Genomic DNA, 54613 nt, shown 5'->3' with positions numbered 1-54613 from the left:
TGGTGCCATGCGTAAACCCTGTAATCGTCATATGTCGAAGCCTCGTTCGGCAACAACATCAACAATCACACGCTGATCCGGAAGGTGGGGGAAAACCAGCGCTTACTTTTCCGCCACCGTTCTCTTCAATAAAAATTGCCCCTAGCTCTTGCAGGACCTTTTCCAGCGTCGCGATCACATCAGGCGCTGGTTCATCGATGATGCGCTCAAATCCCTCTATCACCGATTCATCGATACCCGAGCGAAGTGCCAGTTTGCTCCTCGTAACTTCGACCAGCGCTCGCGCTGCACGGCATTGCGGACCCGTGATCATGTTTTCCTCTCCAGAGCTTCTCGCATGGAGGCGCAGCTTCTTCGCAGATGAACAATCTTCGTTTCCAAGATAAAGCGGCGCAATTTCCCTCGGGGAATTCCGATGCATGTATTGTAACAGCCTTGCGCTCTAAACCTCCAGATCGTCCTTCTGATCGGCAGAAGACATCCTGGCATATCAAGCAGGTACACCACGCAGTTGGTCGAGACTTACGCCTGGTCTTCTGACAGAGCGGCGGCCTGCGAGTTGACGCTGCAATCCATGAATTTTTGGGCCAGGTCGAAAGCAAGTAATTTCCATCTGGGACGCCTAGATCATTGCTCCGCTAGGACCTAGCTCGTAACAGACCGCCAGTATGCGCAAGGTTCACAATCTGTTCCAAGCGACCATGACCCCAATACCGGTTCGAAGCTGAGGATTGAGTTGAAAGCGTCCACCCTCCGCGGCGTATGAAGCCATCAGGTATGGCATGTCGTAACGTCCATACGGGCGAGGCCGACATACTGCACTCTGACGGTGGCCGTTCCGCGCTTTTTTAAATCGAGCAAATCGGCCGCCTTGCTCGAAAGGTCGATAATACGACCCTTATGGAATGGGCCACGATCATTGACGCGCACGATGAGCGAGGAACGGTTTTCGAGGTTCGTCACCCGCACATAGCTCGGCAAGGGAAGGGTTGAGTGTGCGGCTGAAAGGTGATCCTTGTCAAAGATTTCTCCGTTCGCCGTGAGGCGTCCATGGAAGCCCGCCCCATACCAGGATGCGATCCCTTTTGAGTCGTAATCTCTGTCCTGCTTCGGGTTATACCGCTTGCCCCTGACCACATAAGCCTTGCCGACGACATATCGGCCACCACCCTTACGAAGTTGCTTTCGATTGGACGTCCGCACGCTCGCTTTCGCGACCTGTGCCTTATGATTGTTGTACCCCTTGCCGCCCTCCTTGGCAGGGGCTTGGGAGGTCGGACATGCGCAGAATGCGCACATTGTCGTGACCGCTAAGCATTTGAGGGTCGTGCCTACCTCGCCAGACATCTTTCCCATCCCGGCACTAGTTTTGGTGGCTCAGGCGCTAAGGTTTGGCCTGAAGGGGCATGTCTCTCGGGAGCACAATCATGCCTACTAGAAAAAGTTCCGCTCAAACACGGGAAAGGTGAGCGATTTGGCACCTTATATTGAGGTCCAACGTCCAACACGGCGGTCACATCTTTGGAGGCCGGCGGTCCAAGTAATTATCGGACCCCGCGCCAGATACCTTCGCATCCAGGTGCCAATCGCATCATACGTTCGGCACTCCCCCCACGGGGGTTTGCACCCCGCTGGGTGCCTCACGATCCGGGAACAGGATCCCGATCCTCAGGCAGGCAGTCCGGCCGCTGCAGGCCGTCGCGCGGTCGTTCAATATCCTCGGCTCGTTGCAGATACGAGACATCATCGAGCCAGTCTACATATTCGCTTGGACCTGACGCTGGATCGCCACGCCACGAAAGTCCGCGCTCGCAAGTGAGCGGAACCGTCAGCCATGTCACCAAAACATATTTAGACAACTGGAGCGTTCGAGGGCATGCTCCCAACATCGTCAGATATAAGTAAGGCGCTGACGGCGGTGAGGCGAGAGGTGAAAGAGTATGCTGTGTACAACACCAAAGCCACCATTTTGCTAAATCGTGCGTTTCCGCTGTCCGGTGCATTCGAGCCAGCAGACATGAAAGCGCTGCAGAGCATTTTTGATCTGTCGAGGCGGATCGCCCTTCGGTGGGCAATGAACACGCCAATGCCCTCGGAAAAATCATTCGCCTTTATCAGCAGGGATCCGGTGCAAGTCCGAGACCTTCTGATGGTCAGCCAGCAAGGTGAATGAGAGCCGCCGCACCGCTGCTAGTTAAGTGGCTACAGGAGCGGATAGACCAACCCAGCGAGAATGCCAGAAAGATAAGCAGCCGCATCGTACGGACCCCACGGTAAGATGGCCCGATTGCCAGTAACAGTGAACACTGCCCCCTCTGATCCATCTGAGAGCATTTTGAGGCCTTCTTGTGTGCCCGTATGAAATGCGCAGCGATGGCATTGCGGAGCGAGAGGCTCTCGGTCAGCCCTCGTCTTCGTCTTAGAGGCGAACCTGTCGATCAAGCTGAAGCTTTAGTTCTTGCGGAACCCATTGTTTTGAACCCGCACCCCGCAGGTGCGTTTCTGTCTGAACGCATGAGGCTTCCAGTGCGCCATATCTCAGTCTCCTCAACTCAACCCGGAGCGTTCGTGGCTTTTCCGTACGACCGCGCAACGGTGGAGCAGTTCCGCGAGAGCTTCCCCAGAGCACGCTGGGACGATGAGCGGCGAAGCTGGTTCGTTCCCGGCAAGACCGCTGACCAAAGGATCGCGCGCTGGATTGATCGGCAGACCTCAGGCCTTGACGCATTTGCTGACGACAAAGGAAGAGATGCATACGACTTTGAGCCGATCGTCAGCCAGTACCTTGAAGTCGCCGACGATCTGCGGGTCCGCACCCCCTACTCGAAGACGGCCATCCAGGAGCTGCGTCAAGTGCCGTGGGCTCATTGGGATGAAACACATCGCCTGTGGCGGGTGCCCTTTCGATCCTATGAAGACTTGCGCAGGCGTTGGCCGATCATCGAGGCGGCCGCTCAGCGCAACGAGCCCGAGGTGCGCAGAATGCGAAGAATGACCATGCATGGCTCGGAGGATGAGCGCAGAGCGCGAATGCTGGCCAGCGAGCGCCGCCGCCGGCGCTATCCAATCCCAAGCGTCTTTCCGCCTCCGCTGGGTCGTCCAGTTTCGACTGAACGCTACGGCATTGTCCTGTTTACGGACCTCTCAGGTGAACTCGTCACCACCGATTTTTCCTCCTTCTATCCGCACCTGGCCAATAGCCTAATGGACTTTATATGGGCGTCGTGGAGACTACCCTCGTTGAAGGAACTCGTCTCCACCTGGCCTGCGCGCAGCGAGCCCGACCGGAGGCTGGGATGGTGGCTGCCGACGCTTGCCGAGCTAAGATTAGCCCGGAAACTCGCCCGTTCTCGCGAGCGCAGGCGTTCGACGGCTCCCCTTGGGCGATCCCATCAACCAAGGCATTCTTGACCATTCCTCATTTTCTGTGTGGGGCATCAGACAGTTCGATCCAGGTCGGGGCATGATCACTGGCGTGTTCCCATCCGCGGACTTCCTTGTCGACTCCGGCTCTCACTAGTTTGGCAGCGAGCTGCGGACTGAGCAGGAAGTGATCGATCCTGAGCCCTGCATCTCTTGCGAAAGCATTTCGGAAGTAGTCCCAGTAGGTGTAGATGCGTTCGCCCGGATGCAGTTGCCGCAACGCGTCTGTCCACCCTTGGTCGACAAGACGACGAAAGGCGTCGCGGACCTCGACGCGGAACAATGCGTCGTCGAGCCAGCGTTCGGGCTTGTAAACATCCAGCTCCGTTGGCATGACGTTGTAGTCGCCAGCGAGAACCACCGGGACCTTGAGTTCGAGAAGCTCGGCGGCGTAGGCGGCCAGCCTCTCAAACCAAGCGAGCTTGTAGCTGAACTTGGGTCCCGGATAGGGATTACCGTTTGGCAGGTACAGGCAACCAAACAGCATGCCATCAACGGCTGCCTCGATATAGCGGCTGTGCGGGTCATCGGCGTCGCCCGACAAGCCTTTGCGGGTCAGCAGCGGCTCTTTTCCCTTGGCAAGGATCGCCACGCCATTCCAACTTTTCTGGCCATGCCAGATTGCGCCGTAGCCAGCGGCCTCGATGGCCTTGACCGGGAACTTGGCGTCCGGTGATTTCAGCTCCTGAAGGCACACGACATCGGGTGACGCTTGTTCCAGCCATCGCAGCAGCACGTCGAGACGGCCATTCACGCCATTGACGTTATAGGTCGCGATCTTCATCGATTATCGCTTATGGTCGCCCCTGTCGCCCTCTCCTGGTTTGGCATCGTGCTTGGCGCGGTGACGCTTGTCGGCTGACAGAGAACGGCCGACATCGACCGACTTCTTGAACCTGCCGCCTTCGTCACGACGAACGTAACGCTTGTCCGTCCCGGTATCGATGAGCTCTCGCTTTGACATCACAACCTCCGTTTTTGCGCTTGCCCGACAAACGCGTGAAAAGGCGGAAAGTTACAATCATCGGCCTCGGCCGACGTATCGGCAGCAGTCTTCTTTTTTAAGCGCTTCCTCATGAGAATGCCTCTGGTCCTGCGGCAGGAGCCGTCCTCCGCCGACCGCTTGTCCGGCGACCATTTAAATCGGCTGGTGCCGCTCTATAGTCCTGACTATGTGTAACGACTACGAACAGCACATTTTGTACGCCGAGTACTGCAAGATGATGCAGGAGCTTGCGCTCGAGATTCCGTCACACCAGAGCGAACTCGATCTTCCCCGGGCCGACGATATCAAGGTCGGAGACATCGGGCCCGTGATGCGGGCGGCGTCGGCGGCCGTGGTCGAGCTATCGCCAATGCGGTTCGGTTTCCCGTCGCCCACCGGAAGAAAAGGCGGGCCTGTCTTCAATTTTCGCTCGGAGGGACGGCACTTCGGAAACAGCAAGCGTTGTTTGATACCCGCCAGCGCGTTCTTCGAATTCACGGGCAAGAAATTCCCGAAAGCGAAACATCGTTTCACGCTTCGGGGGTCGGCGTTCCTGGCGATCGCAGGCCTGTGGCGTGACGGTGAAGGGAATGAGCCCCCATCATTTACGATGCTGACAACGGAACCAGGACCCGATGTCGCCCCCATACATGATCGGCAGGTGGTTGTCTTGAGACCGGACCACTGGCGACATTGGCTGGACCTATCCAAACCAGAAGACCAACTCCTGCGTCCTCTTTCACAGGGAAGCCTTGACGTCCAGCTTATTCGGCCGAGTCCCGACTAGTCCCTACGAAAATCTGTCGTGATGACTTCGACTTCTTACGATCCGCGTGCCAGGCGGAGCGAGAGACGCAAGCCGGATGCCTTTGGCTGAAGCACCGCAGCCGAGGATCGAGCACCCGGCCAAGTCCGGGCGGCTGCCATAACAGAAACGGGATCAACCAGGAATCGGCAAGGAGGCCCAGGCTCATGATCTCCCACCGGTCGTATCTGAAATCCGCACCTTCACCGAACGGGTTTGGGCGCATGATCGGCAGAGCGCCGATGCGGAGGTCGTGGGTCGCGAGCCCATGCCCAGCAGGTTTCCTGCGCTCTGCACCGCTATCGTTATCGCGAGGTCAATTTCGGAACTGAAATTCGACAAAACGTAGGTTGAGATGGTCTTTGCCGTGCGCTGGACATGAACGGGGCTTGGCGCGTAGGTGATCTTTACGCCGGGCAAATACTGTAGCTTGGTTGCATTCTGGAATTGCGTCGCGGCCTTCTCATCAAACGTCTTCTTTTGTACTCTACGCTGCGGAATAGCGCTTACGTCATCACGACTTCAATCCAGCTCGCCGCTATTATCTAATGGCCCCCCTCGCCGCAGTATTTCTCTTACATCCGGCAATTTTTGCGCACCTCTAAGGGACAAACTTAGTTCTCGACCATGGTGCAAGATTTTCTGAGGACCAAGGTTTATTGCAGCTTTAATGAGTGCATCAAAATTCTCACGCGCGTCTTCGGTGGTCCAAACACCAGCAACCCGTAGCGAATCTTTCTCGGTTTGCTTGCTCGCCATCTTGACGCCCCTCAGCCCTGATCAATTTCATCAGACTCGTTAACCAAAATTACAACGAATCGCTGCACCCTCATCGAGGATGTATCAGCAGGGTTCCCATAATGGTCTCGAATCCAAGCTTATTTGTGCTCGATACAAACGTATGGAGTCATTTTGCGACAAAGCGGCCGAGTCCGCAAATGATTGCTTGGTTGAATGATTTGGGGACGCCTGTGGCTATCCCTGTTGGAGCGATCATTGAAATTGAGCGAGGTATTAAAAATATCGCTGAGAAAAATCCGGAAAGAAGCAAATTTCTTCGGGAATGGCTTAACTCAATTTTAGCCTCAAACGTTCGCTTCCTGGGAATGGATCTGCCGACAGCCCAATTATACGCGCACATGACGTCTCTGCCCGCGCTGAGAAATCTATGGCTACCATCAAGCTTCGCCAAAAATCCAAAGCTCGGTGAAGACCTTTCGATCGCAGCTTCGGCCATTGTGCACAAAGCGCCCATTGCAACGATGAATATTAGGCATTTCCTTCAGATTCATGAGCACTTCAAGCTCCCGGGCCTTTATAACCCAATGGACGCAAAGTGGCTCGTGCGGCCCGTGTGGACAGATAGCGTACCCTTCGCCAATCGTGTGCAGCCGACCGTCGCGGTATCCGCGGTGGTCTTTGATCATCTCGCTGAGCTAAATCAGTAGTCCTTCGGTCGGCTTTGCTTTCTCCGACTGCTGTTACGTAACAACACCGCCGCATTGGGGTTGACGTGCCTCGGTTTGTTCTGTATCTGTTCCATATGAGCCAGAATACTCTCATACGCTGATCTATTGGCGGTGCCCTTGGGCATCGACACTAGGCTGTCTGCTTATGGAGTTTCTGTGTGACAAAAATCCGCAAATGCCAATCGCCACTTGTTGCCGCTAGAGGCCAAGCCGCCGCATCTGGATTCAAGCTGCACGCAGCCCTTCGTTGCTTGGGACAGCCTCTCTTTCGCGGAAAGACGGCTTTCGAGTTCGCAGTTCTACTCGAAATCAATCGAGAGGTGACGAATTGGTCCTGCCTTCCTTTGGAGTTGCAGGCAGGTCCTCAGGCTCATGTGCCCGATTTCCTGGTATTCAAAGGCGATCAAGCTTTCCTGATTGATGTCCGGGACGCTAACTCTGGAACGCCATCCTGGATTGCAGATCGCGCGAGGGCCGCGGGATACCAATACTCGGTAGCAGATCCTGTTGATCCCCAGAGCTTTCGGTACCGCAATGCACGCGACTTGCTGAGGTACGCCCGTTGGACCTGTCCCTTAGGAGACCGCGTTCGCCTACTCGCAGCTTTTGACGAGCATGGATCGCTGACAATCTCTGAGTGTTTGACCGCTTTTCGAGAGACCAACCCGATGGCAGGCCTAGCTTCGCTGATCCTTCATCGTTTCGTCGATGTCGATCTAGATGAAGCGATCCTGGGTCCGGAAACAAGGGTGAAGCGATGGCGAGACTAGGTTTTGCGGTGCCTAATCCAGCACACATGATGGATGAAATGACATACGTTTTCCAAGTCGCCAAACACCCGCACAAAGTCCGGCTCGTGCTAGGGCCGCTCATACGCTGACCCCTCTCTACAAACCCGCAACATCGTTGGTTTGCCCCATGAGTCGAGCGACGGCTCAGGGAGAGGAGTAGTAGATGGTCGTTCTTATGAGCCAATCCTATGCGAAATCTCAGCTCGAACATGAAATCCGTCGGCTAACCAAGCTGGTCGAAGATCTAGTGCACATTCGAGATGGCAAGCCACCGAATGAAGAAGCGCTCCAAGCGGCACCACACCTCGAAGGATGGGCGCTCCGCTGGAGAACGGTGCCTTGCCTGACGGGACTTGTTTCCGGACACCCGCACATTGAGGACGGCGACAACTGCACGACGACAGAGGTTTGGGCACTTGCACCGAAACTCGGATACGCACGGACGACGTCGCGGTTCTACTCATTAGGACGTCCATTAGGTGCGTCGCGAGATCAATGAGCGTCGCGGCACGCGCCGGATGTGCAGGCCTGCCAAAGTCCGGCGACACGACAATTTCTGCTTTCTTTAGAATTCTAACGTTTTCGTTAACGAGCATTGAGAACTTCCCAGGTATAACGCCATCGCTCCAAAAGGAAGTCCGATGACACAACAGTCAGCGATACGAATAGAAACACGGGAATCCCGCAGTCTGTCGACGCGCTGAGTCATCCACCTCCGCTGCCGAAGGCCGGATGCCACCAAGTTCTTCAGAGCAGCGGTGGACATCGACTGCATACCCTAAGATTCCTCACCAATCACTGCGCTGCCCGGTACCGTCCTGTACATGCTGGCACTGAACAATTTGTTCAATGTGCTTAGCGTGCCGACTGCGTTGGCAACGAGATCGTACGCCCCTGAAAAAGGCAATCGTGCGCCAGCCCCGTCGGGGCGTATGGCGATTGCCTTTCATCTCCAATTTCCTCTGCTCGGCCCGGCTATGCATTTCGCTTGGCAGGTTGAGCCAACTCAAAGGATCAGAATGTTTCTCAACGATATGCTCGTCTTGCACCCTAACCTACCCGCTGATTTAAGCCGTGCTCTCTGGGTTATTTCGAATACGATGCATTCCACGTTTGCTCGCCAACCGTGGATCAGCAATCCAGATTCCAAAAAGCGCTGCATTCTGGCCTCTATGACCGTTCGTGACTTTCTGAAAGAGGTTGGCTTTGAGTCGGCGGAAGTCGTTTCCGTAAACCTGGAGATTGAGGCGAAACGGGACAGAGAGTATCTGCAGCCCTTGTCCATCGGTGATCCACTTTCTAATCAGCCAGAAAAGCCGGGACATTGGAGCGGCCATATGGTCACCCGTGTTCCTGAAGCCGATCTGCTGATCGACCCTACGCTGTATCAGGCACGCCGCCCCCGCTGGATGTCTTTGCCGGGTATGATGGCTGCGCCTACAAGTTCAACGATGCCTCGACACCCGTTTAACGGTCTAAAGGGAGTTTCCTGCGCTGAGGGAGACTTTGAGGGCGGCGCGATCCGGATGGGATGGTACCACTACCCCACGAACTGGGGCTGGGTGGGAGCGCCGGACACGAAGCTCGAGCGACGTGCATCTGTCGTCGCGGCCATGTTGCGGGCTTTCGAGCAGCGAGAGGCTGCTGCAGCCTAGCGCCACGAGTGCCGGATCTCGTGTCAGAACGAGATCACAAATCACCGATAATCTGCTTGGAGAGATCCGTGGTGACAGGACTGCGGGTCCTCCTCAATTCCCTCAATATCCGAAGGCCCACTGCAAGTGGAGCCGCTGCAGCTGCGGACATTGGTACGCAAGCGAATTCTGCTGCTCAAAGCTGTATTCCAGGCTGAACTCAGTGGCCCCATCAAGTGCCTCCGTCGCCACGTTGCTTATCACACCTCGCAGAGGGAGTTCTGGTCAATGTGACTACCTTCGCAGGTCGTTCATTTGGCCGAAGATTGCTTTGGCGGCCGCAGAAGCGGAGTAAGCACAGTTGACCGCACTGCCTTCGCAACGGCCTCAGGCGTCAGTTCACCTACTTCATCCAAAACCTCTACCAATCGATCTACCAGCGGGCGGAACTGGACGATAAGTGCTTTCGCCCGCGCAAACTGCTCGGCAAGGATCACTTCTATCCGTGAACATAGCCTCGGGTCGGCAATACGGATGCCTTCCAACGCGCCATCATCGTACGCGGCGCTATGGCGCAATGTGATCCCCATCCCCAACACTGCCTCGATCATCGTGGCGACCCGGGTCGCCATGGCAAGATCTGACGTGTTGCCGAGTCCAGCACCATCTCCTCGGTGCCCCAGGCAAACCTCCTCTGCAGCCAGGCCAGCAAGCAGCACGGCGATATAAATCAGAAAGAACTCCCGATCCCGATAACTTGCCTGCGGCAATTCAAAGTAGGCCGCGCCGCCTTGCTGCGTTTCCGCGCGCGCGATCTTGGTTCCGATGATCTTTGTGCCCTGTAGATGCCGTGACCCAAAGCTAATCCAACAACAGTATGGCCTACCTCATGAATAGCAAGTGCTCTTCGATGCTCGGGCGTGATGTCGATAGGAGCAGGCAATACGGCACGCACGTCGTCCAGATTAAGCGGACGCTTGGCACGCCTCGCTAGACGACGAGCATCTCTGGCGGCCTTGGCCAGGTCTGCGCCGCTCATGCCAGCAGTCCACGCTTTCAGACCTTCCAGTTCGGTGACTTCGATGCAGTGATCGATGTGCTGAGCCAGGATTGCAATTCGATCTTGCTCCGATGGAAGCGGGATCTCAATCTGCCGATCCAGCCGCCCCGAGCGCAAGATTGCTGGGTCAATGTTATCAGAGTTGTTCGTAGCTCCGACGACTACGACGCCTTCCCGACCCTCGAGACCATCAAGGCATTCCAGCAGCGCGTTAACAACCTGAATGCAGCTTCCCGCTGGCTCCTCGCTGGACAGGACTGACGATGTTGTCACCAAGATGACAGGTATCATGCTCGAGGAGTACCAGGCCATCAAGCGGGGACATCGAACAACCAAACGACGGGGAGATCCACCCGAGCGTTCGCAGTTCGCCAGCATCGTGCCTTGTTCCTAAAACGCAACGATCACAGTGCAATCTCTGTTAACTATGTTTTCGACTTGGCGTCTGTCAAGATTGCAATCAGGACCGACGGCTGCGATAACCCGAGTCCCCGACCCTGTTCGGGCGAAGTAGGATCGCGAACATGCGTATAACAACCATATCGAAATCGGCCCGGGAATTCGGCACGACCGCCTAACGGCTCGGTATGGATGTATCCGATGCCAAAACCATCGGCCAACTTCCCTCTCTCAAACATTAGAAATCACTAAGGTCACAACTGGCGTGTGTGATCTGACGCCTTCTAGCGCTGCCTGCGCCAGAAGCACCCATTCGCGCGAGCATGTCTGGCTCAGCGAAAACCACCGACGAGAAAGGAGGTCGCATATGTGCATCAAAATCGACATCGCGCCCTCCCTTACAACGGCACATCTCCGAATAGCCAGGTAACCACTCAGACTGCGGTCTGACACGCGGAGAATTCTCTCCCGATTGAGATCAATCGGCCGCAATCGCGCGCCGATAACTGGAGATTTGTGCCTTGTCTAACAATAAATTGCCCCCTCACCTCAAGTATCAAGGAGACGCACCTGTCGGCCCCCGCCGCAAGCAGGAACGGCGCATGATGAGTGCTGGACTAACCCCGCCTTCGGAACGTGCGGGACAGCTTTGGATTCCTCCATCCGCAAGCGTGGCCTCGCGAAAAATCAGTCTTCGCGGAAGAGGATCATTTCGCGGGACCATCGTGAACCCGCTCTCTCACCGAGAGATGCACTACGAAAGCACCATGGAGCGGGACGCCATGTATATCCTGCTAGCCCGCCCTGACGTGGTCGACCTTATCGACCAGCCACCACCGGTGACGTTTCACGACAGGGAGCGACGAAAGCGCTCTCACACCTTTGATCTTGAGGCTCGCCTTCGATGCGGCAAGCGCATTGCCTTTGCCATCAAACAGGAGAACCAGGTCGCCAAGAGCGGAATTGTTGATGACCTTCAGCTGATGCGAGAACAGCGGCCACGTGGATGCGCTGATGCAATGGTCCTTCGCACCGAGCGCCACATCACCCGGGCAAGGGCGGCGAATGCACGTCTGATCTTTCATTCGAACTCGTTTCGCGTGGATGCCGATGTCGCTCGGATGAGGAACTTCACGATGACGCTTCGCGGCTGCGCCAAGATCTCGGACATTCTGAAGGCAAGTATTCCTGAAGCGGCAGGCTTCAGTGCCTTGGTCTGCCTGATCGGCGATGGTGAGCTCGTTCCCATCGGAAACGGTCTGATTTCCTATGACACCCCCGTGCGGTTACGCGGCGAAGAAGTTTTTGTTGAGGAGATTGCACGATGAATCAGTTTGTACCCCGTTTGGCCTTCGGCCATCACGACAAGATCGTCATCGATGGCGTCGGTCATGAACCAATGTCCAGCGATCAGACCCACCACGTCCTTCGCCGGTATGAGAGTGGTGAAGAGATCCGGCGGTCCCACGAAGAGCTTTATCAGCTTCGCTCGGAAGGAAGGCTTCTGCAGATTTCCAACGGCTACTACCGTGCAAGTGCCGAGCGTGCTCGTCGAGCAAGACCTGCGGGCGATCTCGTCTCCAATTTGAAGATGTCCCAACAGGAAACCATCCTTTGGCGAAAGGAGTACTGCGACCGTTTCCTGCGGATGGCAGCCCAGAGAAAGGCAACCCGTTCTGATGAATCGATGGCGATGGCGATCTCGACCATTACTGGCGAGATCATCAAAATGGGAGGTGGCTCAAAGCGGTGCGGGGGCAAGGTGGTCTCGCGTCGCCCTCCCAGCCCCACTGCGTTGAGGAAGTGGCTGCGCGCATATGAGGCTTGGAATTACGACCCGATGGCGTTGCGCGACCACCTTGGCCGTAGCGGAAATCGGAAGAGCCGACTGCCAGAGGAAATCCGCGCCTTGCTCCGAGAAGCCGCGGAGGGTTACGCGGATTCCCTCAAGCCATCGCTTGCTGACCAACATGTAGCTCTCGGGCTGTTGGTAAAGGCGTTGAACGAAGAACGAAAGGTTGACGGACTGGAGCCGTACCTCATCCCGAGCGTGCGAACTTTGTCAAAAGAGATCGCGAAACTTAATGACTTCGAAGTCATGGCAGCTCGCGAGGGGGACGAAAAGGCCAACAAGGCGTTCTATATCGTCCGTGGGGGCTTGGGCGTATCCAGGCCACTCGAGCGTATCGAGATCGACGAATGGAATGTGTCCCTACGAACCCTGATGGACAAGGATCCCGCTTGGCAGGAGCTTTCCGTGGCGGTCAAAGAAAAGATCGAGCGAAACCGGTTCTGGATTTCCGTCGCTATCGATTGCGCCACCCGCGCCATTGTGGGCCTTCACATCGTCGACGGCGCTCCCTCGTCGGAGTCGGCGGTAGCCACCCTCCGCCAAGTCGTCAGCGACAAGTCGGCCATTGCCAAAGCGGCAGGCTGCGAGTCTCCGTGGAACATGGGCAGTCGTAAAATCCAGACGATCTGCACCGACACCGGTTCGGCTTGGTATAGTCAGGAGTTTCGCGCGGCGTGCGCCGACCTCGGGATCGAAATCATGTTTCCGCCCGCGGGCGTACCCCAAATGCGCGCGCGGATTGAGCGGGTGTTCTCGACCTTTCACAAGCAACTGATTGCTCGGTTCCACGGACGGACGTTTGAAAACGTTGTCGCCAAGGGTGACTACGATCCAGACGCGATGGCGGTACTCGACAAGGAAGAACTGTATCAGGTGCTCGTTCGGTATGTGGTGGATGTCTATCACAACACGCCTCACGAAGGCTTGAAGAAGGAGACGCCTCTGAACGCGTGGATCAGGTTGAATCGTCAATTTGGAACGGAGGACACGCTGGATCCAGATATCGCTCGTTCCATTTTTGGGACGACGATCGAGGCTACAATCCAGAAGCATGGCGTCCGTCTGTTTGGCTTGAACTATTACCATGACGAGCTTCAGAGGCTTCGCAGGCGGAACCGCAAGAAGGCGGTGATCGTTCGCGTGGATCAGACGGACGTTGGCTTTATCTCGGTTCGTACCGAGGAAGGCTGGCTGATGGTGCCCTGCCGTGAAGATGGAATGGATGGCGTCAGCCTCCACACTTTGAAGCTTGCTAACGAGAAGATCCGCCGAGAGCATGGCGAACAAGCAAAAGCGAGCCGCGACGTGCGTCTGAGAGCGATTGCGGACATCCTCGCGTTCTCCGAAGCGGCGACAGAACGGGCGGGCTTACTGCCACCAACGTATTCCTCGGAACAGATCCGGTCGCTTGCAAGTGTGGACGATCGTCGCCGCCGCATCGAAGACGTCACGCCCGACGAGCGCGATTTCCTGGCCGAAGATGGCTCAATCGATGAGATCGCCAACCCGTCCGCGCTGGTTTCTGGGATGGTCCCAGGTCTCGCAGACGAACCAACTGCCATCAACGCGGAAAACGCCGATGATGACGATGATGACGATGATTTTTTTATGGAGTTTTGAAATGAATGATACTGACATCTGCATTGAACAGCCGGAAGTGACCGAGAGGGTCTCTCGTGTGGAGACCATGAGGGCCGTATTACGGGCATACATCGGACATAGCCGGGACCAGCTACTAGAGTCGGAACTCGATCGGCTGATCGAGAGTTGCGAGCTAAGCTGCTCGATCGATGACGATCACTCTTCGCGGGTCGGTAGGCTTGCTGAGGGTCGCATCCTTGCTGTCACGGGAAAACCGGGCGCGGGGAAGACCCGTTCTTTGGAGCGAATTTTCCGGTTGCGTGCAAGCGCTTGGGGAGCTCCGTGTAATCACGAAGGCTCTCAACTGGTTTCCGTGAAGGCCCCATCACCCTGCACACTGCGGCAGCTAGGTCATACCCTACTGAAGCAACTCGGCTACAGAGTGGAAAGAGACCTGCGAGAAAACGTCGTTTGGGACATGGTTCGCGATCGGCTGAAGCTCTGCAATGTTCGTTACGTCCATATCGACGAGATCCAGCATGCTGTCGACACAGCAAACGTGAACGAGGTCCAGAAGGTACGCGATACTCTGAAGGGCCTCCTGCAGCAGTCCGACTGGCCAGTCTGGCTCATCTTGTCCGGCAAGCCTTCGTTTGCGTCCTTCATCGAAAACGACACCCAACTCAAGCGACGCAGCCGTTTTGTTCACTTTGGTGACCTGCATCTGGAAACGGATGGCCAATTCTTGGCCAAGGCTGTTCGCGGAATCATCACGAAGATTGCCAAAATGGAGCTGGATGCGCCCTTAGACCAGCCCTTCGTAGCGCGCCTTATCCATGCGGCCGGTGGCCAACTCGGTATCGCGATCGAATTTGTCCAGGACGCCATCCAGGAAGCTCTCCAAGATCAGGCGACGGCTGTCTCGCTAGCCCACTTCGCCCAGGCCTATGAGGCACGGTCTGGTTGCACGGCTGATAGGAATGTTTTCACTGCAGAGGTTTGGCATCACATCGATGTCTCAATGGCGCTCCAAGACGCCCACAATGACGCGCACAGCGCCGATCCTGCGCCGATGAAGGAGAAGAAGGTTCGCGACAGGAGGAACAAGTAATGGCCTCTCCGCTACCGAGAAACATGACGGTTCCTTTGGGCAAGGATGAACTCGCATCCAGCTTTGCGTCGAGAACTGCCATGGTCAATGGACGCACGGCACGCCAGTTCTGCCTTGACATGGGATTTCGTTTTCAAGACGTCGTTGATGGCAAGAGCGATGCGCTGACGAGACTCGCAAGTTGTGGGCGAGCAGACCCCTCGCATTTCAGAGCCATTCGGCGGATCGACGATCGGCTCTTTGAGTTGGGCGGCGAGCGTCTACACCGCACCGGGCTTGCCCGTGGTCGTGTACGGGCGTGCCTTGCCTGCCTAAACGACGATATCTCCAGGTTTGCTTGCCCCTTGCCCGCCCGCCCCTATCAGCGGTTAGAATGGTCGCTTACGCACATCAGGACTTGCCGTCACCACCGGTTGGCGCTGGTCGAACTGGCCAATGATCTCAACCCGCAGACCGTGCACGACTTCTCGCTCAGTCTGCACGGTACCCTGCCGCAGTTGGGGAACTCGCAGCATCTGGCCATCAATCGTGGTGTGTCCTCGCTCGAGGAGTATCTCTTGGGCCGCCTCACCCACCTCCCTGCCGCAAAGACCTGGCTCGATGGCTTCCGGTTCGATGCCGTCGGGAAGATGTGCGAGATGCTCGGCGCAGCCTACGACTTCGGGGTCCGTGTCCGCGTGTCGGACCTCACCGATGATCAACTCTATCAGTGCGGCGATCGCGGATATTCCTACGCCTGCCGCGGGGAAAGCGGCGTTCGAGAGTTGTTGAGCGAACTGCAAGGTAGACTTGATCCTACGAAACCGGGACAGGGTCCCAAGATGGCTTTCTACCGGATCTACGAATGGCTCGCTCACGAGTCAGACGACGCAGAGTACGACCGCCTTCGAGAGGTTTTCGCAACTCATTGCATCGAAACGATGCCGCTCGGCTCAGGCGACGAACTCTTTGGCAAGCCCGTTGAGGTCCGCAAACTCCATTCAATTCGGACAGCTTCGTTGACGTATCAAACTCACCCGAAGCGACTGCGGAAGCTCCTCTATATGGGACGATATTTGAGTGAAGAAGCCAACAAGAAGGTAGACGACCATGCACTGTTCGACGCCGACGCGGCGCACAGTTTCATCGAACGAGCAATTCAGTCGCTGAACTTCAAGGAAGCCATGGCCTACCTCAATGTTCCGCGGCCACATGAAAAGACTGTCCTTGGAGGATCCTATATCGAGCCACTCGTCGATGTCACACGTGGCGAGCGGCAGCCACTTGTTCAATATGCATACGAAAAGTCTGCCTTGGACGAGTTCCTGGAACGGTTGCTCGGACATGCGGCACCGTGGACCACCGACGAACGGCAGTTCATCGGGATCCTTGATGCCCGAAAGCGTGCTTGTTGTGCTCTGTCAGAGATCCTCGATCTCCTGTTGAGCCGGAAACTTTGCGTGCGCAAGAACCCCGAAGAACGTGGCTTTCTTTCCGTCATGGTCAACCTCGCTCAACTCCGCGCAGCCGTCCAGTTAAAAGATCACAATGCGATTTCGCTGAAAAAAGCTGAGAAAGCCCTTAGGGTCAACACGAGGGTGTTAACCGCACTTCTCTCACAGGGTCACATCAGAAGCCGCATCGAGGTGAATCCGATCAATCGGTGCCCACAGACCGTTATCGACCATGCCGATATTGAGCGGTTCCAGAAGACGTATGTCTCGCTGTTCACTTTGGCCAAGGAGACGGGCATCCATTTCAACAATCTCAAAAAGCAGTTGAGCGACGTTCCATTAGCGATGGACAGAGGCCTGATCGGTTCCACGTTTTACCTGCGATCCGACCTCCCTTCGCTTTAACAGCGGACCCATCGCATTCCCATTGAAACCCGGCAAATGCCGGGTTTTGTTTTGCCCAGCAGTAGTTGAGGCATTTCATTGGTATCGCCCTGAGGCGTTTCATTGGTTATTTCGCCCTCTTCCCGAGGCGAGATGTTTTATTTTATCTATATATTTCAATTATTTACAAAATTACTGAGGCGTTCTATGGGTTCGGTGACATGCGGTCGACAGGCCGATTGATCCTCGGGACTAGGTAGAAGAAATGTCCCGGACAGCATAGTGCTGCCCGGGACCGCAAAAAAGGAAAGGCAGTTCGGGACTACGTAGCAGGTCAGACCATAGACGATAGGAATTCAGCTAATGAGCCAAGTGCCTAAGTTCGGATTTTCCGCGTTCTTAAAATTGATCAATTCCAATCCCAAGCCGCAGAAACGCCTTGTTCGTGATCGCTTTCGTCCGAGCACCGGCGGATATGATTTTCACAAAAGCCTTCGTCAGCGTGTACAGAAAATAGCATTCGAAAACCTTGGTTTTCTGGAGGCGCTGACGTCTGCGACTGAGATCAGCAAAAAAGCTGAGCGCGATTCGGCCATTCGCGGCCTCCGTCAATTCTTTGTATGGAGACAGAAGAACGTCGGCGACCTCTCGGCTTGCGAGAGCTTCCTTTTCAGTAGTCCAAAAAGTCTTTTCAAGGTTGAATTCACGCCGACTTTTCTCATCGAGTTGAACGGCCGTCGCACTGCGGTCCATCTTTGGAACACGCGTCAAACGTTGAGCGCAGGCTTGGTGAACGCGTCACTTTGCATGGTAGCGAACCGCCATCCGCTTGAAGCCCGCCCGGATGACTTTGCTGTGCTGTCATTACAGGATGGACGTCTTTTTAGATGGTCCGACGCGAACAAGGAGACGGCAGAGTTTGGCGAAAAACTGCTTGAGGTGCTTGACCTAGAGTTTGCGAGCGCACGGCTTGAATTTGGATTGCCGACTGTAGCCGAAGGGGATGCCGCGTCGGATACACCGGCCCCATAGCTCGGCCTGGAGAAGCTGGTGTCAAAGGCGGTCTGTCTCCTGCCCTTTCGAGTAGGCCGCGCATTCGAGGCGATCGATCGGTGCCTCGGCCTCACTTCTCGTCTCCGCCCGGCAGCAGCGCCCCGAGCAATTGCCGGGCGGTGCCGGTCACGATGCCGCTTTCATGCGGATCGCCCTTAACCAGCGCTTCCGTCAGGTGCTGCATCTGCGTGAGGGTGATATGCGGCGGCAGCGGCGGCACTTCCGGGTCGGTCTTGAATTCGACGACCACCGGCCGGTCCGCCGCCAGGGCCTTGTCCCAGGCCGGGCCCACATCGTCGGGCCGGTCGACATAGAGGCCCTTGAGGCCGATAAGCTCCGCGAACCGGTGATACGGCACGTTCGGAATGCGCTGCGAGGCGTCGAACTTCGGATCGCCCTCCATCACGCGCTGCTCCCAGGTCACCTGGTTGAGGTCCTCATTGTTGAAGACGCCGATGACGAAACCGGGTGTCGACCATCTTTTCCAGTACTTGGCGACGGTGATCAGCTCCGCCATGTTGTTCATCTGCATGGCGCCGTCCCCCACAAGCCCGATGACCGGGCGACCGGGATGGGCAAACTTGGCGGCGATCGCGTAGGGAACGCAGGCGCCCATGGAGGCGAGGCCTCCTGACAGCGAAGCGCTCATCCCGCGCCTCATCCTGATGTCCCGCGCGAACCAGTTGGCGCAGGAGCCGGAATCACTGGTGAGGATGCAATCTCCCGGAAGCCGTGGCGACAGTTCCCAGGTGACCCGCTGCGGGTTGATGGGATTGGCCTCCGCATGGGCCCGGTCTTCAAGCGTCTCCCACCATGCCTCGACCTCCTTGCCGATTTCGCGGCGCCAGTCGGCATCCTTCTGGTCGAGCAGCGGCAATAGCGCACTCAGGGTCTCGGCAGCGTCGCCGACCAGGTTGACGTCCATCGGGTAGCGAAGCGACAGCATGTTTGGGTTGATGTCGATCTGAACCGCCCTGGCCTGCCCTTCCTCGGGCAGGAATTCGGAATAGGGAAAGCCCGAGCCGACCATCAACAGCGTGTCGCAGCCGCTCATCAGCTTCCACGAGGGCTTGGTGCCCAGCATGCCGATCGATCCGGTCACCCATGGAAGGTCGTCGGGCAGCGTCGCCTTGCCGAGCAGCGCCTTGGCGGCACCGGCTCCCAGACGATCCGCGACGGCGATCACCTCGTCGGTGGCCCCAAGTGCGCCGGCGCCGACCAGCATCGCCACCTTCTTTCCGGCATTCAGGATATCGGCCGCTCGCTTCAGGTCGCCCGCATGGGGAACGATTTTCGGCGCCTTGAAGCCGATCCCGGAATGGATCGTCCCGTGCCGGCGCGGCGGGTCCTCATATGTCATTTGCTGAAGGTCGTTGGGCAGGATGAGCGCGGTGACCGTGCGATTGGCAAGCGCGATCCTGGCGGCACGGTCGACCAGATGCCGGACCTGGGCGGGCGCGCTTGCCTGATGGACGAACTCGCCGGCGACATCCTTGAACAACGACACGAGGTCGACTTCCTGCTGGTAGTGACCTCCGATCGCTGTCCGCGCCTGCTGGCCAACAATCGCAAGGACAGGCTGGTGGTCGAGCCTGGCATCGTAGAGCCCGGTGACCAGATGCGAGGCGCCAGGGCCTGAGGTCGCGATGCAGACGCCGAGTTCGCCTGTGAACTTTGCATGCGCCGACGCCATGAAAGCGGCCATTTCCTCGTGGCGCGCCTGGATGAACTCCAGCGAACCCTTGGCCCGGTTTAGGGCGCCGAAAACCCCGTTGATCCCGTCGCCCGGATAGCCGAATATCCTGCGCACGCCCCAGGCGTGCAGGCGCTCGACGATGAAGTCCCCCACTGTCATGGACATGGCATTTCTCCGCAGTTCGCAGCCTCCGGACGAACTGACGCGCGCCGCGATCGTTCCCGGGCACCGGTGCACAATCGCCGCCCATATCGGGCGTGGGCGATCACGTTTTCGAGCGTTCCTTGGCGGGCCCGCGGTGATGAGCCAGGTTGTAGGCGCTGTTGATCAGGGCGAGCGAAAAGGCCTGCGGGAAATTGCCGACCTGTCGTCCGGACCGCGGACCGTATTCCTCGGCGAGAAGCCCGACGTCGTTGCAGAGCGAGAGAAGCCGCTCGAACAGGGTGCGCGCATCGTCCAGCCTTCCGAGCAGCACATCTTCATCTATCCGGTCTTCTACCTGACTCCCATCCACTCCAGCGGCAGCGAAATGCCGGGTAGGATCCGCCGTCGGCCAGAGACCTAGGCTTTACGGCGTGCTCCCCTGTCAGCACTGAGATTGCGGCCTATTTCATGATTGCGCAGAAGCGCGGGTCGAAAGCGCGGCCAATGGGCTCGGCAGCGGCACCGAGCGCAACCGACCAGGGGTCGGTCATCCCAAGGGTGAGCCGCGGGAGGCTTCTTCCAGGCCGGTCGGCAATCGATGGCAGCAAGGGCTCCATCGCAGCGAGCAACCGACGGGCCAGCGCTTCGGGGGCGCCTCCGCAGACGATCACAGTCTGGGGGTCGAAGATCGTCTCAACCAGGTGGACCGCCCAACGCAAGTTGCCAGCGGCCTCCGACACCCATTCACGGAGGCGCGGATTGTCCTCGGCCGCGAGCCGGCCGATTTCGTCATGGACACCCTGCGCGGCCGGATCGATACCAAGGTGAAGGTAGAGGGAGGCGAGAGAAGCCCGATGCTCGAGCGCCGTCCGTTTCGGATCGCCCGCCGAAAGCAGGGCCATGCCGATCTCTCCGGCGTTGCCGCTCGCGCCGCTATAGAGTTCCGAGTTCAGGATCAACCCGGCGCCGATGCCGTAGCCAAGGTAGAGGCACACGACATTGTCCAGCCCGTGGGCCGCGCCGACCATCCGCTCCGCAGTGGCGCAGGCGGCGGCATCGTTCTGCAGGCCGACATTCAACCCGGTGCGCGCGGCCAGCGTTTCGAGCAGCGGAAACTTCTGCCACGCCTCCATCATCCATTGATCGTTGTCAGCCCCTTCCACGTCGAAAGGGCCGGGCATGGCGACGCCGAGCCCGACGAGGCGCTTCTCGGATTCCGCTGCGACCTTCGCCAGTTCACCCCTCACTCCGGCAATCAGTTCAAGCACGACCATTATCCCGTTCGCCGGGCCACCCGCCGGCAGGTCGGCCTCCGCACGCGCCAATTGTGTGCCCATGAGATCGACAGCAACCGCCCGCGTCACGTACCGGTCGATCTGCAGGCCGATCGCAAACGCACCGGTGGGGACAAGAGCGTAGGGTGTGGAAGGCTGACCGCGACCTTTGCGAACCGTTGCTTGCGGCACGACCAGACCATCACGTTCCAGTTCCTCGATGATGTTCGATACCGTCTGTTTTGTCAGGCGTGTGGCGCGGGCAAGATCGGCGCGGGAAAGCGCACCGTTCACCCGCAGCGCATCGATCATCACCCGGCGGTTATGGGCGCTCGTGCCTTCGTGGTTCGTCCCGCTCTTGGCACGGATCATCCGTGGGTCGGTCATCCCGCAATTCCTCTTGACAGGACCCAAAGGCTAGGGAAGATTTATGTTTTAAGTCAAGTAATTTGACTTAATGGGGAGTCAAAAGAGCTCCAGGGAACCAGTGCCGGCTGATCCGGCAGGATTGACTGCAAGTTTCGGCATTCCGCTCGCGGGTGTCGTCGGCGCTTTTACGGCGCAGCCGTTTGTCGTGCTTTGAAAACTCGGAGGTAGAAATGTCGAATTCCATCACCAGAGCCCTCATCGGGGCAGCGCTGTTGAGCGCGTCCTTCGCCCACCACGCTTTTGCCGAAACCACTCTGAATGCGCTGTTCATGGCCCAGGCCGCTTACAGCGAGGCGGACGTGCGCGCCATGACCGACGCCTTCACCAAGGCCAACCCCGACATCAAGGTCAATCTCGAATTCGTCCCCTATGAAGGCCTGCACGACAAGACCGTGCTGGCGCAAGGGTCCGGCGGCGGCTACGACGTGGTGCTGTTCGACGTGATCTGGCCGGCCGAATATGCCAGCAACAACGTGCTCGTCGACATTTCTTCGCGCGTCACCGACGAGATGAAGAAGGGCGTTCTTCCCGGCGCCTGGACGACCGTCCAATATGACGGCAAGTACTACGGCATGCCGTGGATCCTCGATACGAAGTACCTGTTCTACAACAAGGAGATCCTTGAAAAGGCCGGCATCACCGCGCCGCCGAAGACCTGGGACGAGTTGGCCGAGCAGGCAAAGGTCATCAAGGACAAGGGCCTCTTGCAGACCCCGATTGCCTGGAGCTGGGCGCAGGCGGAAGCCGCGATCTGCGACTACACCACCCTCGTCAGCGCCTATGGCGGCGAGTTCCTGAAGGACGGCAAGCCGGCGTTCCAGAGCGATGGCGGTCTGGACGCGCTGAACTACATGGTCACCAGCTACAAGTCCGGCCTCACCAACCCGAACTCCAAGGAATTCCTGGAAGAGGACGTGCGCAAGGTCTTCGAGAACGGCGAAGCTGCCTTCGCGCTGAACTGGACCTACATGTACAACCTTGCCAATAGCGGCAAAGACAGCAAGGTCACCGGCAAGGTTGGCGTCGTCCCCGCCCCGGGCGTTGCCGGCAAGAGCGAAGTCTCGGCCGTCAACGGCTCGATGGGCCTCGGCGTGACCTCGGTGAGCAAGCATCCGGACGAGGCCTGGAAGTACATCGTCCACATGACCTCGCAGGACACGCAGAACCAGTATGCCAAGCTCAGCCTGCCGATCTGGGCCTCCTCCTACGAGGATCCGGCCGTGACGCAGGGCCAGGAAGAGCTGATCGGCGCCGCCAAGCTCGGCCTCGCCGCCATGTATCCGCGCCCGACGACGCCAAAGTACCAGGAACTCTCGACCGCCCTGCAACAGGCGATCCAGGAGGCGCTGCTTGGCCAGGCCTCGCCGGAAGAGGCGTTGCAGTCTGCCGCAGAAAACAGCGGCCTCTGAGCCAAACCAAGGAGAAGCGGGTGGCGCTCGTCGCCGCCCGCTCTCCTTGCACCGCGCCTCATCCAGTAAATGGGCGCGAAATTGATAAGACCGCGCCGGACGTGAATTCTTTTTGGGGCCAGCATGGTCCCGACGGATCACGAACGGCCGCTTGAATGGGAAGGCTGCCCGATGTCCGGCACCTGGATGACGACCCGCGCATGGCTGCTCATGGCGCCCCTGCTCGCGGTCATGATCGCCGTGATTGGCTGGCCGCTGGTGGATACCGTCGCCTTGTCGTTTACGGATGCCAAACTGGTAGGCACAGGCGGCAACTTCGTCGGCCTTGAGAACTACACGAAGATGCTGTCCAGCGGGAACTTCCAGCGGACCCTGGTCACGACGGCATGGTTCGCGATCATTTCCGTTGCGGCCGAGATGGTGCTCGGCGTTCTCGCAGCACTGCTGTTGAACCAGGAATTTCGTGGCCGAACCGTCCTGCGCGCCCTGATGATCCTGCCGTGGGCGCTGCCGACCGTCGTCAACGCCACGCTGTGGCGGCTCATCTACAATCCTGAATACGGCGCTCTCAATGCCGCCTTGACGCAGATCGGCCTATTGGACAGCTATCGCTCCTGGCTCGGCGAGCCCGGCTCGGCCTTGACCGCGCTGATCGTTGCGGACTGTTGGAAGAATTTCCCGCTGGTGGCACTGATCGCGCTCGCCGCCCTGCAGGCGGTGCCGCGTGAGATCACCTCCGCTTCGCTCGTCGACGGTGCCGGCCCGATTTCCCGCTTCCGTTTCGTTATCCTGCCCTACCTCGCCGGTCCCCTGATGGTGGCGTTGGTGCTGCGCACGATCGAGGCCTTCAAGGTCTTCGACATCATCTGGGTGATGACCCGTGGCGGACCGGCGAACAGCACGCGCACGCTGTCGATCCTCGTCTACCAGGAGGCGTTCTCGTTCCAGCGAGCCGGCTCGGGTGCCTCGCTGGCGCTGATCGTGACCCTGCTGGTGACGGTTCTGGCGGTGGCCTATGCGGCACTGGTACGAAAGACCGCAGGGAGTGCCGCCTGATGGAACGAAAGAGCTTGGCCTTCTCGGTCTTTGTCCACCTTGCCGCGCTGCTGTTGGCCGCAGTCATCCTGGCGCCGCTCGTCTGGCTGTTCGTCATGAGCATTTCGCCGGCGGCCGATCTGTCCGCCAAGCCGCTTCGCTGGTGGCCGCAGTCAGCGGATTTCTCCCGCTACCAATTGCTGTTGTCGACCGTGGCGAACAGCGCGGGCGCAGCCTTCACCGCATCCCTGCGCAACAGCCTGGCGGTGGCGAGCATGGCGACAGTCGCCGCCATTGCCCTTGCCATCCCCGCAGGCTGGGCCGTGTCGCGCGCGCCCGCGCTCAACTGGTCGCTGTCGCTGGTGATCGCCACCTACATGCTGCCTCCGGTGGCGCTGGCCGTCCCGCTTTACATGGGGCTCTCCTATCTCGGGCTGCTGAACAACGTCTTCGGGCTGGCGCTCGTCTATCTGACGATCCTTGCCCCCTTCACCACCTGGCTGATGAAGTCCGGCTTCGATACGATCCCGCGCGAGATCGAAGCCGCCGCGATGATCGACGGCGCCAGCCTCTGGCAAACGCTGCGGATCCTGACGCTACCGCTCGCCGCGCCGGTGGTGGCGACCTCGGCATTGTTCGCGTTCCTTCTGGCCTGGGACGAGTTCTTCTACGCGCTGTTGTTCACGTCCGACCAGCGCGCCAAGACCTTGACGGTCGCCATTGCCGATCTCGCCGGCGGCCGTGTTTCCGACTACGGCCTGATCGCAACCGCCGGTGTGCTTGCCGCCCTGCCACCGGTGCTGATCGGGTTCCTCATGCAGCGCGCCCTGATTTCGGGGCTGACCAGCGGCGGCGTCAAGGGATGACCAGGGGATGATCACCACGGTACAAAGAACGCGCCCGGCCGGGCTTGTCGCAATCGATCGCGAAATGGCGCGGCAGCGCGCCGATGCTATCGCCTCCTATGAAAACGCCCGCGACATGGCCATGAAGGTTGCCGCCTCGCTTCGGCGGACCGGCCGGCTGCTGCTGCTCGGCATGGGCGGTTCGCATGCCGTCGGCCGCGCCGTCGAGCCGCTCTATCGCGCGCTCGGCATTGATGCCATCGCCTTGCCGCTCTCCGAGCAGCTCGGCCAGCCGCTGCGCGTCGACGGCAGCACCGTCCTGCTGACATCCCAGTCGGGCGAGAGCGCCGAGGTGCTGCGTTGGTTCGCCGAGACCGGGGGGACGCCGGAAAGCTTCGGGCTGACGCTGGAAGCGAACTCCTTTCTTGGAAGAAGCGCTCCCTGCCTTGTCGGTGTCGGCGGCACGGAGCTCGCCTTTGCCGCCACCCGGAGCCTGACGATCAGCCTCGCCCTGCATCTCGCGATCCTCGCCGCGCTGGGAGACGATCCGACGGACGCTCTTGCCGCTCTGGAGAATGCGCAGGAGCCGGACATTTCCGAGGCTGTTGCAGCCCTGGCCGAAGTTGGCGTCGTCGTCACGTCCGGTCGCCGGCTCCAGGGCGCCGCAGAGGCGCTGGCGCTTGGTCTTACCGAACTGTCCCGCCGCCCCTGCTTTTCGCTCGAAGGTGGCCAGCTGCGCCACGGGCCGATGGAGATGCTGGGGCCGCATGTCGGCGTTGTCCTTTTCCGCGGCAATGATGCGACCGGCGCTCTCGTCACGGCGATGGCCGTTTCCGCGGTTCAGACCGGCGCACCGGTGGTGGTCTTCGATGCATCCGGCGAGGCGGCGGTTCCGGGAACAGTCACGCTGGCCTTCAAGCCCGCAACCGGCCTGGCAGCGACGCTTGCCATGCTGCCCGTCGCGCAGCGCCTGATGATCGCCTTCGCCTGGCAGCGGGTGGAGGATGTCGGCACCCCGGTGCGCACCACCAAGATCACGCGGAGCGAATGATGCGACCGCTTGCTGTCGTCGGCAACGTCAATGTCGACCTGATCCTCGGGCCTGCCGCGCCCTGGCCGAAGGCCGGGACGGAGATTATCGTCGACCATGACGAGCTTCGCGTCGGCGGTGCGGCCGGCAATACCGCGCTCGCCTGGGACGGACTCGGCGTCGATTTCGCAATCGCCGCCAATGTCGGTTCCGACCAGTTCGGCCGCTGGCTGAAGGAAGGGTTCGGAGCGCGCGCGGAAAAGTGGCCGGTGCGGCCCGAGGGGACGACACTGTCGGTCGGAATCACCCATCCCGACGGCGAGCGCACCTTTTTCACCACGCGCGGCCATCTGGCACGCCTCAACCTTGCCGACGTGCTGTCGGTCCTGCAGGGTCCCACTCTCAGCGGCGGATATGCGCTTCTCTGTGGCTCATTCCTCACCGACGACCTGACGGTTGACTATCCCGCCTTCTTCGACTGGGCGGACCGGCACGGCATTGCTGTCGCACTCGACACAGGCTGGCCGCTGGAAGGCTGGACGGAGGCGAACAAGGCAGCCGCACGAGGCTGGCTGTCGCGCTGCCGCATCGCGATCATGAACGAGGTGGAGTCGACGACGCTCGCCGATACGGAAGATCCGGTGGCGGCGGCGAAAGCGATCCAGGCGCTGATGCCGGACGGTGCGACCGTCGTCATCAAGCGCGGTCCGGACGGCGCGATTGCGCTCGCCTCCGATGGCGTGCTCCTGTCGCAGGCGGCACCGGCAGTCACCGTGGTCGACACGATCGGCGCGGGCGACGTCTTCAATGCCGGCTTCCTGGCCGCACTCGCAAGAGACGAGACGCTCGCGGCCTGTCTGAAAGCCGGAACCCATCTCGCCTCGCACGCGATTTCCACCCTCCCGCGCAGCTACGGCGGGTCCATTCACTTCGGGGAGACGATGCCTTGAGCGCGCTGGAAATCGTAAACGTCCGCAAGGCCTACGGCGACGTCGAGACGCTCAAGGGCATCGACATCACGCTGGAAAGCGGCGAGTTCCTCGTGCTGCTCGGCTCGTCCGGCTGCGGCAAGTCGACACTCCTCAACATCATCGCCGGCCTTGCGGAAGCGACCGGCGGAGATGTGCGCATCGGCGGACGTTCGGTGCGCGGCGTGCATCCGAAGGATCGCGACATTGCCATGGTGTTTCAGTCCTATGCGCTCTATCCGAACCTGTCGGTTCACCGCAACATCGGCTTCGGGCTGGAGATGCGCAAGGTGCCGGCGGCCGAGCGTGACCGGGCCGTGCGCGAAGTGGCGACGCTTCTGCAAATCGAAAACCTGCTCGACCGCAAGCCCTCCCAGCTTTCGGGCGGCCAGCGCCAGCGCGTGGCGATCGGCCGGGCGCTCGTTCGCAAGCCGGAGGTCTTCCTGTTCGACGAGCCGCTCTCCAACCTCGATGCGAAGCTGCGGATGGAGATGCGCACCGAGTTGAAGCGCCTGCACCAGATGCTGCAGACGACGATGGTCTACGTCACGCACGACCAGATCGAGGCGATGACCTTGGCGACCCGGATCGCGGTCATGCGCGACGGCCGGATCGAGCAACTCGGAACGCCGGAGGAAATCTACAACCGGCCGGCGACGCTCTATGTGGCAACCTTCGTCGGCGCGCCGCCGATGAACCTCCTGGAGGTCACAGCAGCAGGCGGTTCGCTGATGCTCGGCGACATCGCCCTGCCCTTGCCCGCCGAACGTTACGCCCTTCTCAAGGAAGGCCAACGTCTTGTCCTGGGGATCCGGCCGGAGACACTGCAGCTCGGCGGCATGGCAGGCATCGCCATCAATGCCCGCGCTGAAGTGGTGGAACTCACCGGGCCGGAACTCGTGGTCTCGGCGAATGCGGGCGGGCAGCAGCTCGTCGCCTGCCTGCCCTCGCGCTCACGGGTGGAACCGGGACAGGGGCTGCCGCTTTCATTCGACGCAGACATGATGCACCTGTTCGACGCGGACACGGGACGACGGATCGGCGACCCTTCAGAGAAAACAGACGGGACCGCCACTCCGAGCCACTGACCTGTGGAAACCAGGAAGGCATGACGGGGGACATGACGCGAAGCTCCCCTCCCAGCCTCGTCGCAAAACCGAAACAGGCCGTCTCTATGGCTAGACTGAACTCCAGACCGGGAGTTCGATAGCTCATGGAGACCGCGTCATGACCAAACCTTATTCCCAGAAGAATTTCCCGACGACCCAGCTCGAGGATGCTGATGGCGAGGGCCATAATTCGAGCCTGAACCCGACCATGGGCGAGATCATCGGCAAGCGTTTCTCGCGTCGCGGTTTCCTGCAGGGCTCGCTTGCCGTCTCGGCGATCGCCGCGACCGTCGGCCCGGCAGCGCTCATGAGCGCCGACAAGGCGCGCGCGGCCGGCGGTTCGGCCTTCTCGTTCACCGAGGTCGAGGCCGGCGTCGATGCCACCCACCACGTCGCAGAGGGCTACGACGCCGACATCCTGCTGCGCTGGGGCGATGCGATCTTTGCCGATTCGCCGCAGTTCGATCCGACGAAGCAGACGGCCGCCGCGCAGGAGCGCCAGTTCGGCTACAACAACGACTATGTCGGCTTCATCCCGCTGGGCGGTTCCTCCGAGCACGGCCTGCTTGTCGTCAATCACGAATACACCAACCCGCACCTAATGTTCCCCGGCCTTGTCGAGATCGTCGATGGCAAGATCCAGCAGGGCAAGCTGTCCAAGGACCAGGTCGACGTCGAGATGGCCGCCCATGGCGGAACGATCGTCGAGATCCGCAAGGTCGACGGCAAGTGGCAGGTCGTGCCGGACGGCAAGCATAACCGCCGCATCACCGCCAACACCGAGATGGTGCTTACCGGCCCGGTCGCCGGCCACGACCGCGTCAAGACGGCGGCCGACGTCAGCGGGACCAAGGTGATCGGCACGCTGAACAACTGTGCTGGCGGGGTGACCCCGTGGGGCACCTATATCATGGCGGAAGAGAACTTCCACGGCTACTTCTCGGGCGAACTGCCGGCCGGCCACGCCGAAGCCGCCAACTACAAGCGCTACGGTGTTCCGGACAACGGTTACGATTGGGCGGACTACTACGACCGCTTCGACCTCTCCAAGGAGCCGAACGAGCCGAACCGCTTCGGCTGGATCATCGAGGTCGACGTCATGGACCCGACGTCGACGCCGAAGAAGCGCACCGCGCTCGGCCGCAACAAGCATGAGGGCGCCGAATCGATCGTCGCTGCCAACGGCAAGGTGGTGTTCTATCTCGGCGACGACGAGCGCTTCGACTATGTCTACAAGTTCGTCACCGACGGCACCTTCAATCCGGACGACCGCGCCGCCAACATGGACCTGCTCGACGCCGGTACGCTGTACGTGGCCAGGTTCGACGAGGAAGGCACCATGCAGTGGCTGCCGCTCGTCCACGGCGAGGGGCCGCTGACGGCCGAGAACGGCTTTGCGAGCCAGGCCGACGTGCTGATCGAGACGCGCCGTGCCGGCGACCTGCTCGGCGCCACCAAGATGGACCGCCCCGAGGACGTCCAGCCGAACGGCGTCAATGGCAAGGTCTATGTGATGCTGACCAACAACAGCAAGCGCAAGGCCGACCAGGTCGACGCCGCCAACCCGCGCGCCGCAAACGCCTTCGGCCACATCATCGAGATTGCCGAGGATGGCGGCGACTTCTCCGCCACCAGCGGCAAATGGGAAGTGCTGCTGAAATGCGGCGATCCCTCGATCGCCGAGGTCGGCGCGACGTTCTCGACGGAAACAACGAAGAACGGCTGGTTCGGCATGCCGGACAACTGTGCAATCGACGCCGCCGGCCGGCTCTGGGTCTCGACCGACGGCAACTCCAACAAGGCGACCGGCCGCACCGACGGGCTCTGGGCGGTGGACACTGAAGGCGATGCCGGCGCCACCTCGAAACTGTTCTTCCGCGTGCCGGTGGGCGCCGAAATGTGCGGGCCGCTCTTCACGCCGGACGACGAGACGGCCTTCGTCGCCGTCCAACACCCGGGCGACGGCGGCGAGGACTGGGATGGCCACGGGCGCCCGTCCTACTACGAGGACCTCTCCACCCGCTGGCCGGACTTCAAGGACGACATGCCGGTACGCCCCGCAGTGGTCGCCATCACCAAGATCGGCGGCGGCAAGATCGCCGTCTGATCCTGCCCAATCCCGGCGGCTGCGCGGAAGCGGGGCCGCCGGCGATGCAGCCGTTGACCTGCCCTCTCCGCTCGGCCGGGGATAGTGAATGCAGCCGCTTCGGCCTAGTGCCCTTATTCCCGGCCGCGTGAAGAATGTGCCGGCGGGGCGGATTGGTCTAGGCCTTCTTGCGCGCGCCCCAATGCCCCTAATCGCCTCACCTTCGCTCGGCATCTTGCCCGCTCGGCGATACGCCCGCAGGCACCCGCCGTGGATCAATCCTGCCGCAACACGAAAGCCGCCGCGAGAAAAGAATTGGATTCAGTCTTTCTTGGTAATTTCCCGTTAGCCTTGCCCTTCAGGTGGTTTAGACGGCGCGAAATCGCGGCCGTTGGTGTCTTGCGTAACGGGTACTCATGCGTCTCTCGGCTGCTCCAGCAATCTTCGCCCTTGGCCTGGCCCTTGCCGGCTGCACGTCGAGTTCGGGACCCGAGGTCCTCCAGGCCGGGCTGACCTCCCGCGAGACAACGCAATCGATCGCTCGGCCGGCCGCGCCCGTTCCGGCTGCGCCGGTTCCGGCCGCGAGCGTCGCTGCGGCCGACGAGGCCGACACGGCACCGCATGAGCTCGCCTGGGCCGGCCCGATTCCCGACCAGCAAGCGTTCGAGGCCGTGACGCGCACCACCGGAATGGCGATCCCCTCGCAACGCCCGTTGCAGACGCTCGTCCCTGAGGCGCCAGCCACCCAGGCCGCGCCCGGCAAGCGCTCGCGGATCTACGGCCAGCGTTTCCGCGATGCCAAGCCGATCAATTTCGGCAAGGTCACGCCGCGTCACCATGCCGTGCACGGCGTCGACGTCTCGCGGTGGCAAGGCGAGATCGACTGGGCGACGCTGCGGACGCAGGGCGCTAACTTCGCCTATATCAAGGCGACCGACGGCGGCGATCACCTCGACCCGATGTTCCGGCAGAACTGGAAGCGGGCCAAGGAGGCCGGGCTGAAGCGCGGCGCCTACCATTTCTTCTACTGGTGCCGCACCGCCGGCGAACAGGCCGACTGGTTCATCCGCAACGTTCCAAACGACCCGGATGCGCTGCCGCCGGTAATCGACGTCGAGTACAACGCCGAATCGAGCTGCAAGCGCCGCCTGTCGCGCGCGACGGTGCTGGAGAAGATGCAGGTCTTCATGGACAAGCTGGAACGGCACTACGGCAAACGCCCGATCATCTATACAGCGCCGGATTTCTATGCCGATAACCTGACGGGCGAATTCCTCAACTATCCGTTCTGGCTGCGGTCGGTCGCAGCCCACCCGTCCCAGCGCTATCCGGGACGCAAATGGGTGTTCTGGCAGTATTCGGGATCCGGTCTGTCGCAAGGCGTCGAAGGCAAGATCGACCTCAACGTGTTCCACGGCAGTGAAAAGCAATGGTACGACTGGCTCGTTGGTCAGTCGAGCTAAGCTGCAGCGCAAAAATTTCCAGATTGCATGCCCCACCTCAGGCTGGAGAGCTTCCCGCTCTCCGGCTCGCTGCATAACGCCCGCCCTGGTCCGACGTCCTAGCCTGAGGGGCAGCAGATCGCCGCGCGCAGCGATGCCAGCGCGATGGAGAAGCATCGCCACATATGCGAACCCACCCGCCAGATTTTCAGGGATCGGGAACAAGATGCTATCCTCGCGCTTTCTCCATGATCTGGCGGGCGGGGGATCCCATGCGTTCTTTCAAAATTCTGCCGGTCCTCATATCGCTTCTTTGGTCAGGCGGTCCGGCGGCGGCCGACGAAGGCCCCTTCCTGCAGTCGCTCGCCGGGACGTGGAGCGGCAAGGGAACCGTCATCATGAAGATCGGCAGGCAGCCGATCAACGTAAGCTGCAGCCTCAGTTCCACCGCGCAGGCCGCCTCGGTGGTCATGAAGGGCACCTGCCGCGGACTGCTCGTCGTCACCCGCAGGATTTCCGCCGAATTAAACGCCGGTAGCGCAGGCTACAGCGGCATCTACATCGGCCCGAGCGGCGGCCAGTCGGCGCTGTCGGGAACGCGCCGCGGCAACGCGATCGACTTGTCGGTCCGCTGGGGCAAGGACGTCAACGGCGACCGCACCGCCCGAATGATAATCCAGCTGGTCGGCGCCGACGGGCTTAGGCTGCGTACGATCGACAAGGACCTGTCGACCGGAAAGGAAGTTGCGACCTGCGACATCGTCCTGCAGCGCAACTGAGATGGTCGCTGCAGTGCGGCGATGCTCACAATGGTCGGGTGGCTCCCGGTCGCGCGCCCCGCTCGACAGTTGAGATCGATGGAAAGACGTGCAACGCTTCCGTTGGCGCTTCCTCACCGGAGCGCCGGCCACGTTTCGAAGCGTCATGGTTCGAGGGAAAGCTGAATGAGCCGCAGCCCCTATGAGGTCCTTGGAGTCGGCAAGGATGCCACCCAGAAGGACATCCAGAGTGCCTACCGCAAGCTTGCCAAGAAATTGCATCCCGACCTGAACCCCGGCGACAAGGATGCCGAGGACAGGTTCAAGGCGATCTCTGCGGCCTATGCCGTGCTGGGTGACGAAGACAAGCGCGGCAAGTACGATCGCGGCGAGATCGACGAGACCGGCGCGGAGACGCCGCCAAGGCACTTTTATCGCGAGTATGCCGCGTCTGGCGATACGGCGGGACGATACGAAAGCGAGCACAGCTTTCATGATTTCGGTCTTGGCGACGACATCTTTTCCGGCTTCTTTTCCCGGCGCGGCCAGGGTCAGCGCCAGGCGAAGGGCCGTGACGCCTATTTTTCGATGGAGCTCGACTTCCTGGAGGCGGCCAACGGTGTGACCAAACAGATCCACCTGCCCGACGGACCGGCGATCGATCTGACGGTCCCGCCCGGTACGCGCGACGGCCAGACGCTGCGGCTGCGCGGCAAGGGCGAGCCCGGCCTGAACGGAGCTCCCCCCGGCGATGCCCGGATCGAAATCCGGGTCCGGCCGCATCCCTTTTACAAACAGGATGGCGATGACGTCCGCTACGAAGTCCCGATCTCGCTTTCGGAGGCGGTACTTGGAGGCAAGATCCGCGTGCCGACGCTCGACGGCGCCGTCAACGTTACCATTCCGGCGAACTCCAGCACCGGCAAGACGCTGCGGCTCAAGGGCAAGGGGCTGCGCAAACCAGGCGGCGGGCATGGCGATGCCTATGTGTCGCTTCAGATCGTCCTGCCGGAACCGCCCGACCCCGAGCTAAAGGCCTTCGTGGAGGGCTGGACGGCCGGCAAGGCACAGGCAGCACGGCGGCACATGGGAGGCTGAGATGAGGGACACCGAATTCTGCCGCACGCTCGAGATCGAAGGCACGCTGCTCGAACTTTGGGTCGAGCACCGCTGGTTGGTGCCCGACGAGCAAGCCGGCATCCGCACGTTCCACGAGGCCGACCTCGCACGTGGCCGGCTGATCCTGGACCTCGTCGGGCCGATGGGCGTGAACGAGCACGGCGTGGACGTCGCCATGCAGCTCCTCGACCAGGTCCACAGCCTTCGCGGTAAACTCGGTGCATTGATGGAGGCGATCCGCACCCAGGACCAGGAGGTGCAGCGGCGCATCCTCGACCGAGCCCTGGATCGGCGCTGAAGCGCCCGATGTGCCGCTTCTTAAACCGGGCAGCGGTTTCGTCACAGGGCATGCATGGCTACACTGACTTCGAGCCAACCCGCGTAAGGCCGTTCTAACCCGATCGGCTTCAAAGTCCGGGAGATCGTCATGAGCAAAGCAAAGCAGCCGCCCAGGAAGCCGCAGTCCGGCAAGCCGCAGCCCGGCAAATCGCCGGACGATGAGAAGGCAAAGCAGAAGGCCGAGGACGAATACCTCAACGAGGCGCTCAAGGGGACCTTTCCGGCCAGCGATCCGATTGCCCCGCCGCAGTTCGACGACAGCACCAACTGAGCGTCGGGGTCATTGCGGCAGACAGTCGCAGACGAGCTGAAGAAGTGACGGGAAATCTGCGCATCTCGCCAACCGATCCTTAACGGCTGGGCAGCATATTGGCGCCGAGCAACGAGACGACGGACCCAAGATGGCGCAGATCAGCTTCCCCTATACCCACTACGACCTGAAGGACATCCGCGCCGGTGTCACCATCGAGATCACGCTTTCGGCGATCGCCAACGTGCGCCTGATGACCAATGCCGACTTCGACCTGTTCAGGAACGGGCGCCAGCACAAGTTTCTCGGCGGCGTGGCGAAGAAATCACCGATCCGGCTGACGATCCCGAAGGATGCCCACTGGCATGTCGTCGTCGATATGGAAGGCCATCCCGGCAAGGCGGAATCGTCGATCCGGGTCGTGCCGAAACCCAAAACGCCCACCGGCCCGCGCTTCGCCAACGCGACTTGATCGCGCATTTGAAAGCCAAGATTCCCGAGACTTCCGGGGAGCATGATCGACTAAAACCGCCGCATCGCCCCGGACTCAGCCGCGCTCGCGCCTGAGCTTCGCCCACCAATCCAGACGCTTGCGGAGTTCGCGCTCGAAGCCGCGCTCGGGTGGATCGTAGAAGGTCTTGCGGCCCAGCTTCTCCGGGAAATAGTCCTGGCCGGAGAAGGCATCCGGCTCATCGTGGTCGTAGCGGTAGCCGTCGCCGTAGCCTTCGCCCTTCATCAGTTTCGTCGGTGCATTGAGAATATGTTTCGGCGGCAACAGCGAGCCGTTCTCCTTGGCGGTGCGGGTAGCCGCCTTGAAAGCCGTGTAGACCGCGTTCGACTTCGGCGCCGTCGCCAGGTAGACACAGGCCTGCGCCAGCGCCAGTTCGCCCTCCGGCGAGCCGAGGAAATCGTAGGCGTCCTTTGCGGCGTTGCAGACCACCAGCGCCTGCGGATCGGCGAGCCCGATGTCCTCGACCGCCATGCGCACCAGGCGCCGGCCGATGAACAGCGGGTCTTCGCCGGCGTCGAACATGCGGCAAAGATAGTAGAGCGCCGCATCCGGGTCGGAACCGCGTACTGACTTGTGCAGCGCCGAGATCAGATTGTAGTGCCCGTCCTGCGCCTTGTCGTAGACCGGTGCGCGGCGCTGGACGATGCGGAACAGGTCATCCTGGCCAAAGATTTCAGCCGGGCGCGCCGCACGCCAGACCTCTTCTGCCAAGGTCAGAACGGCACGGCCATCGCCATCGGCCATCCGGATCAGCGAGGCGCGAGCGCCGGCGTCGAGGGGAAGCGGCTTCTGCTCCGCCGCCTCGGCCCGTTTGAGGAGTTCCTCCAGGCTGTCCTCGTCATGCGACTTGAAGGTCAGCACCCGGGCCCGAGACAGGAGCGCGGCGTTGAGTTCGAAGGAGGGGTTCTCCGTCGTGGCGCCGACGAGCACGATCGTGCCATCCTCCATCACCGGCAGGAAACTGTCCTGCTGGGCACGGTTGAAGCGGTGGATCTCGTCGACGAAGAGCAGCGTCTGTCGCCCTCCCATGCGGCGCTGCCGGGCCGCATCGAAGACCTTCTTCAGATCGGCGACGCCGGAGAAAATCGCCGAGATTTGCTCGAAGGCCAGGTCCGCTTCCCCCGAAAGCAGCCGCGCGACCGTCGTCTTCCCAGTTCCTGGCGGCCCCCAGAAGATCATCGAACCGAGAGAGCCCGACGCGATCATGCGCGACAGCACGCCATCCTCGCCCGTCAGATGCTCCTGGCCGGCGACGTCCTTCAATGACTGCGGGCGCAGCCGCTCTGCTAGCGGCCGCTTCGCTGCCATGCCCTCCGGTTCCTTGGGTGCGAACAGGTCGGTCATCGGAAATACTGGCGGATGCGCTGGCCGTCGCGGTCGATCTCGACCCGCCAGACAGAGGCATTTTCGGCGACGAGTTGATCGAGGATCTTAGTCGAAGCGACGCTCGTGCCGTTGAGTTCGATGATGATGTCGCGGGGCTGCAGGCCGATGCGGGCGGCCGGTGAACCGCGGGTCACGTCAGTGACGACCACGCCGACGGAGTTCGCCGGCATGCGCAGTTCCTCGGCGACCCGCGGCGAGAGATTCGCCACGACGGCGCCCGAGAACGGATTGCGGCCCTCGATTTGCCGCTCATCGCGCGGCGGCGTTTCGGGGGCGCGGTCAAGCGCGATCGTCAGCGTCTTGTCCTTGCCGCCGTCGCTGACGGTCAGCTTCGCCGCCCCGCCGATTCCGACGGTGGCAAGGCGGTATCCGAGCGCGTCCGGGTGCTCGACGGTAATGCCGTTTACGGCGGTCACGACCTCGCCGGGTTTCAGCCCGGCCTTCTCGGCAGGACTTCCCGGCAGGACACTGGAGACGAGCGCGCCGCGGGCCTTGTCGAGCCCGAGCGCCTCGGCGACGTCGGACGTGACGGCATCAAACGTGGCGCCGATGAAGGGCCGCTCGAATGTCTTCTGGCCGCTAGTGGCGCTGGCGACGAAGACCTTGACGAGGTTTGCGGGAATCGCGAAGCCGACGCCGTTGGAGCCGCCGCCGCGCGAGAAGATCGCCGTGTTGATGCCGATCAGCTGCCCCTTCATGTTGATCAGGCCACCGCCGGAATTGCCGGGGTTGATCGCAGCATCGGTCTGGATGAAGAAGCCGAAGTCCCCTGCCTTGACCTGATTGCGAGCCAGCGCCGAGACGATGCCGCTCGTTACCGTCTGGCCCACGCCGAAGGGATTGCCGATCGCCAGCACCAGATCGCCAACTTCGACCGCATCGCTGTCGCCGAGCGGCAATGTCTCGAACGCGTCCTTCGAATCAATCTTGAGCACCGCAAGGTCGACGCGGTCGTCCTTGAGCAGCACCTTGGACGGGTATTCGCGGCCGTCGGCGAACGCCACCTTGATTTCATCGGCGCCTTCGATGACGTGGTTGTTCGTAACGACGATACCATCCTTGCCGACGATGACCCCTGAGCCGAGCGAATACTGCTTCTGGCTCCGGTTCGGCATCCGCTGGCCGAAGAACTCGTCGAAGAACGGGTCGTTGAACAACGAGCGCCGCTCGACCATGCGTTCCGCATAGACGTTCACCGTTGCGTTTGCCGTCTGCTTCACGAGCGGTGCGAAGGACAACTGCATCGCCGCTTGCGACGACGGGACGGTCTTGTCCTGGGCATGCAACGGGCCGGAAGCGGCGAGCACAAGAAAAATTGCGGTGGCGAGCCTCTGGCCGATTCTCATCAAAGATTCTCCTGTCATAGCAGCCCCCTTCAGATAGGATTTGACGTGCGAAAAGGCAATTCCGGGTAGTGCCGTCCGGAGCGCAAGATGACTCACGCAATGCACACGAAAACGTGGCTGCGTACCCCCTATCCTCGTGATTTAAACTTTGGTGTCATGGCCACCGACGCTAACCCGCTCGCCGCCAAGGAAACACCCATGTCCGCCTACCGTCCCCCAAAGATCGCCGCAAAGGAAATCACGCCGGAGAAATTTTTCCTGAACAGGCGCGGGTTCATCGCCGCAACCGCCGGCGGCCTGCTTCTGGCCCAGCGGGCCCAAGCCAGCGCTGCGGCGCTGAAGGCAAATCCGTCCCCCTTCTCCCCCGACGAGGCGCTCACTCCGGAAAAGGACGTCACCAACTACAACAATTTCTACGAGTTCGGCACGGACAAGGGCGACCCGGCCGCAAACAGCGGCAGTTTCAAGCCGACGCCCTGGAGCATCAAGGTCGACGGCATGGTGGCCAGCCCGAGGGAGTTCGGCATCGAGGAACTGATGGCGTTTCCGCTGGAGGAACGAATCTACCGGATGCGCTGCGTCGAAGCGTGGTCGATGGTCATTCCCTGGATCGGCTTCCCGCTTGCAAAGCTGCTGGATAAGGTCGAGCCGCTCGGCAGCGCCAAATATGTAGCCTTCGAGACGGTGCTCCGGCCCGACCAGATGCCCGGCCAGGCCGGCTTTTTCCAGCCGCTGCAGTGGCCCTACGTGGAGGGGCTCAGACTGGACGAGGCCCGTCATCCGCTGACGATCCTGGCGCTTGGGCTTTACGGCAAGACGTTGCAGAACCAGAACGGCGCGCCGGTCCGGCTGGTCGTGCCGTGGAAGTACGGGTTCAAGGGGATCAAATCGATCGTAAAGATCACGCTCACGGACAAGCAGCCGCCGACCACCTGGAATATCTCAGCCCCGACCGAGTACGGCTTCTATGCGAACGTGAACCCCGCGGTCGATCACCCGCGATGGAGCCAGGCGACGGAAAACCGCATTGGCGAAGGCGGATTTTTCGGCGGCAGCCGCCGCAAGACACTGCCCTTCAATGGCTACGGCGAGGAGGTCGCAAGCCTCTATGCCGGCATGGACCTGAAAGCAAACTTCTGACCATGACCGTGATCCCCGCCATCCCCGCCCTGCCCCGCAAATACCACGGCGCCTCCGTCTGGGCGCTCTATGCGGTCGGCTTCATCCCGGCCGTCTTCGGCTTCTATCTGGGAGCGACCGGGCAATTGCCGGGAGACGCGATCAAGGAGTTCGAGCACCTGCTCGGCCTTTGGGCGCTGCGCTATCTGGTCGCCACGCTGTCCATCACGCCGCTGCGCGACCTGTTCGGCATCAACTGGCTGCGCTATCGCCGCGCGCTCGGGCTGCTCGCCTTCTGGTACGTCGTCATGCACTTTGCGACCTACATGATCCTGGACAAGTATCTTGACTTTCCGACGATCGTCGCCGACATCGCCAGGCGTCCCTTCATCACCATCGGCATGGCGGGATTCATCATGCTGATCCCGCTGGCACTGACATCCAACAACTGGTCGATCCGAAGACTCGGCTCGCGCTGGAATCGTCTGCACAAGCTCGCTTACGTCATCGCAGCCGCCGGGGCGGTGCATTTCGCCATGTCGGTGAAAGTCGTCGGGCCGCAGCAACTGATCTACATCGGCATGGTGATGGTGCTGTTGCTCTGGCGGCCGCTCAGGCCACGCTTTAATCAGTGGCGCCGGGCCCAGATCGGCCGGCCTAGCTTCGAGCGAGCCCGGTAAAAACGGCGCCCAGTTCGGGCATACTCGTCGTCCTTATCTAATCTACCCTCAACCGCTGCCGGCGTCATCTGACGGTGAATGGCAGCAGGGTCAGGCCGACTGGCCCCCCTCTCCCCGCCTTACAGGAAGAGGATCGGGTGCCCGGCAAACTCCGACGGTGACGCCACGAATGCCGCCGGCCACTCCGCACCGGGTAGTGGACCCAACGCGAAAAGGCCGGGCGCTTTCGCACCCGGCCCTTCCTTCATTCCGTTGCCTGAAATCAAGCAGCTTCGGCAGCAGCGGCCTCGGCCTCGACGCGTGCCTTGTCGGCCGCGCCCTTGGCGGAGACGTCGCGGTCGACGAACTCAATGACGGCGAGCGGCGCGTTGTCGCCCTGGCGGAAGCCGGCCTTCATGATGCGAAGGTAGCCGCCGTTGCGGGTGGCGTAGCGCGAAGCGATCGCGTCGAACAGCTTCGAGACGACGGCGACGTCGCGGATCTGCGAGATCGCCTGACGACGAGCGTGCAGGTCACCGCGCTTGCCGAGGGTCACGAGCTTCTCGACGATCGGACGGATTTCCTTCGCCTTCGGAAGGGTGGTGACGATCTGCTCATGGGTGATGAGCGAGGCAGCCATGTTGGCGAACATCGCCTTGCGGTGGCTGGCGGTACGGTTCAGCTTGCGGCCGGCGTTCTGGTGGCGCATTGCTATTCTCCTTCAATGCAGGTCTTGCCGATATCGCATCGGTCCTGCCGTTTCCTGGCACATACAGGCATTACGCCTGCTGTTTGACGGGGAAAGGCAGCGCAAAGACCCTGCCTTTTTTGTTGTTTAGTACTGGTCTTCGTAGCGCTTGGCGAGGTCTTCGATGTTCTCGGGCGGCCAGGCCGGCACTTCCATGCCGAGGTGCAGGCCCATGGAAGCGAGAACTTCCTTGATCTCGTTCAGCGACTTGCGGCCAAAGTTCGGCGTGCGCAGCATCTCGGCTTCCGTCTTCTGGATCAGGTCGCCGATGTAGACGATGTTGTCGTTCTTCAGGCAGTTCGCCGAACGCACCGAAAGCTCGAGTTCGTCGACCTTCTTGAGCAGCGCCGGGTTGAAGGCGAGCTCGGTTACGGCCTCTTCCTCGGCTTCCTTGTGCGGCTCTTCGAAGTTGACGAAGACCGACAGCTGGTCCTGCAGAATGCGGGCGGCAAACGCGATTGCGTCCTCACCGGTGACGGAGCCGTCGGTCTCGATCGACATCGTCAGCTTGTCGTAATCGAGGACCTGGCCTTCACGGGTGTTCTCAACCTTGTAGGACACCTTCTTGACCGGCGAGTAGAGGCTGTCGACCGGGATGAGACCGATCGGCGCGTCTTCGGCGCGGTTGCGGTCGGCCGGAACGTAGCCCTTGCCGTTGTTGACGGTGAACTCCATGCGGATCTCGGCGCCCTCATCGAGGGTGCAGATCACATGGTTGGGGTTGAGGATCTCGATGTCGCCGACCGTCTGGATGTCACCGGCGGTGACGACGCCCGGGCCCTGCTTGCGCACGACCATGCGCTTGGAATCGTCGCCATCCATCTTAATGGCGATTTCCTTGATGTTGAGCACGATATCGGTCACGTCTTCCCGGACGCCCGGGATCGACGAGAATTCGTGCAGCACGCCGTCGATCTGAACGGCGGTCACGGCCGCGCCGCGCAGCGACGACAGGAGGACGCGGCGAAGCGCGTTGCCGAGGGTGAGACCGAAGCCGCGCTCCAGCGGCTCCGCGACGAGCGTGGCCCTGGTGCGGTCCGACGACGTGAAGTCCACCTTGTTCGGCTTGATCAGTTCCTGCCAGTTTTTCTGGATCATATCTGTTGCCTTCCGTTCGCCACCACCATCCAATCGTGGCGGCCGAGCCTTGAAGAACCGGGAGGAGCGCGATGGCCGCGCTCACCGGCTTGATGATTGCGGATGATCAGACGCGGCGCTTCTTGCGCGGACGGCAGCCGTTGTGCGGGATCGGCGTGACGTCGCGGATCGAGGTGATCATGAAACCGGCAGCCTGCAGCGCACGCAGTGCCGACTCACGGCCCGAACCCGGACCGCAGACCTCGACCTCGAGGGACTTCATGCCGTGCTCCTGGGCCTTCTTGGCGCAGTCCTCAGCGGCGATCTGAGCTGCAAACGGGGTCGACTTGCGCGAACCCTTGAAGCCCTTGGCACCGGCCGACGACCAGGCAATTGCGTTGCCCTGCGCGTCGGTAATGGTGATCATCGTGTTGTTGAACGAAGAATTGACGTGAGCAACACCGGAGGTGATGTTCTTGCGTTCGCGACGGCGGACGCGTGCGGCTTCCTTGGCCATGGATAGTCCTTTCGTTGATCTCTACACCGCCGTAGTTCCAGCGGCTCCACCGGGTCGAGGCATTTCCGCCCCTGCCCTGCATTGTTGTTTGCACGGCCCATGAGACTGTGCGGCGATATCGTCACTGCCGTAACACCAGCAGCTCCACCGACCGGGGCGACCTGTTTGCCGGACACCGCCATGGCGGCCACGGCCCCGCTCGAAACCCAAAAGAGGCCGGCGCAGGCGCCAGCCTCCAGTGCCCGCCTAGCGGGTAATTACTTCTTCTTGCCTGCGATCGCCTTCGCCGGGCCCTTGCGGGTGCGGGCGTTGGTGTGCGTGCGCTGGCCACGGACCGGAAGGCCGCGACGATGGCGCAGACCGCGGTAGCAGCCCAGATCCATCAGGCGCTTGATGTTCATCGACGTCTCACGACGCAGGTCGCCCTCGACCTGGTAGTCGCGGTCGATGGCTTCGCGGATCGCCAGCACTTCAGCGTCAGTCAGCTGATGAACGCGGCGATCGGACGGAATGCCGACCTTCTCGATGATTTCCTGTGCGAATTTCGGACCGATCCCGTGGATGTAGCGCAGCGCGATAACGACGCGCTTTGCAGTCGGGATATTGACGCCAGCGATACGAGCCACGCCTGTTCTCCTTGCTTCCAGTTGCCATCCGGCAAGTGGGTTTCTTCGTCATGCGACCCGACGGGCCGCCCGTTCAACTTGATAGTTCGGACACGTGAAAAACGACCGCACCCGGACCTCGTTCTTCATGAGTATCCGCGCCGATCGCCTATATGTCGCGAGTTGGCGCTGTCTTAAGGGGAATCGGCCGGGAAAGTCAACCCCGCCGATCCAATTGGCGAACCCCGGCCTAGGCCAGGATCCTGCCGATCTCTTCGGTGACCGTGTTGACGTCAGCCATGCCGTCGACGGTCTTCAGCTTGCCGGTCGTCGCATAGTAACTCGACAGCGGCGCCGTCTTTTCCCGATATTCCACCAGGCGACGTTCCAGTACTTCCGGCTTGTCATCCGGGCGGACAACGCCGCCGGCGGCAATCGTCTCAGCAACGCGGTTTTCCATCCGCTTCAATAAGGCCTTCTCATCGACCTTGAGCTCGATGACCGCGTCGAGGCTGATCCCCTTGCCGGCGAGCATCTCGTCGAGCGCCTGGGCCTGCGGCACGGTGCGCGGGTAGCCGTCCAGGATAAAGCCCCTCGCGCAATCGGGCGAATCGATCCGGTCGGAAACGATCTCGTTGACGATGGCGTCGGAGACGAGCTGGCCGGCATCCATGACCGCCTTGGCACGCTTGCCGACATCCGTCTCGGCCGCGACGGCGGCCCGCAGCATATCGCCGGTGGAAAGCTGGGGAATTCCATACCGCTCTGTCAGGAGTTTCGCCTGCGTGCCCTTGCCGGCACCCGGCGGCCCCAAAAATATAAGCCTCATCTTCCCCTCTTGCCTCCCCGCAGCTTCGATTTCTTGATCAGCCCCTCGTACTGCTGTGCGATCAGGTGACCCTGAATCTGTGCTACAGTATCAAGCGTGACGCTGACAACAATCAAAAGCGACGTACCACCAAGGTAGAACGGCACCCCGGTCTGCGCGATCAGGATCTCCGGCAGGATACAGACAAACACCAGATAGATCGCACCGAGCACCGTGATGCGGGTCAGCACATAGTCAATATACTCTGCGGTCCGCTCGCCCGGACGGATGCCCGGGATGAAGCCGCCGTGCTTCTTCAAATTGTCGGCCGTATCCTTCGGATTGAACACGATCGCCGTGTAGAAGAAGGCAAAGAACGCGATCATCGCCGCATAGAGCGCCATGTAGAGCGGCTTGCCGTGGCCCAGGGAGGCGATGATCATCGTCGCCCAGGATGGCAGATCCGCCGTGTTGCTGAACCCGGCAAGGGTGGCCGGCAGGAGCAGCAGCGACGAGGCGAAGATCGCCGGAATCACGCCCGAGGTGTTGAGCTTCAGCGGCAGGTGCGACGTGTCGCCCTGGAACATCCGGTTGCCGACCTGACGTTTCGGATACTGGATCAGCAGGCGGCGCTGCGCGCGCTCGACGAACACGATCAATGCGATGACTGCGACGGCCATGACGACGACGGCGGCGATGACGCCGAACGATAGCGCCCCGGTGCGGCCGAGCTCGAGGGTCCCGGCCAGGGCTGTCGGCAGATGCGCGACGATGCCCGCGAAAATGATCAGCGAGATGCCGTTGCCGATGCCGCGCGAGGTGATCTGCTCACCGAGCCACATCAGGAACATCGTGCCGCCGAGCAGCGAGATTACTGTCGAAATGCGGAAGAACCAACCCGGATCCACCACCAGCCCCTCGCCGCCTTCGAGACCCACCGCAATGCCGTAGGCCTGCAATGCGCCGAGCACCACCGTGCCGTAGCGGGTGTACTGGTTGATGATCTTGCGGCCCTGCTCGCCTTCCTTCTTCAACTGCTCGAGCGCCGGAACGACCGACGTCATCAGCTGCACGATGATCGAAGCGGAAATGTAGGGCATGATGCCGAGCGCGAAGATCGCCATTCGCTCGACTGCACCGCCGGAGAACATGTTGAACAGGCCGAGGATACCGCCGCTCTGCCCCTGGAAGGCGCGGGCGAAGGCATCTGCGTTCAAGCCCGGAAGCGGGATGTAGGTCCCGAGCCGGTAGACCAGCAGCGCACCGAGGGTGAACCACAGACGCTTCTTCAGGTCCTCGGCCTTGGCAAAGGTCGAAAAGTTTAGGTTGGAGGCGAGTTGTTCCGCTGCCGAAGCCATGCATTTCTCCGCGTCACCATGCCGGGGCGGACTGGTTGCCGGACCCGGACGACGGCTGAACCGTTGCGGCGCGCCCCTCCCCGGCTCGCTCGTCCGGCTCCTGGTGGCACGCTCGAATTTCTGTCGCCGGCAAGGCCAAGGGCAAAGCAGGCGGAACGGAGGGTAAACCGGGCGGAACGTGGATTGTCAAGCAATCCAGGCCTCACCGCGGTCAAATCTCCCGAGAAACAAACGAAGCGTGCTTCGCCTGCCAGTGTGAGGCTCACATATGGGAGCGCGAACGCCCGGCGTGAAGCACCCCGGGCGTTCAAAAGTTCGAAAGATTACTCGGCAGCAGCCGAAAGCAGCTTTACGTTGCCGCCAGCCTTCTCGATCTTCTCGACGGCAGCCTTCGAGGCACCGGCGACTTCGATCGAAAGCTTCGCCGTCAGTTCGCCGTCGGCGAGGATGCGAACGCCGTCCTTCGGGCGACGGATGACGCCGGCCGCCTGAAGCGCCGCCGCATCGACCGTTGCCTTCGGATCCAGCTTGCCGGCGTCGACCGCCTTCTGCAGCCGGTCGAGCGAAACGACAACAAATTCGGAAGCGAAGATGTTGTTGAAGCCGCGCTTCGGCAGACGGCGGTAGATCGGCATCTGACCGCCTTCGAAGCCGTTGATCGAGACGCCCGAGCGGGACTTCTGACCCTTGACGCCGCGGCCACCGGTCTTGCCGGAGCCCGAACCGATACCGCGACCGACGCGCTTGCGGTTCTTGGTGGCGCCTTCGTTGTCCTTGATTTCGTTCAGTTTCATGAGCTTATCTCCCTCACTTCTCGTCGACGACGCGAACGAGGTGCTGGACGGCACGGATCATGCCACGCACGGAAGGCGTGTCTTCCAGCGTGCGAACCCGGTGCATCTTGTTGAGACCGAGGCCGATCAGCGTCTGGCGCTGAATGGCCGGACGGCGGATCGGCGAGCCGATCTGCTCGACGGTGACCGTCTTGGTTGCAGCTTCTTTCTTAGCCATTGTTCAAGCTCCCTTATTCTTCGGAAGCGACGCCGGCGGAAGCGCGGCGGGCCTGCAGCGTTGCGTACTTGATGCCGCGCTGTGCCGCGATGTCCTTCGGGTGCATCTGGCTCTTCAGCGCGTCGAAGGTCGCACGGATCATGTTGTAGGGGTTCGACGAACCGGTCGACTTGGCGACGACGTCCTGCATGCCGAGCGTTTCGAAAACGGCACGCATCGGACCACCGGCGATGATACCGGTACCGGCCTTGGCCGAACGCAGCAGCACCTTGCCGGCGCCGTGGCGGCCGTGCACGTCGTGGTGCAGCGTGCGGCCGGAGCGCAGCGGAACGAAGATGAGGTCGCGCTTGGCGGATTCGGTGGCCTTGCGGATCGCTTCCGGAACTTCACGGGCCTTGCCGTGGCCGAAGCCGACGCGGCCCTTCTGGTCACCAACGACGACGAGGGCTGCGAAGCCGAAACGACGGCCGCCCTTCACCACCTTGGCGACGCGGTTGATTGCTACGAGCTTGTCGACAAATTCGCTGTCGCGCTCTTCACGGGCCTGGCGATCCTCGCGGCCCCTTCTTTCCTGTGCCATTGTCCTTTTCCTTTTTCTTTTCCGGGTGCAATCGGCAGATTGTCAAACGGTCGCCTTGCCTTTTCGGGCAGGCGACCACTACCCACTGAACGTCGAATGGCGGGCACGGGGCCCGCCAACAACGATCAGAAGCTCAGACCACCTTCACGGGCAGCCTCGGCAAGCGCCTTGATGCGACCGTGATAGATGAAGGCGCCGCGGTCGAAGACCACTTCCTTGACGCCTGCCTTGACGGCACGCTCAGCGATGAGCTTGCCGACGGCAGCCGCGGCTGCCGTGTCAGCGCCCGTCTTCAAGGACGAGCGCAGATCGGTGTCGAGCGTGGAGGCGGACGCAAGCGTCTTGCCGGCCACGTCGTCAATGACCTGTACGTAGATGTTCTTCGACGAGCGATGAACCGACAGGCGCGGACGGCCATTGGCGACCGCCTTGATTTGACGGCGCACGCGGTTGGCACGACGTGCAAGTTGTTCTTTCCTGCTAGCCATTTCGCGCGTTCCTTACTTCTTCTTGCCTTCTTTGCGGACAATCCGCTCTTCGGCATACTTCACACCCTTGCCCTTGTAGGGCTCGGGGCTGCGGTACTCGCGGATCTCCGCGGCGACCTGGCCGACCTGCTGCTTGTTGATGCCGGTGACGACGATCTCAGTCGGCTTCGGAACAGCAATCGTGATGCCTTCCGGCGCCTCATAGACCACGTCGTGGCTGAACCCGAGCTGCAGCTGCAGGTTCTTGCCCTGCATGGAGGCGCGGTAACCAACGCCGCTGATCTCGAGCTTGCGTTCGAAGCCGTCCTTCACGCCCTTGAAGATGCCTTCGATCATCGTGCGGGACATGCCCCACTTCGACCGAGCGTCCTTGGACTGGTTGACCGGCTGAACGACAACGGCGTTGTCTTCGAGCTTCACCGAGACTTCGTCGTTTGCGACGAAGAACAGTTCGCCCTTCGGGCCCTTCGCAGTGACCTTCTGACCATCGATGGTCGCGGTGACACCAGCGGGAACCTGAACGGGCCTTTTACCGATACGAGACATTTTCTATCCTGTCTGTTCGCTATGGAGTTTCCCTGCCTGCCTTAGAAGACAGAGCAGAGAACCTCGCCACCAACGTTCTGTTCGCGTGCCTGGTGATCGGCCATCACGCCCTTCGGGGTCGAAAGGATGGTGATGCCGAGGCCGTTCGCGACCTGCGGAATGGACTTGACCGAGACATAAACCCGGCGGCCCGGCTTGGAGACGCGGTCGATCTTGCGGATCACCGACGTGCCTTCATAGTACTTCAGCTCGATGCTCAGCTCGGACTTGCCGTTGCCGAATTCAACCTCCGAATAGCCACGGATGTAGCCTTCGGCCTGCAGGACATCGAGAACGCGGGCGCGCAGCTTCGAAGCCGGCGTGGAAACGCTCGACTTGCGGCGTGCGGCGCCGTTGCGGATACGGGTGAGCATATCGCCCAGCGGATCAGTCATTGCCATGTGCCCGTCTCCTTACCAGCTCGACTTGACGATGCCCGGCACTTTGCCGAGATTGCCGAGTTCGCGCAGCGCAATACGCGACATCTTGAGTTTGCGATAGAATGCGCGCGGGCGGCCCGTGACTTCGCAGCGGTTGCGGATGCGGGTCTTGGATCCGTTGCGCGGCAGGGCGGCAAGCTTCAGGGTGGCCTTGAACCGCTCTTCGATCGGAAGAGCCTGGTTCTGGATGATTGCCTTCAGGGCCGCGCGCTTGGCGGCTTGGTTGGCAACCAGTTTGCGGCGGCGCTTGTTCTTTTCAACTGCGCTCGTTTTCGCCATAACAGTTATCCTTCTTTACGCCTGTCGTTACGGATTACTGACGGAACGGGAAGCTGAACTCTTTCAGGAGAGCCCGGGCTTCGTCGTCGTTAGTGGCCGTCGTGCAAACGATGATGTCCATGCCCCACATCTGATCAACCTTGTCGTAGTTGATCTCAGGGAACACGATGTGCTCCTTGATGCCCATGGCGAAGTTGCCACGGCCGTCGAAGGACTTCGGGTTCAGACCACGGAAGTCGCGTACGCGGGGCAGCGCGATGTTCACGAGGCGATCCAGAAATTCGTACATGCGAACGCCGCGAAGGGTGACCTTGGCGCCGATCGGCATGCCTTCGCGCAGCTTGAAGCCGGCGATGGAGTTGCGGGCGCGGGTGATGACCGGCTTCTGGCCGGCAATCGCGGCGAGATCGGCAGCTGCGACCGAAGGCTTCTTCGAGTCGCCCGTCGATTCACCAACGCCCATGTTGATGACGATCTTTTCCAGACGCGGGATCTGCATCTCGTTGGCGTAGGAGAACTGCTCCTGCAGCGCCTTGCGGATGCGGCCCACATATTCCTTCTTGAGCCGCGGCTCGTACTTAGCGTCAGCCATCGATCGAAACTCCCGAACGCTTTGCCACGCGAACCTTCTTGTCGCCTTCGATCTTGAAACCGACGCGGGTCGGCTTGCCGTCCTTGGGATCGGCGATCGCGATGTTGGACAGGTGGATCGGGGCTTCCTTGGTGATGATGCCGGCTTCCTGCGCCTGGGTCTGGCGCTGGTGGCGCTTAACCATGTTGACGCCGCGCACGACCGCGCGGTCTTCCTTCGGCATCACTTGGATGACTTCGCCGGTACGGCCCTTGTCCTTACCGGTCAATACGACGACCTTGTCGCCCTTGCGAATCTTCTGCATAGCCATCGCCCCCTTAGAGTACTTCCGGAGCCAGCGAAATGATCTTCATGTGGTTCTTGGCGCGAAGTTCGCGCGGAACCGGTCCGAAGATACGGGTGCCGATCGGCTCTTTCTTGTTGTCGATCAGGACGGCGGCGTTGTTGTCAAAACGGATGACGCTGCCGTCGGCGCGGCGGATGTCCTTGGCGGTGCGAACGACGACTGCCTTCATAACGTCGCCCTTCTTTACGCGGCCACGCGGAATCGCTTCCTTGATCGAGACGACGATGATGTCGCCGACCGAAGCGTACTTGCGCTTGGAGCCGCCCAGCACCTTGATGCACATGACACGACGTGCGCCGGAATTATCCGCCACGTCGAGGTTAGTCTGCATCTGAATCATGTCAGGTCGCCTTCTTGTTGTAACCGGACCGGTTGGGCACAGGTGCCCCCTGTTCCAGCTTATGAGAATCCATGTTTTCGCGCGGGATGGGTCTTGCCAAGGTGGTTTCCTCGTCAGTTCCGCCTGGCGAAACCCGGGACCTTCCCTGCGCTGAAAGCAAAAGACGCTCGCGATTCCGAGCGTCCTTGCGCTGCTTCATACAGGTTTTCGCGCAAAGGGCAACCCCTTGCGCGAAAAGAGCTGAATCAAGCCTGGGCGGAAACCACCGTCCAGCGCTTGTCCTTGGAGATCGGCGCGCATTCCTGGATGGAAACGACGTCGCCAACCTTGAACTGGTTGTTCTCGTCGTGCGCCTTGTACTTCTTCGAGCGACGCACGGTCTTCTGAAGAAGCGGGTGTGCAAAGCGGCGTTCGACGCGAACGACGACCGTCTTGTCGTTCTTGTCGCTGACTACCGTGCCCTGCAGAATGCGTTTCGGCATATTTCTTGGTCCTTAGGCCTTGGCTTCTGCCGCCTTCTGGCGGGCAATGGTTTTCACGCGGGCGATGTCCTTGCGGACTTCGTTGATACGCGAGGACTTCTCGAGCTGGCCGGTCGCCTTCTGAAAGCGCAGATTGAACTGCTCCTTCTTGAGGTCGGCGAGCTTGTCCTTGAGCTGGTCGGCGCTGAGGGCGCGAACATCTGCGGCTTTCATGGCTCAATCCTACTCTGCAATGCGCTGAACGAAGCGCGTCTTGACCGAGAGCTTGGCGGAACCCAGGCGAAGAGCCTCGCGGGCGATCTCTTCGCTGACGCCGTCGATCTCAAACATCATACGGCCGGGCTTGACCTTGCATGCCCAGTATTCGACCGAGCCCTTACCCTTACCCATACGGACTTCGGTCGGCTTGGCGGTTACCGGGACGTCCGGGAACACGCGAATCCACACGCGGCCGGCACGTTTCATGTAGCGGGTGATCGCGCGGCGGGCCGCCTCGATCTCGCGGGCGTTGACGCGGTTCGGCTCCTGAGCCTTGAGGCCGAACTCGCCGAAGGCGAGTTCCGAGCCGCCCTTGGCGACGCCCTTGATGCGGCCCTTGAACTGCTTGCGGTACTTAGTACGCTTTGGCTGCAACATTTTCTATTCTCCGATCTGCTCGCCTAAAGCGAATTAAGCGTTTTCGCGGCGGCGGCGTTCACCCTGGCGTTCGCCCTGGGCGTCGCCTTCGGTCGCGCGGCGCTCGGAGGCCATCGGGTCGTGCTCAAGGATTTCGCCCTTGAAGACCCAGACCTTGATGCCGCAGATACCGTAGGCGGTTTCTGCCTCTGCCGTACCGTAGTCGATGTCAGCACGCAGCGTGTGCAGCGGAACGCGGCCTTCGCGGTACCATTCGGTACGGGCGATTTCCGCGCCACCCAGACGGCCTGCGCAGGTGATCTTGATGCCTTCGGCGCCAAGACGCATGGCCGACTGTACCGCCCGCTTCATCGCGCGGCGGAAGGCCACGCGGCGCTCGAGCTGCTGGGCGATCGACTGGGCGACCAGCGTCGCGTCGGTCTCCGGCTTGCGCACTTCGACGATGTTGAGGTGCGTCTCCGAGTTGGTCATCTCGGAAAGCTTCTTGCGGAGCTTCTCGATGTCCGCACCCTTCTTGCCGATAATCAGACCCGGGCGAGCCGAGTGGATCGTGACGCGGCACTTCTTGTGCGGGCGCTCGATGACGACCTTGGAGATACCGGCCTGCTTCAGTTCATCCATCAGATACTTGCGGATCTTCAGGTCTTCGTGAAGCAGCTGGCCGTATTCGGCGTTGTCGGCGAACCAGCGGCTATCCCAGGTACGGTTGATGCCGAGGCGGAAGCCGATCGGATTGATTTTCTGACCCATTATGCGGCCTCCCCAGTGGCTTCGACTTCACGGACGACGATCGTCAGGTGCGAGAAAGCCTTCTCGACACGCGATGCACGGCCACGACCGCGGGCGTGGAAACGCTTCATGACGATCGACTTTCCAACGAAAGCCTCAGCGACGACGAGCGAGTCGACGTCGAGATCGTGGTTGTTCTCAGCGTTCGCGATAGCCGATTCCAGGGTCTTCCTGACGGTGCCGGCGATGCGCTTGCGGGAGAATTCAAGTTCGGCCAGAGCGCGGTCGACCTTCTTGCCGCGGATCATCGCGGCAACCAGGTTGAGCTTCTGGGGGCTGACGCGGATCGTGCGCGCAATGGCCTGCGCCTCGTTATCCTTCAGCCGACGTTCGGCTTTTGCCTTGCCCATCGTTACTTCCTCTTTGCCTTCTTGTCCGCACCGTGACCGTAATAGGTCCGGGTCGGAGAGAATTCACCGAACTTGTGACCGACCATGTCTTCGTTGACGCTGACCGGGACATGCTTGCTGCCGTTGTAGACACCAAAGGTGAGACCGACGAACTGCGGCAGGATCGTGGAGCGACGGCTCCAGATCTTGATCACTTCGTTGCGGCCGCCTTCACGCACCTTCTCAGCCTTCTTGAGAAGATAGCCGTCAACGAACGGGCCTTTCCATACTGAACGAGCCATTTCTGACTAACCTCTCTTACTTCTTCTTCAGGTGGCGCGAGCGCATGATGAACTTGTCGGTCGACTTGTTCGAACGGGTGCGCTTGCCCTTGGTCGGCTTGCCCCACGGGGAAACCGGGTGACGACCACCGGACGTACGGCCTTCACCACCACCGTGCGGGTGGTCGACCGGGTTCATGACGACACCACGGTTATGCGGGGTCTTGCCGCGCCAGCGAGTACGACCAGCCTTGCCGTCGTTGATGTTGCCGTGATCCGGGTTGGAAACGGCACCGATCGTGGCAAGGCAGGAGCCCGGTACGAGGCGCTGTTCACCAGAGTTCAGGCGAAGGATGGCCATGCCCTGGTCACGGCCGACGAGCTGGACGAACGTGCCAGCCGAACGGGCGATCTGACCGCCCTTGCCCGGCTTCATCTCGACGTTGTGAACGATCGAGCCGACCGGGATGTTCTGCAGCGGCATTGCGTTGCCCGGCTTGACGTCAACGGCCTTGTCGGAAGCGATGACCTTGTCGCCGGCAGCAAGACGCTGCGGAGCAAGGATGTAGGCCTGGTCGCCGTCGGCATAGTTGATGAGCGCGATGAACGCGGTGCGGTTCGGGTCGTACTCCAGACGCTCGACCGTGCCTTCGACGTCGAACTTGCGACGCTTGAAGTCAACCAGACGGTAGGTGCGCTTGTGACCGCCGCCGATAAAGCGGGCAGTGATGCGGCCCATGTTGTTGCGGCCACCGCTCTTGGAGAGACCTTCTGTCAGAGCCTTGACCGGCTTGCCCTTGTACAGGCCCGAACGGTCGACGATGACGAGCTGACGCTGGCTCGGAGTGGTCGGATTGAAATGTTTCAATGCCATTTTTTTATGTCCTCTGTAGCCGACTGCTCGATTAGAGCCCGGTGGAGACGTCGATGGACTGACCGTCAGCAAGCGTGACGATAGCCTTCTTGACATCTCCCTGCCGGCCGGAGAAGCCGCGGAAACGCTTTACCTTGCCCTTGCGGACGAGCGTGTTCACAGCCGTGACCTTGACGCCGAAGAGGGCTTCGACAGCAGCCTTGATCTCAGGCTTCGAAGCGCGCTTGGCGACGTTGAATACGACCTGGTTATGCTCGGATACCAGCGTCGACTTTTCGGTGATCGCCGGCGAGACGATCACATCATAGTGGCGAAGATCCGTCATTTGAACCGCTCCTCAAGGGCTTCTACCGCAGCCTTGGACAGCACGAGCTTGCCGCGGCGCAGGATGTCGTACACGTTGATGCCCTGGATCGGCAGAACGTCCACGTTCGGGATGTTCCGGGCTGCGAGCTTGAAGTTGTTGTCGAGCTCGGCGCCGCCGATGAAGAGGGCGTTGGTCAGGCCGAGGCTGGCGAAGCTGCCGGCCAGCGCCTTGGTCTTGGCTTCGTTGGCGACGAGGTCATCGATGATGATGATTTCCTCGGCCTTCAGCTTGGCCGACAGGGCGTGACGCAGGCCGAGCGCCCGGACCTTCTTCGGAAGGTCGTGCTCGTGGCTGCGGACGACCGGGCCGTGCGCCTTGCCACCGCCGCGGAACTGCGGTGCACGTGCCGAATGGTGACGAGCGCGGCCCGTACCCTTCTGCTTGTACATCTTGGCGCCGGTGCGGGAGACTTCCGCGCGGCCCTTGGCCTTGTGGGTGCCCTGCTGCTTCTTGGCGAGCTGCCAGCGGACGACGCGGGCGATGATGTCCTCGCGCGGCTCCAGACCGAAGATCGCGTCGGAGAGGGAAACCTTGCCGGCGTCCTTCCCTTCGAGGGTCGTGACTTTGAGATCCATAACCAGGCTCCCTTACTTGGCTGCGGCGCGAACAGCGGCCGGACGCGGAGCGTCAGCCGGCGTGCCGGACTTGATGGCGTCGCGAACGACGATCCAGGAACCCTTGGAACCCGGGACGGCGCCCTTGACGAGGATCAGACCACGGTCCTCGTCGGTCGAGACGACCTCGAGGTTCTGGGTGGTGACGCGGGTCTGGCCCATGTGACCAGCCATGCGCTTGCCCTTCCAGACGCGACCCGGATCCTGGTTGGAGCCGGTCGAACCATGCGAGCGGTGCGAGACGGACACGCCGTGCGTGGCACGCAGACCGCCGAAGTTGTGGCGCTTCATCGCGCCGGCGAAACCCTTACCGATCGTGGTGCCGGTAACGTCGACCAGCTGGCCGGCGACGAAATGGCTGGCGGACAGCTCTGCGCCGATTTCGATGAGGTTGTCGGCGGTAACGCGAAACTCGACGAGCTTGGCCTTCGGCTCGACGCTGGCCGCAGCAAAATGGCCGCGCAGCGCCTTCGACGTGTTCTTTACCTTGGAGCGGCCGGCACCGAGCTGGACTGCGGTGTAGCCGTTCTTTTCTTCCGTGCGATGGGCAACAACCTGGCAGCCGTCCAATCGCAATACTGTTACGGGAACGTGCTCTCCTGCGTCGTTATAGACGCGAGTCATTCCCACCTTCTGTGCAATCACACCTGAACGCATGGTTCATTCCTCTTAGAAGTCCTGTTGGGGCAAGGCCCCGACATGCCTCTTGTTTAAGGATTCCACGGAGGCCGTCCGGCCTTCGGGTTTCCCGTTCCTAGAAGCCGTTGGCGTTTCCGCCACGTACCTTCCTTGTTATACGGCTTACGCCGGACTTTCAGACCCGATTAGAGCTTGATCTCTACGTCGACGCCGGCGGCGAGATCGAGCTTCATCAGGGCGTCGACCGTCTGAGGGGTCGGGTCGACGATGTCGAGAAGACGCTTGTGCGTGCGCATCTCGAACTGTTCGCGGCTCTTCTTGTCGATGTGAGGCGACCGGTTGACCGTGAATTTCTCAATACGCGTCGGAAGCGGCACCGGGCCGCGTACGCCGGCACCGGTGCGCTTGGCCGTCGACACGATTTCGCGCGTCGAGGCATCGAGGATCCGGTGATCAAACGCCTTGAGGCGGATGCGGATATTCTGGCCGTTCATACGACTTGTCCTTGTTCATGTTTCTCGCGGCTCCCATAGAGGAACACGCATTGAACTTCGATTAACGTTCGGCCAGTCCGCTTGATTATCAAAGATCGGAGGGACAGGGTTTCCCCTGCCCCTTCCTATTTGAGCGGCCGTGGCCGGCCTTGTCCTGTGGCGATCGCACCATGACGAAGCAGGGCACAAATCACGCGTGCGCGCCATTTGCACTATTTTGCTGTCGTCGGCAAGCGGTGCGACCGACTAAATCTCTCGTTACGGCCATGCCGGGGCCGCATAACTGCGGCCCGGGGCTTCCCGCCGTCGCTTACTCGATGATCGAGGCGACGATGCCGGCGCCGACGGTGCGGCCGCCTTCGCGGATGGCGAAGCGCAGGCGCTCTTCCATCGCGATCGG

63 protein-coding genes and 1 pseudogene are annotated in these 54613 nt (G+C 61.0%); 25 read left to right on the top strand and 39 right to left on the bottom strand.

Annotation, left to right across the window (positions count from 1 at the left end):
• Window positions 1–58: 58 nt before the first annotated feature.
• Both C7449_RS21520 and C7449_RS22315 read right to left on the bottom strand, forming a co-directional pair.
• Window positions 59–313, bottom strand: coding sequence for a helix-turn-helix domain-containing protein (locus C7449_RS21520; RefSeq protein ID WP_146165038.1), 255 nt, complete (start codon window positions 311–313; stop codon window positions 59–61).
• A 458-nt stretch (window positions 314–771) separates the two neighbouring features.
• Window positions 772–1347 carry a septal ring lytic transglycosylase RlpA family protein gene (locus C7449_RS22315; RefSeq protein WP_374828339.1) on the bottom strand — a complete coding sequence of 192 codons (576 nt, stop codon included), beginning with the start codon at window positions 1345–1347 and terminating at the stop codon, window positions 772–774.
• Between the two features lie 598 nt (window positions 1348–1945).
• Here C7449_RS22315 and C7449_RS03600 point away from each other — a divergent pair.
• Together C7449_RS03600 and C7449_RS03595 are read left to right on the top strand one after the other, a co-directional pair.
• Window positions 1946–2173: a hypothetical protein gene (locus C7449_RS03600; protein ID WP_146165036.1), complete on the top strand. Its 228-nt coding sequence runs from the start codon at window positions 1946–1948 to the stop codon at window positions 2171–2173.
• Between the two features lie 341 nt (window positions 2174–2514).
• Entirely contained in the window at window positions 2515–3411 is an 897-nt protein-coding gene (locus C7449_RS03595) for a hypothetical protein (protein ID WP_108001367.1), read from the top strand.
• A 7-nt stretch (window positions 3412–3418) separates the two neighbouring features.
• Here C7449_RS03595 and xth read toward each other — a convergent pair whose 3' ends face one another.
• On the bottom strand, window positions 3419–4207 hold the full coding sequence (gene xth / locus C7449_RS03590; RefSeq protein WP_108001366.1) for an exodeoxyribonuclease III: 789 nt from the start codon (window positions 4205–4207) through the stop codon (window positions 3419–3421).
• 388 nt (window positions 4208–4595) lie between these two features.
• On the opposite strand from xth, the gene C7449_RS03580 reads away from it, so the two are divergent.
• Window positions 4596–5195, top strand: coding sequence for an SOS response-associated peptidase (locus C7449_RS03580; RefSeq protein WP_108001364.1), 600 nt, complete (start codon window positions 4596–4598; stop codon window positions 5193–5195).
• 540 nt (window positions 5196–5735) lie between these two features.
• Here C7449_RS03580 and C7449_RS21720 read toward each other — a convergent pair.
• A complete protein-coding gene (locus C7449_RS21720) occupies window positions 5736–5972 on the bottom strand; it encodes a hypothetical protein (protein WP_170115779.1) in 237 nt (78 codons plus the stop codon).
• 101 nt (window positions 5973–6073) lie between these two features.
• On the opposite strand from C7449_RS21720, the gene C7449_RS03575 reads away from it, so the two are divergent.
• Together C7449_RS03575 and C7449_RS03570 are read left to right on the top strand one after the other, a co-directional pair.
• Entirely contained in the window at window positions 6074–6661 is a 588-nt protein-coding gene (locus C7449_RS03575) for a PIN domain-containing protein (RefSeq protein WP_108001363.1), read from the top strand.
• A gap of 1636 nt (window positions 6662–8297) precedes the next feature.
• On the top strand, window positions 8298–9128 hold the full coding sequence (locus C7449_RS03570) for a hypothetical protein (RefSeq protein WP_146165035.1): 831 nt from the start codon (window positions 8298–8300) through the stop codon (window positions 9126–9128).
• A gap of 290 nt (window positions 9129–9418) precedes the next feature.
• Here the strand turns inward: C7449_RS03570 and C7449_RS03565 are convergent, their stop codons facing one another.
• Complete coding sequence (locus C7449_RS03565) at window positions 9419–9877, bottom strand: M41 family metallopeptidase (protein WP_170115746.1); 459 nt, start codon at window positions 9875–9877, stop codon at window positions 9419–9421.
• Window positions 9838–10458 (bottom strand): AAA family ATPase, encoded by a 621-nt coding sequence (locus tag C7449_RS22440; RefSeq protein WP_170115778.1) that lies wholly within the window; start codon window positions 10456–10458, stop codon window positions 9838–9840. Before C7449_RS22440 ends, C7449_RS03565 begins: the two co-directional genes overlap by 40 nt.
• 890 nt (window positions 10459–11348) lie before the next feature.
• Here C7449_RS22440 and C7449_RS21515 point away from each other — a divergent pair.
• The 5 genes from C7449_RS21515 (at window position 11349) to C7449_RS03530 (ending at window position 17959) form a co-directional block, all read left to right on the top strand.
• Entirely contained in the window at window positions 11349–11894 is a 546-nt protein-coding gene (locus tag C7449_RS21515) for a hypothetical protein (protein WP_146165034.1), read from the top strand.
• Window positions 11891–14038 (top strand): Mu transposase C-terminal domain-containing protein, encoded by a 2148-nt coding sequence (locus C7449_RS03545; protein WP_108001357.1) that lies wholly within the window; start codon window positions 11891–11893, stop codon window positions 14036–14038. Before C7449_RS21515 ends, C7449_RS03545 begins: the two co-directional genes overlap by 4 nt.
• Window positions 13998–15110, top strand: a complete 1113-nt coding sequence (locus C7449_RS03540; RefSeq protein WP_170115777.1) for an ATP-binding protein — start codon at window positions 13998–14000, stop codon at window positions 15108–15110. Before C7449_RS03545 ends, C7449_RS03540 begins: the two co-directional genes overlap by 41 nt.
• Complete coding sequence (locus C7449_RS03535) at window positions 15110–16948, top strand: TniQ family protein (RefSeq protein WP_108001355.1); 1839 nt, start codon at window positions 15110–15112, stop codon at window positions 16946–16948. The genes C7449_RS03540 and C7449_RS03535 overlap by 1 nt, the downstream gene beginning before the upstream one ends.
• Before the next feature lie 342 nt (window positions 16949–17290).
• Window positions 17291–17959, top strand: a complete 669-nt coding sequence (locus tag C7449_RS03530; RefSeq protein WP_108001354.1) for a hypothetical protein — start codon at window positions 17291–17293, stop codon at window positions 17957–17959.
• A gap of 91 nt (window positions 17960–18050) precedes the next feature.
• Here C7449_RS03530 and C7449_RS03525 read toward each other — a convergent pair whose 3' ends face one another.
• The 3 genes and pseudogenes from C7449_RS03525 to C7449_RS03515 all read right to left on the bottom strand — a co-directional run bounded on the left by C7449_RS03525 (window position 18051) and on the right by C7449_RS03515 (window position 21481).
• Window positions 18051–19841, bottom strand: a complete 1791-nt coding sequence (locus C7449_RS03525) for a thiamine pyrophosphate-requiring protein (protein ID WP_108001353.1) — start codon at window positions 19839–19841, stop codon at window positions 18051–18053.
• Window positions 19842–19941: 100 nt separating this feature from the next.
• Window positions 19942–20142, bottom strand: a pseudogene (locus C7449_RS03520) (glycoside hydrolase family 15 protein); the annotation flags it as partial.
• 139 nt (window positions 20143–20281) lie between these two features.
• Entirely contained in the window at window positions 20282–21481 is a 1200-nt protein-coding gene (locus tag C7449_RS03515) for an ROK family transcriptional regulator (protein WP_108001352.1), read from the bottom strand.
• Window positions 21482–21693: 212 nt separating this feature from the next.
• On the opposite strand from C7449_RS03515, the gene C7449_RS03510 reads away from it, so the two are divergent.
• From C7449_RS03510 to C7449_RS03450, 13 genes are all read left to right on the top strand, one after another.
• Window positions 21694–22932 (top strand): extracellular solute-binding protein, encoded by a 1239-nt coding sequence (locus C7449_RS03510; RefSeq protein ID WP_108001351.1) that lies wholly within the window; start codon window positions 21694–21696, stop codon window positions 22930–22932.
• 171 nt (window positions 22933–23103) lie between these two features.
• Complete coding sequence (locus C7449_RS03505) at window positions 23104–23988, top strand: carbohydrate ABC transporter permease (protein WP_108001438.1); 885 nt, start codon at window positions 23104–23106, stop codon at window positions 23986–23988.
• Entirely contained in the window at window positions 23988–24833 is an 846-nt protein-coding gene (locus C7449_RS03500) for a carbohydrate ABC transporter permease (RefSeq protein ID WP_108001350.1), read from the top strand. The genes C7449_RS03505 and C7449_RS03500 overlap by 1 nt, the downstream gene beginning before the upstream one ends.
• Before the next feature lie 7 nt (window positions 24834–24840).
• Complete coding sequence (locus C7449_RS03495) at window positions 24841–25863, top strand: SIS domain-containing protein (protein WP_108001349.1); 1023 nt, start codon at window positions 24841–24843, stop codon at window positions 25861–25863.
• Window positions 25863–26792 carry a PfkB family carbohydrate kinase gene (locus C7449_RS03490; protein ID WP_108001348.1) on the top strand — a complete coding sequence of 310 codons (930 nt, stop codon included), beginning with the start codon at window positions 25863–25865 and terminating at the stop codon, window positions 26790–26792. Before C7449_RS03495 ends, C7449_RS03490 begins: the two co-directional genes overlap by 1 nt.
• Window positions 26789–27898 carry an ABC transporter ATP-binding protein gene (locus tag C7449_RS03485; protein ID WP_108001347.1) on the top strand — a complete coding sequence of 370 codons (1110 nt, stop codon included), beginning with the start codon at window positions 26789–26791 and terminating at the stop codon, window positions 27896–27898. Before C7449_RS03490 ends, C7449_RS03485 begins: the two co-directional genes overlap by 4 nt.
• A 139-nt stretch (window positions 27899–28037) precedes the next feature.
• Complete coding sequence (locus C7449_RS03480; RefSeq protein WP_108001346.1) at window positions 28038–30026, top strand: PhoX family protein; 1989 nt, start codon at window positions 28038–28040, stop codon at window positions 30024–30026.
• Between the two features lie 395 nt (window positions 30027–30421).
• Window positions 30422–31468 (top strand): glycoside hydrolase family 25 protein, encoded by a 1047-nt coding sequence (locus C7449_RS03475; RefSeq protein ID WP_108001345.1) that lies wholly within the window; start codon window positions 30422–30424, stop codon window positions 31466–31468.
• A gap of 251 nt (window positions 31469–31719) precedes the next feature.
• Complete coding sequence (locus C7449_RS03470; RefSeq protein WP_108001437.1) at window positions 31720–32226, top strand: hypothetical protein; 507 nt, start codon at window positions 31720–31722, stop codon at window positions 32224–32226.
• 165 nt (window positions 32227–32391) lie between these two features.
• Entirely contained in the window at window positions 32392–33303 is a 912-nt protein-coding gene (locus C7449_RS03465) for a DnaJ C-terminal domain-containing protein (RefSeq protein WP_108001344.1), read from the top strand.
• Window position 33304: 1 nt separating this feature from the next.
• Entirely contained in the window at window positions 33305–33622 is a 318-nt protein-coding gene (locus C7449_RS03460; protein WP_108001343.1) for a chaperone modulator CbpM, read from the top strand.
• Window positions 33623–33751: 129 nt separating this feature from the next.
• Window positions 33752–33934, top strand: coding sequence for a hypothetical protein (locus C7449_RS03455; protein ID WP_108001342.1), 183 nt, complete (start codon window positions 33752–33754; stop codon window positions 33932–33934).
• 130 nt (window positions 33935–34064) lie between these two features.
• Complete coding sequence (locus C7449_RS03450; RefSeq protein ID WP_108001341.1) at window positions 34065–34385, top strand: DUF1883 domain-containing protein; 321 nt, start codon at window positions 34065–34067, stop codon at window positions 34383–34385.
• A 75-nt stretch (window positions 34386–34460) separates the two neighbouring features.
• On the opposite strand, the gene C7449_RS03445 is transcribed toward C7449_RS03450, so the two are convergent.
• Entirely contained in the window at window positions 34461–35768 is a 1308-nt protein-coding gene (locus C7449_RS03445; RefSeq protein WP_108001340.1) for a replication-associated recombination protein A, read from the bottom strand.
• Window positions 35765–37156 carry a DegQ family serine endoprotease gene (locus C7449_RS03440; protein ID WP_108001339.1) on the bottom strand — a complete coding sequence of 464 codons (1392 nt, stop codon included), beginning with the start codon at window positions 37154–37156 and terminating at the stop codon, window positions 35765–35767. Before C7449_RS03440 ends, C7449_RS03445 begins: the two co-directional genes overlap by 4 nt.
• A 198-nt stretch (window positions 37157–37354) precedes the next feature.
• Here C7449_RS03440 and msrP point away from each other — a divergent pair, with 198 nt between their 5' ends.
• Window positions 37355–38296: a protein-methionine-sulfoxide reductase catalytic subunit MsrP gene (msrP, locus tag C7449_RS03435; protein ID WP_108001338.1), complete on the top strand. Its 942-nt coding sequence runs from the start codon at window positions 37355–37357 to the stop codon at window positions 38294–38296.
• 11 nt (window positions 38297–38307) lie between these two features.
• Complete coding sequence (gene msrQ, locus C7449_RS03430) at window positions 38308–38955, top strand: protein-methionine-sulfoxide reductase heme-binding subunit MsrQ (RefSeq protein WP_108001436.1); 648 nt, start codon at window positions 38308–38310, stop codon at window positions 38953–38955.
• Window positions 38956–39217: 262 nt separating this feature from the next.
• On the opposite strand, the gene rplQ is transcribed toward msrQ, so the two are convergent.
• From rplQ to C7449_RS03290, 28 genes are all read right to left on the bottom strand, one after another.
• The gene (gene rplQ / locus C7449_RS03425) at window positions 39218–39643 is read right to left on the bottom strand and encodes a 50S ribosomal protein L17 (protein ID WP_108001337.1); all 426 of its coding nucleotides are present in this window, start codon (window positions 39641–39643) and stop codon (window positions 39218–39220) included.
• A gap of 126 nt (window positions 39644–39769) precedes the next feature.
• Window positions 39770–40780 carry a DNA-directed RNA polymerase subunit alpha gene (locus C7449_RS03420; RefSeq protein ID WP_108001336.1) on the bottom strand — a complete coding sequence of 337 codons (1011 nt, stop codon included), beginning with the start codon at window positions 40778–40780 and terminating at the stop codon, window positions 39770–39772.
• Between the two features lie 106 nt (window positions 40781–40886).
• The gene (gene rpsK / locus C7449_RS03415; RefSeq protein WP_023513823.1) at window positions 40887–41276 is read right to left on the bottom strand and encodes a 30S ribosomal protein S11; all 390 of its coding nucleotides are present in this window, start codon (window positions 41274–41276) and stop codon (window positions 40887–40889) included.
• A 257-nt stretch (window positions 41277–41533) separates the two neighbouring features.
• The gene (gene rpsM, locus C7449_RS03410) at window positions 41534–41902 is read right to left on the bottom strand and encodes a 30S ribosomal protein S13 (RefSeq protein ID WP_108001335.1); all 369 of its coding nucleotides are present in this window, start codon (window positions 41900–41902) and stop codon (window positions 41534–41536) included.
• Between the two features lie 229 nt (window positions 41903–42131).
• Complete coding sequence (locus C7449_RS03405; RefSeq protein ID WP_108001334.1) at window positions 42132–42710, bottom strand: adenylate kinase; 579 nt, start codon at window positions 42708–42710, stop codon at window positions 42132–42134.
• The gene (secY, locus tag C7449_RS03400; protein WP_108001333.1) at window positions 42707–44047 is read right to left on the bottom strand and encodes a preprotein translocase subunit SecY; all 1341 of its coding nucleotides are present in this window, start codon (window positions 44045–44047) and stop codon (window positions 42707–42709) included. Before secY ends, C7449_RS03405 begins: the two co-directional genes overlap by 4 nt.
• A 323-nt stretch (window positions 44048–44370) precedes the next feature.
• Window positions 44371–44841: a 50S ribosomal protein L15 gene (gene rplO / locus C7449_RS03395; protein ID WP_108001332.1), complete on the bottom strand. Its 471-nt coding sequence runs from the start codon at window positions 44839–44841 to the stop codon at window positions 44371–44373.
• A gap of 13 nt (window positions 44842–44854) precedes the next feature.
• Window positions 44855–45058: a 50S ribosomal protein L30 gene (gene rpmD / locus C7449_RS03390; RefSeq protein ID WP_108001331.1), complete on the bottom strand. Its 204-nt coding sequence runs from the start codon at window positions 45056–45058 to the stop codon at window positions 44855–44857.
• Window positions 45059–45071: 13 nt separating this feature from the next.
• Window positions 45072–45638 (bottom strand): 30S ribosomal protein S5, encoded by a 567-nt coding sequence (rpsE, locus tag C7449_RS03385; RefSeq protein WP_108001330.1) that lies wholly within the window; start codon window positions 45636–45638, stop codon window positions 45072–45074.
• Window positions 45639–45763: 125 nt separating this feature from the next.
• Window positions 45764–46126, bottom strand: coding sequence for a 50S ribosomal protein L18 (gene rplR, locus C7449_RS03380; protein WP_108001329.1), 363 nt, complete (start codon window positions 46124–46126; stop codon window positions 45764–45766).
• A 12-nt stretch (window positions 46127–46138) separates the two neighbouring features.
• Window positions 46139–46672 (bottom strand): 50S ribosomal protein L6, encoded by a 534-nt coding sequence (gene rplF, locus C7449_RS03375; RefSeq protein WP_108001328.1) that lies wholly within the window; start codon window positions 46670–46672, stop codon window positions 46139–46141.
• Between the two features lie 41 nt (window positions 46673–46713).
• Window positions 46714–47112 carry a 30S ribosomal protein S8 gene (gene rpsH, locus C7449_RS03370; protein ID WP_108001327.1) on the bottom strand — a complete coding sequence of 133 codons (399 nt, stop codon included), beginning with the start codon at window positions 47110–47112 and terminating at the stop codon, window positions 46714–46716.
• A gap of 12 nt (window positions 47113–47124) precedes the next feature.
• Window positions 47125–47430, bottom strand: coding sequence for a 30S ribosomal protein S14 (gene rpsN, locus C7449_RS03365; protein WP_108001326.1), 306 nt, complete (start codon window positions 47428–47430; stop codon window positions 47125–47127).
• Window positions 47431–47464: 34 nt separating this feature from the next.
• Complete coding sequence (gene rplE, locus C7449_RS03360; protein ID WP_108001325.1) at window positions 47465–48022, bottom strand: 50S ribosomal protein L5; 558 nt, start codon at window positions 48020–48022, stop codon at window positions 47465–47467.
• Complete coding sequence (gene rplX / locus C7449_RS03355; RefSeq protein ID WP_108001324.1) at window positions 48015–48326, bottom strand: 50S ribosomal protein L24; 312 nt, start codon at window positions 48324–48326, stop codon at window positions 48015–48017. The genes rplE and rplX overlap by 8 nt, the downstream gene beginning before the upstream one ends.
• Before the next feature lie 13 nt (window positions 48327–48339).
• A complete protein-coding gene (gene rplN / locus C7449_RS03350; protein WP_003495199.1) occupies window positions 48340–48708 on the bottom strand; it encodes a 50S ribosomal protein L14 in 369 nt (122 codons plus the stop codon).
• A 245-nt stretch (window positions 48709–48953) separates the two neighbouring features.
• Entirely contained in the window at window positions 48954–49190 is a 237-nt protein-coding gene (gene rpsQ / locus C7449_RS03345; RefSeq protein ID WP_108001323.1) for a 30S ribosomal protein S17, read from the bottom strand.
• 12 nt (window positions 49191–49202) lie between these two features.
• Window positions 49203–49403, bottom strand: a complete 201-nt coding sequence (gene rpmC, locus C7449_RS03340; RefSeq protein ID WP_108001322.1) for a 50S ribosomal protein L29 — start codon at window positions 49401–49403, stop codon at window positions 49203–49205.
• Window positions 49404–49412: 9 nt separating this feature from the next.
• A complete protein-coding gene (rplP, locus tag C7449_RS03335; RefSeq protein WP_108001321.1) occupies window positions 49413–49826 on the bottom strand; it encodes a 50S ribosomal protein L16 in 414 nt (137 codons plus the stop codon).
• Between the two features lie 33 nt (window positions 49827–49859).
• On the bottom strand, window positions 49860–50576 hold the full coding sequence (gene rpsC / locus C7449_RS03330; protein WP_108001320.1) for a 30S ribosomal protein S3: 717 nt from the start codon (window positions 50574–50576) through the stop codon (window positions 49860–49862).
• Entirely contained in the window at window positions 50576–50965 is a 390-nt protein-coding gene (gene rplV / locus C7449_RS03325) for a 50S ribosomal protein L22 (protein WP_108001319.1), read from the bottom strand. The genes rpsC and rplV overlap by 1 nt, the downstream gene beginning before the upstream one ends.
• A 2-nt stretch (window positions 50966–50967) precedes the next feature.
• Complete coding sequence (rpsS, locus tag C7449_RS03320; protein ID WP_075627127.1) at window positions 50968–51246, bottom strand: 30S ribosomal protein S19; 279 nt, start codon at window positions 51244–51246, stop codon at window positions 50968–50970.
• Window positions 51247–51262: 16 nt separating this feature from the next.
• On the bottom strand, window positions 51263–52099 hold the full coding sequence (rplB, locus tag C7449_RS03315; protein WP_108001318.1) for a 50S ribosomal protein L2: 837 nt from the start codon (window positions 52097–52099) through the stop codon (window positions 51263–51265).
• 31 nt (window positions 52100–52130) lie between these two features.
• On the bottom strand, window positions 52131–52424 hold the full coding sequence (locus C7449_RS03310) for a 50S ribosomal protein L23 (RefSeq protein ID WP_108001317.1): 294 nt from the start codon (window positions 52422–52424) through the stop codon (window positions 52131–52133).
• Complete coding sequence (gene rplD / locus C7449_RS03305) at window positions 52421–53041, bottom strand: 50S ribosomal protein L4 (RefSeq protein WP_108001316.1); 621 nt, start codon at window positions 53039–53041, stop codon at window positions 52421–52423. Before rplD ends, C7449_RS03310 begins: the two co-directional genes overlap by 4 nt.
• 12 nt (window positions 53042–53053) lie before the next feature.
• Complete coding sequence (gene rplC / locus C7449_RS03300; protein WP_108001315.1) at window positions 53054–53737, bottom strand: 50S ribosomal protein L3; 684 nt, start codon at window positions 53735–53737, stop codon at window positions 53054–53056.
• 167 nt (window positions 53738–53904) lie between these two features.
• On the bottom strand, window positions 53905–54213 hold the full coding sequence (gene rpsJ / locus C7449_RS03295) for a 30S ribosomal protein S10 (RefSeq protein WP_108001314.1): 309 nt from the start codon (window positions 54211–54213) through the stop codon (window positions 53905–53907).
• A gap of 310 nt (window positions 54214–54523) precedes the next feature.
• The coding region (locus C7449_RS03290) for an EF-Tu C-terminal domain-related protein (RefSeq protein WP_146165039.1) at window positions 54524–54613 on the bottom strand (90 nt) is incomplete at its 5' end.

Origin of the sequence: Mycoplana dimorpha (assembly GCF_003046475.1) — a bacterium.
Lineage (GTDB): Bacteria > Pseudomonadota > Alphaproteobacteria > Rhizobiales > Rhizobiaceae > Mycoplana > Mycoplana dimorpha.
This window is presented reverse-complemented; position numbering and strand designations above follow the sequence as displayed.

Excerpts from the sequence above, each read along its gene's own strand:
- C7449_RS03535 (WP_108001355.1), top strand. The coding sequence starts at position 15,110 with ATGGCCTCTCCGCTACCGAGAAACATGACGGTTCCTTTGGGCAAGGAT.
- C7449_RS03405 (WP_108001334.1), bottom strand. The coding sequence starts at position 42,710 with ATGAGGCTTATATTTTTGGGGCCGCCGGGTGCCGGCAAGGGCACGCAG.
- rpsH (WP_108001327.1), bottom strand. The coding sequence starts at position 47,112 with ATGGCAATGACTGATCCGCTGGGCGATATGCTCACCCGTATCCGCAAC.
- rpsC (WP_108001320.1), bottom strand. The coding sequence starts at position 50,576 with ATGGGTCAGAAAATCAATCCGATCGGCTTCCGCCTCGGCATCAACCGT.
- C7449_RS03495 (WP_108001349.1), top strand. The coding sequence starts at position 24,841 with ATGATCACCACGGTACAAAGAACGCGCCCGGCCGGGCTTGTCGCAATC.
- C7449_RS03450 (WP_108001341.1), top strand. The coding sequence starts at position 34,065 with ATGGCGCAGATCAGCTTCCCCTATACCCACTACGACCTGAAGGACATC.
- rpmC (WP_108001322.1), bottom strand. The coding sequence starts at position 49,403 with ATGAAAGCCGCAGATGTTCGCGCCCTCAGCGCCGACCAGCTCAAGGAC.
- C7449_RS03595 (WP_108001367.1), top strand. The coding sequence starts at position 2,515 with ATGAGGCTTCCAGTGCGCCATATCTCAGTCTCCTCAACTCAACCCGGA.
- rplF (WP_108001328.1), bottom strand. The coding sequence starts at position 46,672 with ATGTCTCGTATCGGTAAAAGGCCCGTTCAGGTTCCCGCTGGTGTCACC.
- secY (WP_108001333.1), bottom strand. The coding sequence starts at position 44,047 with ATGGCTTCGGCAGCGGAACAACTCGCCTCCAACCTAAACTTTTCGACC.
- C7449_RS03500 (WP_108001350.1), top strand. The coding sequence starts at position 23,988 with ATGGAACGAAAGAGCTTGGCCTTCTCGGTCTTTGTCCACCTTGCCGCG.
- rpsQ (WP_108001323.1), bottom strand. The coding sequence starts at position 49,190 with ATGCCGAAACGCATTCTGCAGGGCACGGTAGTCAGCGACAAGAACGAC.
- rplP (WP_108001321.1), bottom strand. The coding sequence starts at position 49,826 with ATGTTGCAGCCAAAGCGTACTAAGTACCGCAAGCAGTTCAAGGGCCGC.
- C7449_RS21520 (WP_146165038.1), bottom strand. The coding sequence starts at position 313 with ATGATCACGGGTCCGCAATGCCGTGCAGCGCGAGCGCTGGTCGAAGTT.
- C7449_RS03510 (WP_108001351.1), top strand. The coding sequence starts at position 21,694 with ATGTCGAATTCCATCACCAGAGCCCTCATCGGGGCAGCGCTGTTGAGC.
- rplO (WP_108001332.1), bottom strand. The coding sequence starts at position 44,841 with ATGAAACTGAACGAAATCAAGGACAACGAAGGCGCCACCAAGAACCGC.
- C7449_RS22315 (WP_374828339.1), bottom strand. The coding sequence starts at position 1,347 with ATGTCTGGCGAGGTAGGCACGACCCTCAAATGCTTAGCGGTCACGACA.
- rpsJ (WP_108001314.1), bottom strand. The coding sequence starts at position 54,213 with ATGAACGGCCAGAATATCCGCATCCGCCTCAAGGCGTTTGATCACCGG.
- C7449_RS03525 (WP_108001353.1), bottom strand. The coding sequence starts at position 19,841 with ATGTCCATGACAGTGGGGGACTTCATCGTCGAGCGCCTGCACGCCTGG.
- msrP (WP_108001338.1), top strand. The coding sequence starts at position 37,355 with ATGTCCGCCTACCGTCCCCCAAAGATCGCCGCAAAGGAAATCACGCCG.
- rplC (WP_108001315.1), bottom strand. The coding sequence starts at position 53,737 with ATGCGTTCAGGTGTGATTGCACAGAAGGTGGGAATGACTCGCGTCTAT.
- xth (WP_108001366.1), bottom strand. The coding sequence starts at position 4,207 with ATGAAGATCGCGACCTATAACGTCAATGGCGTGAATGGCCGTCTCGAC.
- rpsE (WP_108001330.1), bottom strand. The coding sequence starts at position 45,638 with ATGGCACAGGAAAGAAGGGGCCGCGAGGATCGCCAGGCCCGTGAAGAG.
- rplR (WP_108001329.1), bottom strand. The coding sequence starts at position 46,126 with ATGGCTAGCAGGAAAGAACAACTTGCACGTCGTGCCAACCGCGTGCGC.
- rpsS (WP_075627127.1), bottom strand. The coding sequence starts at position 51,246 with ATGGCTCGTTCAGTATGGAAAGGCCCGTTCGTTGACGGCTATCTTCTC.
- C7449_RS03505 (WP_108001438.1), top strand. The coding sequence starts at position 23,104 with ATGTCCGGCACCTGGATGACGACCCGCGCATGGCTGCTCATGGCGCCC.
- C7449_RS03475 (WP_108001345.1), top strand. The coding sequence starts at position 30,422 with ATGCGTCTCTCGGCTGCTCCAGCAATCTTCGCCCTTGGCCTGGCCCTT.
- rplB (WP_108001318.1), bottom strand. The coding sequence starts at position 52,099 with ATGGCATTGAAACATTTCAATCCGACCACTCCGAGCCAGCGTCAGCTC.
- C7449_RS03545 (WP_108001357.1), top strand. The coding sequence starts at position 11,891 with ATGAATCAGTTTGTACCCCGTTTGGCCTTCGGCCATCACGACAAGATC.
- C7449_RS03580 (WP_108001364.1), top strand. The coding sequence starts at position 4,596 with ATGTGTAACGACTACGAACAGCACATTTTGTACGCCGAGTACTGCAAG.
- rplX (WP_108001324.1), bottom strand. The coding sequence starts at position 48,326 with ATGCAGAAGATTCGCAAGGGCGACAAGGTCGTCGTATTGACCGGTAAG.
- C7449_RS03480 (WP_108001346.1), top strand. The coding sequence starts at position 28,038 with ATGACCAAACCTTATTCCCAGAAGAATTTCCCGACGACCCAGCTCGAG.
- C7449_RS03445 (WP_108001340.1), bottom strand. The coding sequence starts at position 35,768 with ATGACCGACCTGTTCGCACCCAAGGAACCGGAGGGCATGGCAGCGAAG.
- rplN (WP_003495199.1), bottom strand. The coding sequence starts at position 48,708 with ATGATTCAGATGCAGACTAACCTCGACGTGGCGGATAATTCCGGCGCA.
- rpsN (WP_108001326.1), bottom strand. The coding sequence starts at position 47,430 with ATGGCGAAAACGAGCGCAGTTGAAAAGAACAAGCGCCGCCGCAAACTG.
- C7449_RS03310 (WP_108001317.1), bottom strand. The coding sequence starts at position 52,424 with ATGACGGATCTTCGCCACTATGATGTGATCGTCTCGCCGGCGATCACC.
- C7449_RS03440 (WP_108001339.1), bottom strand. The coding sequence starts at position 37,156 with ATGAGAATCGGCCAGAGGCTCGCCACCGCAATTTTTCTTGTGCTCGCC.
- rpmD (WP_108001331.1), bottom strand. The coding sequence starts at position 45,058 with ATGGCTAAGAAAGAAGCTGCAACCAAGACGGTCACCGTCGAGCAGATC.
- C7449_RS21515 (WP_146165034.1), top strand. The coding sequence starts at position 11,349 with ATGTATATCCTGCTAGCCCGCCCTGACGTGGTCGACCTTATCGACCAG.
- C7449_RS03420 (WP_108001336.1), bottom strand. The coding sequence starts at position 40,780 with ATGATCCAGAAAAACTGGCAGGAACTGATCAAGCCGAACAAGGTGGAC.
- C7449_RS22440 (WP_170115778.1), bottom strand. The coding sequence starts at position 10,458 with ATGATACCTGTCATCTTGGTGACAACATCGTCAGTCCTGTCCAGCGAG.
- C7449_RS03460 (WP_108001343.1), top strand. The coding sequence starts at position 33,305 with ATGAGGGACACCGAATTCTGCCGCACGCTCGAGATCGAAGGCACGCTG.
- C7449_RS03530 (WP_108001354.1), top strand. The coding sequence starts at position 17,291 with ATGAGCCAAGTGCCTAAGTTCGGATTTTCCGCGTTCTTAAAATTGATC.
- C7449_RS03575 (WP_108001363.1), top strand. The coding sequence starts at position 6,074 with ATGGTCTCGAATCCAAGCTTATTTGTGCTCGATACAAACGTATGGAGT.
- C7449_RS21720 (WP_170115779.1), bottom strand. The coding sequence starts at position 5,972 with ATGGCGAGCAAGCAAACCGAGAAAGATTCGCTACGGGTTGCTGGTGTT.
- C7449_RS03515 (WP_108001352.1), bottom strand. The coding sequence starts at position 21,481 with ATGACCGACCCACGGATGATCCGTGCCAAGAGCGGGACGAACCACGAA.
- rplD (WP_108001316.1), bottom strand. The coding sequence starts at position 53,041 with ATGGATCTCAAAGTCACGACCCTCGAAGGGAAGGACGCCGGCAAGGTT.
- rplV (WP_108001319.1), bottom strand. The coding sequence starts at position 50,965 with ATGGGCAAGGCAAAAGCCGAACGTCGGCTGAAGGATAACGAGGCGCAG.
- C7449_RS03570 (WP_146165035.1), top strand. The coding sequence starts at position 8,298 with ATGCTGGCACTGAACAATTTGTTCAATGTGCTTAGCGTGCCGACTGCG.
- C7449_RS03540 (WP_170115777.1), top strand. The coding sequence starts at position 13,998 with ATGATGACGATGATGACGATGATTTTTTTATGGAGTTTTGAAATGAAT.
- rpsK (WP_023513823.1), bottom strand. The coding sequence starts at position 41,276 with ATGGCCAAGGAAGCCGCACGCGTCCGCCGTCGCGAACGCAAGAACATC.
- C7449_RS03470 (WP_108001437.1), top strand. The coding sequence starts at position 31,720 with ATGCGTTCTTTCAAAATTCTGCCGGTCCTCATATCGCTTCTTTGGTCA.
- C7449_RS03455 (WP_108001342.1), top strand. The coding sequence starts at position 33,752 with ATGAGCAAAGCAAAGCAGCCGCCCAGGAAGCCGCAGTCCGGCAAGCCG.
- C7449_RS03490 (WP_108001348.1), top strand. The coding sequence starts at position 25,863 with ATGCGACCGCTTGCTGTCGTCGGCAACGTCAATGTCGACCTGATCCTC.
- C7449_RS03465 (WP_108001344.1), top strand. The coding sequence starts at position 32,392 with ATGAGCCGCAGCCCCTATGAGGTCCTTGGAGTCGGCAAGGATGCCACC.
- rplQ (WP_108001337.1), bottom strand. The coding sequence starts at position 39,643 with ATGCGCCACCAGAACGCCGGCCGCAAGCTGAACCGTACCGCCAGCCAC.
- rplE (WP_108001325.1), bottom strand. The coding sequence starts at position 48,022 with ATGGCTGACGCTAAGTACGAGCCGCGGCTCAAGAAGGAATATGTGGGC.